Here is a 56244-nt window from a genome sequence, read left to right as displayed (position 1 = left end):
GCGATGTGCTGGCGATCCGCCTCGATGCGCGCAACGGCCGCTTTCTCGAGGTCGCGGGTGCGGGGCTGGCGGAAGCGCGCAAGAAGAAAGTGACGAAACCATGAAATGTCTGATTGTTGAGGATGACGCCCTGCTCTCCTCCCAACTCGAGCAAGCCATGCGCGAGGCGGGCTTTGCCTGCGACACCGCCGCGACCGGCACCGAGGGCGAATATCTCGGCTCGACCGAAAGCTATGATGTGGCGATTCTCGACCTCGGCCTGCCCGGAATGCCGGGGATCGAGGTCCTGACGAATTGGCGGCGTGGCGGCATCACCATGCCGGTGTTGATCCTGACGGCGCGCGGTGACTGGACCGACAAGGTCGCGGGTTTTCGTGCGGGGGCCGACGATTATGCGGTCAAACCGTTCCGCCTCGACGAGGTCGTGATCCGCGCGCAGACCCTCGTTCGCCGTGCCGCGGGCCATGCGCAGGCGGTGATCGCGGCGGGGCCTTTGCATTTCGACAGCCAGCTCGGCGTCTTCAGCCTGAACGGCATGGCGCTGAAACTCACCGCTTTCGAGGCGCGCATCCTGTCCTATCTCATCCATCACCAGAACCGTGTGGTCAGCCGGACCGAGCTGTCCGAACATCTCTACGATGCTGCCGCCGACCGCGACTTCAAATCGATCGAGGTCGTGATCGGCCGCCTACGCCGCAAGATCGGCGAAGGCATGATCGAGACGCGGCGCGGCGAGGGTTATGTCCTCAAAGCGGCGGCCTGAGCGATGGCTCTCCGCCTGCCCGTCGATTCGATCCGACTGCGCCTGCTGGCTCTGGCCGCCCTTCTGGTCGGCGCGGCGCTGGTCGCGGGCTACCTGACGGTCGCGGGGATCCTCGACGACTTTATCACCGACCGTTTCGACGCGGAAACCCATGCGGCCAGCGATGCGCTGATCGCGGGTGCCACGATCGACGCTGAGGGCCGTCTTGTCCCGGGCCCGCGCCCCAGCGATCCGCGCTTCGATCTGCCGCTTTCGGGATGGTACTGGCAACTGGTTCAGGACGGTCGGGTCGTGGCCAAATCCCCCTCGCTCTTCGATGCGGTGCTGCCTGTCGCCGATGCCGCCTCACAAGGCAGCCACATCCGCGGGCCGCGCGACGAGGCTTTGCGCCTGAGCCACAGCAGCTTCACCCTGCCCGACAGCCTCTCGGCACTTTCGGTCAGCGTGACCGCCCCGCAATCCGAGATCGAGGCAAGCCTCGCCGAAGTGCGCCGCCCGCTCGCGATCGCGCTGGCCGTCCTCGGTCTGGCTTTGGCCTTGGCGGTGCTGTTGCAGGTCACGGCAGGACTAAAAAGTCTCGACCGGATCGGAGAGGACATCCGCAAAATCCGCGACGGAAAGGCACAGTCGCTCCCTCTTCCGGCCGTTGCGGAAATCCGACCAATATCGATAGAAATCAATAATCTGCTTGAACAAAATAGAAAAGTTCTTGCCCGCAGCCGCGATTATGTCGGCAATCTCGCCCATTCGCTCAAGACCCCTTTGGCGGCGCTCGCGAACGGGCTGCCGCCCGATCATCCTGGACAGGCGCTGATCGCGCGGATGGACCGCCAGATCGGCTGGCATTTGCGCCGCGCCCGCAGCTCGGCCACCCCGCGACTGCTCGGCCACCGCACGCCGGTGGCCGAAGTCGTGGCTGATATTCTGATGGTTCTGCGCCGCCCGCTCGAGGATGCCGGCGTCACGACCGAAATCGATTGCCCGCCCGATCTCGTCTTCGCGGGCGAGCGGCAGGATCTGGAGGAGATGATCGGCAACCTGACCGAAAATGCCGCGAAATGGACGCGCTCGCGCCTGCGCATTTCGGCCCGCGCCCTGCCCCCTTCCGACAAGGATCGCCCCGAAGCGGAGGTACAGATCCTGATCGAGGATGATGGCCCCGGCATGTCCGACACCGACCACGCCCTTGCCCTGACGCGCGGCCGCCGTCTCGACGAGCTCGGCCCGCCGGGCGCGGGTCTCGGCCTCGCCATCGTCGCCGATCTGGTGGCGCTGCATGGCGGAAGCCTGTCCCTCGACCGCTCCGATCTCGGCGGCCTCAAAGCGGCGCTGACCCTGCCCGCCTGAGGCCGAACCAAGCCTGCCTGCATCCGGCGATTGGCCTGCCCGTGCTGTGAGGCGGAATAAGCGATTCCAACGGGTTTTGCCCGACTCGCGGGACGGAAAAACGCGCTTACGATGGCGATTGCCCTAAACCCTTATCGCCTTCCACATCCACCAATAGCGAAATTTCATATCACGACTGACGATTATCGGCACCCACATCATACGGTGCAGGCGTAGGATCTGCTCGACTTTCTTTAAGATTCTTCTTGTCGAGCCGATCGAGACGATGCTTCCTTCCGGAGCAAATCAGGCAATGGGAGATATGAATGACGTTGACCTCTGGAATACTGAAACAATCTCCAGTTATCGCCCTGTTTCTTTCGCTGGCTGCGGGGTACTGGATCGGAAAATTTTAATTCGGAAATTTCCAATTGGGCGGCGTGACGGGATCCCTTCTCGTTGCGATCATTGCCAGCCAATTGGGGTGAAGATAGACGACGGCGCCAAGTCGCTGCTATTCGCATTGTTCATCTATGCTGTTGGTTTTAAGAGCGGTCCGGCGTTGTTGCAGAATTCCGAGCGGGGTCGCAGTTCCCGTTTCCCCAGCGGGTTTGAGCTCCGCGCTCGATCTCGGCAGTGCCGTGGGCATTGAAGCAGTTCATCAATGCGATGCGGATCCGGATTTCGGCGGCCCGGCGATCGGGATCGCGTGGGGCGGTCTGCTCGCCGAAGGATTCGAGGCACCGCATCATCGCCTCGCCCCGGCTTCGGGCATGATGGCTGGGCCATTGTTTCCAAGTAGTGCGCCCGAAGCGCTTGGTCGCGCGTGAGGTATATCGTGGCAGGCTCGGGCGGCAGGACAATCCTCCTTCCACAGGCGTCCGTTTTTGCGGATGGGTATGACCGCCGTGCCTCCACGATCCAGAATTGCCGTATAGGAAGCGCCGTGTGTCGAGGACACCATCACCCTTCACTATCCCGATTTCCTCATCCGGCGGGATCTGGCTCAAAAGCTCGGGTAGAGGCGGGCTGTCACCTTCGCGACTCTAGGTAAACTCCACCGCCCGAAGGTCGCCGTTGTCCGCGTCCATAGCCGAACGGACTTTGCGACACGGGCAGCGACGATGCGTGCCGTGCTTGCGGGCCAGCCGTTCGCCATCGCCGAAAAGCTTGATCCCTTGTTCAGTCGACCAGCAGGTTCGGGGGCCTCGGCCACAGCGGTTCGTGATCTGGGCCGTGATCCTCGCCTGTCTGCGGCTCAGGGTCGAGAAGTCCAGCACCGGCCGAGATGGTTGCCGAAGTGGGAGACCAAACAGCACCTTTACCATGAGGCGGAACTGAACGGCGGCATCGCCGAACACCCCTGACTTCCAGGCCTGGAGGCAAACCAAACCATGTCCCTGTCCGGCCAGGCAAGCAGCGAGCCACGCCGCTTCAGCGCCTCGTCATATGATTTCCAGTTCTCCGTGCGGTAGCGGGCCGATGCGGGCTTCGTCATGCCGAGATGTCAACATAAGGCATTCGCTTGATGAAGCCTGCGGAACGGAAAGTTCTGCAAAAACGCCGCCCCGACCCTCGAAATTACAAAAGAAATCAGCAGCTCAATCGGCGCAACTGGCGGAGGAGGTGGGATTCGAACCCACGGTGGAGTTCCCCCCACGTCGGTTTTCAAGACCGGTGCATTAAACCGCTCTGCCACTCCTCCGACGGGGATTTGTTAGCGCGGGAAAAGGGTTAGGGCAAGGGGGCGCGGCATCGAAAGAGCGGCTGAAACGCGCACGGTTCCGCCATTCGTCGGGCGCGCGTCCGAAGGGGCTCCGGACGCGCGGGAAGCAGGGTCTCCCTGCCCTATTCGGCGGCGTCTGCCGGCACGGCCATCGGGTTGTTGGGATGGGTCGTCCAATTCGCATAGGGCGCGACTTTGCGGCCGGTGCGCTCGTCGATCTCGCCGACCTCCAGCTCGCGCATGGTGATGCAGTTTTCGACCGGACAGACATCGACGCACAGGTTGCAGGCGACGCATTCGGCGTCATTGACGGTAAAGACCCGCCCCGGCCCCATGTTGATCGCTTGGTGGCTGGTATCCTCGCAGGCCGCATAGCAACGACCGCAGCTGATGCAAAGATCCTGATCGATCTGCGCCTTGGTCGTATAGTTGAGGTTGAGATAGCGCCAATCCGTGACGTTCGGAATGGCACGGCCGATCAGCTGGTCCATCGTCATCTCGCGGCTGTCGAGATAATCGTGCAGACCCGAGATCATCTCCTCCACGACCTTGAAACCATAGGTCATCGCGGCGGTGCAAACCTGTACCGTGCCCGCGCCGAGCGCCATGAACTCGGCGGCGTCACGCCAGGTCGTGACGCCGCCGATGCCCGAGATCGGCAGACGGGCGGTCTCGGGATTGCGGGCAATCTCGGCAACCATGTTGAGCGCGATCGGCTTGACCGCCGGACCGCAGAAGCCGCCGTGACTTCCCTTGCCGTCGATGGTCGGCTCGGGCGCGAAGAGATCCAGATCGACCGAGGTGATCGAGTTCACTGTATTGATCAGGCTGACCGCATCCGCTCCGCCGCGCAAAGCGGCCTCGGCAGGTTTGCGGACATCGGTGATGTTGGGCGTCAGCTTCACGATGCAGGGCATGCGCGAATATTGCTTCACCCAGCGTGTCACCATCTCGATATATTCGGGCACCTGCCCCACGGCCGAACCCATGCCGCGTTCGGCCATGCCGTGCGGGCAGCCGAAGTTCAGCTCGACCCCGTCCGCGCCGGTATCCTCGATCGCGGCGAGGATCGACTTCCAGCTCACCTCGTCGCAAGGCACCATCAGGCTGATGATCACCGCGCGGTCGGGATAATCGCGCTTGACCGATTTGATCTCGCGCAGGTTCACCTCGAGCGGGCGGTCGGTGATCAGCTCGATATTGTTGATCCCCAGAACACGCCGGTCCGCGCCGTAAACCACGCCGTAACGCGGGCCGTTGACGTTGACGACAGGCGGCCCCTCAAGCCCGAGGGTCTTCCACACCACCCCGCCCCAGCCCGCCTCGAAGGCGCGACGAACATTGACCTCCTTGTCGGTCGGAGGGGCCGAAGCCAGCCAGAACGGATTGGGAGATTTGATGCCGATGAAATTGCTGCGCAGGTCAGCCATGATCCGCCCCCATCAATTGCGCGTGGATGTCTTCGGCCGCATCGCGACCTTCGGCGACGGCGGTGACCGTCAGATCGTCCCCGCCCGTGGCGCAATCCCCGCCCGCCCAGACACCGGCAAGCGAACTGCGGCCCTTGTCGTCGACCGCGATCTTGCCGCCCGAGAGCGCGAGCCCCTCGGGATGGCCGGAAAGCCTTTGCCCGATGGCGCGGAAAAGCTGGTCGGCGGCAAGGCGGAAGCGCTCGCCGGTTTCCTCGAGCCCCGAGGCACCCTCGCGGGTATGGGCGAATTCGACCTCGCGCACGGCTCCATTGCCGTGAACCGCGACCGGCATGGCGTTGCAGATGATGCGCACGCCCGCGCGGGTCGCATGGTCCTGCTCGTGACTCGATGCCCCCATGCGCGACTGGCCGCGACGATAGACGATGGTGACGTTTTGCGCACCAAGGTGGCGCGCCTGCACCGCAGCATCGACCGCCGTCATGCCCCCTCCGATCACGACGACGTCGCGTCCGACCGGCAGCGCCGAGAGATCGCCGCTCTGGCGCAGCTCGCGGATGAAATCGACGGCATCATGGACCTGATCGCGCCCCTCGCCTTCTGCGCCCAAAGCGTTCACGCCCTGAAGCCCCATCCCGAGGAAAACCGCATCGTAATCGCGCTGGAGATCCGCAAGCCCGAAATCGCGCCCCAAAGCGGCTCCGGTCTTGACCGAGATCCCTCCGACCGAGAGCAGCCATTCGACCTCGCGGCCCGCAAAGCCGTCGACGGCCTTATAGGTCGCGATTCCGTATTCGTTGAGCCCGCCCGCCTTGGCGCGCGCGTCGAAAAGCGTGACCTCGTGGCCTTTGACGGCCAGCCGGTGCGCGGCCGAAAGTCCCGCCGGCCCCGCGCCGACCACAGCGACACGCTTGGCCGTGGGCGCTGCGCGTTTGAAGGGATGGCTGCCCTGATCCATCAGGTGATCGGTGGCATACCGCTGAAGCGCGCCGATCTGGACCGGCTTTCCTTCGGCGGCTTCGCGCACGCAAGAGCCTTCGCACAGGTTTTCGGTCGGACAGACGCGGGCGCAGATCCCGCCCAGAATGTTCTGGTTGAAGATCGTCATCGCCGCCGCATCGGGCGTTCCGGTCGAGATCTGGCGGATGAACAGGGGAATATCGATCGAGGTCGGGCAGGCCGTGACGCAGGGCGCGTCATAGCAGAAGTAGCATCGATCGGCAGCGACGCGGGCCTCGTGGTGATCGAGGGGCGGCGCAACATCGGAGAAATTGACGGCATAGACTTCGGTTGTCAGACGGCCCGGCACCACACCGGGCGTCAGCTGGCTATTGGACATCGCTTGGACCCCAGGCTGGCTGCTATCGAGAATCAGGCTGACACAGGTCTGATTTTTTATCAAATGGTAAAATTTCGGGACGATCTTTTCCGAAAGTTGCTGCAATTGCTGCCTATTTTCCCGTCAAACCGTCCCGCACCGCACCCAGATCCCGCGCCGCGTTGCAGCAACCGAAGGCGAAATCTCCCGCCGCATCGCAGCACCTGCGAGCAGGCTGTCCACCCCGCCAACAGCGCCAAACCGCACGCAACCCTGCGGGTCCGGTGCTTGCCGACATGCGAGAACATGCTATGAGTTTCGGGCCAGCCTGATCGCTGCCCCGCATGTCGGGCAAGGCGCAGCCAGCATCCATTCCCACGGCCCTTGCGGCGACAACCCGGGCGGCCCCATCCGGCCGCTTCGCCTGTCGGGCATTCCGGCCAAGCCTTTCGATTGGATAACAGCATGAATGCCATCACGCCTCGCGGTCTCGAGATCAATACCGCCGCCGCGCGCCCGCTCGACGCGATCCGGGTTTCGCGCAACTTGCTTCTGACCACGCGGGTCGCCTCGTTCGCGACGCTCGACCCCGGTGGTTTTCCCTATAATACCGCGACCAATCTTGCGGTCGAAGCCGACGGGACACCGGTTTTCTTTACCGCCTACCTCGCGCTTCACGCCCGCAATATCGAGGCCGATCCCCGCACCTCGATCACGCTGGCCGATCACGACAGCGATGTGATGACGAAGCCGCGCCTGACCCTTTCGGGCGTGCTGGAAAGGGTCACCGGCCCCGATTTCGAGGCACTCAAGGAGACCTATGCCGAGCGCTTCCCCAAATCGAAACTCTATCTCTCGCTGCCCGATACCCTGCTCTACCGTCTGCGCACCCAAGCGGTGCAGCTCAATGGTGGTCCGGCGCAGAATGCCAACAAGGTTGTGGCGCAGGATCTGGTCACCGACCTGTCCGGCGCCGGCGAGCTGATGGCCGCCGCACCGGCGCTGGTTGCCGATCTGAACGCGCAAGGCGCGGCTGCCGGTTTGGCGCGTGCAGCGGGTGCCGATCCGGCTGCGCGCTGGCGCGTGAGCACCATCGACCCCGAGGGGATCAACCTGAGCGCGCCGCAGGGACTCGCCCGCCTGTGGTTCGCCAACCGCGCCACCAATCCGCAGGAGTTCGCCGCAGAAGTCGCGGCCGGCCTGACGGTCTCCGTCCAAGGCGCGCCCGCCTGACACCCTGCCGAGCGGCCCCCCTTTCGGCGGTGCAGCATGAGCTGGCCCGACGGACGTAAAGCAGCCCGAGCGGAACGCTTTGCGTCCGCTTTTCTTTTCGCACCCACCCGAATCTGTCCGGCGAAGGAGCGCTTTTCCAGATCTTCCCCCCGTAACAGAGGATGGCCGCGAACAATCCAAGGTAGATTAACCTTTATTAAACACATCCCTTGGTAAATTCGCCTGCAGCGCGAATCCCTCTCGCGGCATTTTCGTCTGAGGATAGGTCCATAATGTGATTAAGAATTGCGTTATGCGCTAGATTAACCCGAAAATAACCCGATAATGCCTAACGTTAGCCCTACCGCCGTACTGCCCACGCCCCGGAACCGCCCATGCCAGATAGCTCGCCCATCCCCCAGCACCTGATTTTGCGCTGGAAGGATCTCGTCAACAGCCTGCTTGAGGTCCTCTCCGCCTCGGCAGTGCGCCTCGTCCGTCTAGGCAAGGATGGCGATATCGCGCTGGCGAGTGCCGGCGCGGCTTTGGCGCATCCTATAACGCGCGATGGCCTGGAAGAAGAACTGCTGCACCGCAGCGAAGATCGTTTCGACGGCGCCCACCAATTCGTGCTGGCGATCACCGGCCCCGATGGCGCGCGTTTTGGCGCTCTCGAAATCATCAGCCATGCGCCCGCGGGATTTTCCGACCTCCATCTGCGCCTCGCACGGCAATTGCGCGCCGCGGTCGAAGACCAGCTCGCACTGCACCGCGTTTCCGAACTTTCGCAGAACCAGCCTTCGGAAAATGCCGCGCCGGCCCCTGCCGATCCGGGCGCTTCGGCAGATGCGCCAGCCATCGTCCATCCTCCTGTACAGGTCACCGAACTGCGCTTCCGCCAGCTCGTTGAATCCTCGATGGATGACTATTTCATTCACGACGAAAGCGGCCGCTTCATCGACGTCAACGAACATGCCTGCACCAGCCTCGGCTATACCCGCGAGGAGCTTCTGGAACTGTCCGTTCCCGACATTTCCTGCGAACTGGTCGACGGAGAGCTGGACGACAACCTCGAGACCGCCTCGCGCGCGGGTAGCTCGGTCAAATTCAGCGCGCGCCATCGCCGCAAGGACGGGACATCCTTTCCGGTCGAGGTGATGGTGACCGCCCAGATCATCGGGGGTCAGCGCTACTTTCTCGGCATGGCGCGAGACATCACCGAACAAGCGGCCGCAAAAAAGGCGCTTGTCGATCTCAATGCCGAACTCGAGGAGCGGGTGACCCAGCGCACCAGCGCGCTGCGCTTCACCACGATGCAGCTGCGCGCGATCATGGACAACGTCCCCGACGCCCTGTCGCTGACCGATGCCGAAGGGCGCTTCCTTCTGGTCAACCCGATGGCCTGCAGCCTTCTGCAAAGCGAACCCGAATTCATCGTCGGCCGCACGATCGGAGAGCTGCTCGATCCCGAAACCGCGCAACGCATCCGTTCCACTGTCGCCGAGGTCATAACCTCGGGCGAGGCCAGCACCACCGAGGAACTCCTTGCGGTCGCGGGGCAGGAACGCGTCCTTTTGACCACCCGCACGCCGCTCAAGGACGAAAGCGGCACGGTCATCGGTCTGGTCACGCTCTCGCGCGACATCACCGAACGCAACCTTGCCGAAATGGAGCTGCGGGTCGAACGCGAACGCCTGACGCTTGCCGCTGATGTCAGCGGACTGGCGGTTCTCGACTACCATCCCTGTAACGGCAGCCTGATCTCGAACGACGAACTGCAGCGTTTCTTCAAGATCCCGTCCGACGAGATCACGCTGGACCGGCTGGTGGCCGCGGTCCACCCCGACGACCGCGCGCTCTTTCGCGCCATTCTCGAAGGGACCGCGGGCGACATTCCGACGGAACAGACCAACCTGCGCCTTCTGGCCGGCGGCGATCGTCAATGCTGGTTCACCGCCGCCTCGCGCGTGATCTCGACCGGCAGCTACGACGAAGACGGCACCCGCGTGCTCACCGTCATCTATGACGTGACCGAAACGAACAATGCGGCGATCGCGCTGCGCCAGAGCTATGCTTCGCTGCAACGCGCCGAACGGCTGGCGCGGGTCGGTTCCTGGACAATCGACCCCGAAACCGAAATGCTGTATCTTTCGGACACCTTGTGCGAGATGAACCAGATCCCGAACGGCAGCGCCCTTTCGGTGGCCGATCTCGCCCAGGCAACCACCCCCGAGGATTTCGCACGTCTCCATCGCGCGATCCGCAACTGTCTGGAAAACGGCACGCCCTATATGGTCGATGTCCTCCATTTCACACCCGACGGCGGCCGTTTCAGCGCCGAGGTCCGCGGCGAGCCGGTCTATGACGCAAACGGCAAGCTGACCATGATTTCGGGCACGCTACAGGATGTCAGCCTGCGCGAGGCTGCGCGCATCCAGATGGCGGCAATTGCCGACAGCCTGCCCAACGGCGCGATCTATCGTATCGACTTCCTCTCGCCCGAGATCGGCCTTTCGGGCGATGCGGCGACGGAAACCGAAATGGTGCTCTCCTATATCAGCGCCGGGATCGAGCCGCTGATCGGCTATAGCGCCGATGCCGTGGCGGCCAATCCCTCGCTTCTGGTCAGGTCCGTCCACCCCGAGGATCGCGACCGCTATCTCGAGGCCTCGCGGCTCGCGACTTTGGCGCAGACCAATTTCGAGTGCGATTTCCGCGTGATCCGGCCCGACGGCACGACCGCCTGGCTTCAGGTCCGCTCCGCGCCGCGCCTGCACGAGGGCGGGCGCGTCTGGGACGGGATCATCCTCGACGTGACCCGTGCCTATGAAACCGCCGAGGCCCTGCGCCACGCCAAAGAAGCCGCCGAAGCCGCCGAGCGCGCAAAGGCCGATTTCCTCGCCACTATGAGCCACGAAATCCGCACGCCGATGAACGCCGTGATCGGCATGACGCGGCTTGCGATGCAGACCGACCTGTCGCCGCGCCAGCAAAACTATCTCGAAAAGATCGACACTTCGGCGCGGGTGCTGCTCGGCATCATCAACGACATACTCGATTTCTCGCGCATTGAAGCGGGCGCGATCGATCTCGAGGATATCGATTTCACCCTCGAATCCGTTCTCGAAACCCTCTCCAACGCGACCTCGCTCAAGGCCGAGGAAAAGGGGCTGGAAGTGATCTATGCAATCGCTCCCGAGGTTGCGCGCACGATGCGCGGCGACCCGTTGCGGCTGGGGCAGATCCTGATCAACCTCGTCGGCAACGCGGTCAAATTCACCCAGAAAGGCGAGATCCTCGTGTCCGTCGACACCGCCGGCGGGACCAATCCGCAGGATCCGCGCTTGTTGCGGTTCTCGGTGCGCGACACAGGGATCGGCCTCGAGCCCGAGCAGATGTCCATGCTGTTCCGCCCCTTTGCCCAAGCCGACAACCGCACCGCCCGCCGCTTCGGCGGCACCGGTCTCGGCCTGTCGATCAGTAAAAAGCTGGTCGATCTGATGGGGGGCGAAATCTCGGTCGAAAGCCGCAAAGGCGAAGGCAGCACCTTCAGCTTCACCATCGCCCTGAATATGACCCTCAGCCCCAAACAAAGGCTCGCGCAGGCATTCCAGGACAAACGCGCGCTTATTGTCGACGATATCGCCACCTCGCGCGAGACCCTGTCGGCCATGATCGCGCAATTCGGGGTTACGGCACAAACGGCCTCCTCGGGTCCCGAGGCCTTGGCAATCCTGCATGACGCGGCCGCGCGCGGCAAAGCCTTCGATGTCGTCTTGATGGATTGGCGCATGCCGGGCATGGACGGTGTCGAGACGGCGCGACATATCCGCAGCGACAAGTTCCTGCGCGATACACCCGCCGTTTTGATGGTAACCGCCCATGCCGGCGAAGAGATCATTCGCAATGTCGATACTCTGGAATTGCAGGGGTTGCTGATCAAACCGGTGACGGAATCCGTGCTTTTCAACGCGATCCAGCCGATCTTCGACTCCCGCCAGCTCAAGGTGGTTCCGGCGAACGAGATCCTCGTGAGCCATCAGCGCCATCCCGCCATCCTGCGCGGCAGCCGTGTACTGGTTGTGGACGACAACCTCTTCAACCTCGAGGTCGCGACCGACTTCCTCGAACTCGCGGGGGTTCATGTCACCACGGCGGAATCCGGTTTCGAGGCACTCGACCAGCTCGAGGCCAAGCGCTTCGACGCGGTTTTAATGGATATGCAGATGCCGGAGATGGATGGTCTCGAAACCACCAAGCGGATCCGCGAGATCCAGAGTTTGCGCGATCTTCCGGTGATCGCACTGACGGCGCAGGCGCGGGTCGAGGATCGCGAGGCCACGCTTCTGGTCGGAATGGCGGCCCATCTGACCAAACCGATCGACGAAAGCCTGCTCTATTCGACCCTTGCCTCGGTGCTCGACGGCCAGATGACTCCGATGCAGCTCGCGGCTCCGGAACCGGAGCCCGAGATCGCAACCCCTGCGATCGATCTGGCAAAAGCGCTCGAACGGGTGCGTGGCGACCGTCAGCGGCTCGACCGGATGCTTGACCTCTTCCTGCGCGACTTTGCCGAATGCCCCAACCAGCTACGCGATGCCTTGGAAGCGAAAGATGCCAAGGCGCTTGGTGCTGTCGCCCACCGCGTCCGCGGCGTCGCTGGCTATTTCGGCGCCGACCAGATGTTCAAACATGCCGAAACGCTGGAGCTGGCGATCTACAACGGCGAGACGGAAGATCTGAAAATCCACACAGGAAAACTTGTCGCCAGCCTCGAAGCGGTTCTGGTGACTTGTCGTCGGGCGCTGGACGATGCCGAAAGCCTATCGCGCGATCCTGTCGGCGGTTAGATCTCGCCGGCATCGCCGACGCTACGGGCCAGCAGCTCTTGGGATCGTCCGTTTGGAGGTTCCAGATCCAAAGAAGAAGGGCGCAAGAGACCGGATCTCTTGCGCCCTTCCTTATCCTCGGCGGATCACTTGATCCTTAATGGGCCGCGGGCCGAACCATCGGAACCTCGTTGCCCTCGCTGTCGAAGAGCTTGCCGTCCTTGACATAGTCGCCCTCCTCCAGCGGTGCGAGATCGGCGAAGCGGATTGTGCGCTCGGAGGCTACTCCGAAGACCGAAGGCTCCTCGGAATTTCCGGCTTTGACATGGTTGAACAGCAGGTTGAGCACGATCGCCATCAACGCCGACGAGCTGATGCCCGAGTGGAAGATGGTCTCGACCCAATCAGGGAACTGCGCGTAGAAATCGGGCAGAACGATCGGGATCGTGCCGAAGCCGATCGAGGTCGCGACGATGATCAGGTTCATATTGTTGACGTAATCGACGCGCGACAGGGTGCGGATACCGCTGGCGGCAACCGTGCCGAACAGCACGATGCCCGCGCCGCCCAGAACCGGGCTCGGGATCGCGGCAACGACGCGGCCCATCACCGGCAAAAGCCCGAGCAGGACCAGAATGACACCGCCGGTTGCGACGACATAGCGGCTTTTGACGCCGGTGACCGCGACGAGACCCACGTTCTGCGCGAAGGCGCTTTGCGTGAAGGAGCCGACGAAAGGCGCGAACATGCTCGAGAGCATATCGGCGCGCAGCCCGTCACCGAGGCGGTGCGAATCGACTTTGGTCTCGACGATATCGCCGACCGCGAAAATATCGGCCGAGGTTTCGACGAGGGTCACGAGAATGACGATGAACATCGACAAGATCGCCGCCACGCCGAAAGTCGGCATGCCGAAGTGGAAAATCTGCGGCAGGGCGAAATAGGGCCCCTGGCTGACCTGCGAGAAATTGGTCATGCCGAGCGCATAGGCAATGCCCGTGCCGATCACGAGAGCGAGCAGGATCGACAGGCGCGAGATCGCGGCATTGCCCACTTTGCTCAGCAAAAGCACGATGGCCATTGTCCCGAGAGCAAGCATGACATTCGCGGGGCTGCCGAAATCGGGAGCCGAGCTATTGCCGCCCATCGCCCAACGGCCCGCAACCGGCATCAGCGTCAGGCCGATGGTGGTGATCACGATACCCGCGACAAGCGGCGGAAAATACTTTGTCACACGCGCAAATATCGGCGTGATCAAGAGCCCGATGAAGGACGAGGCAATCACCGCGCCGAAAATGGCCTGAATGCCGCCATTGGCCGAAATCGCGATCATCGTCGCAACGCCGGCGAAGGACACGCCCTGTACAAGAGGCAGCTGGCAGCCGAAGAACGGCACGCCGATCGTTTGCAGGATCGTCGCCACCCCGCCCGCGAAAAGCGATGCGGTGATGAGCAGCCCGATTTCGCTCGGGCTCAATCCGGCAGCCTGTCCGACGATCAGGGGAACGGCGACAATACCGCCGTACATGGTCAGAATATGTTGGATACCATAGGCCAAGTTTGCGAAAAGCCCCAGCTTCTCGTCTTCCGGCCGTGCGGAAAGTGTTTCCACGTTTGAAGTACTTTGCAAGGTTCTCTCCCCTTCCCTGGCAAAAACGTCATCCCCTGGTGAGACTGGCGGAACTTAGAGGGAATTTTCGGGGACCGCTTTCTCGGAAATATTTAAGCTATCTTAAGATTTGGAGTAAAATGAGAATTCGGGTCACAAAACGGCATGCTGTCGCGGCGCAATGACATGGCGCAACGAACCACCGACCTCGTTTCCGCCGCAAATATTGGGCATGTTTTCAGGTCGATGAAGGGCCGTGGTCGAGCTCTATAAGATTAGGCTTCCGTAACGTCGCTTTCCAGTCAGGACACCATTTCCGCGGCCGGACAAGGCACGAATTCGTCATTCTGGTGATCCGCGCGCAACACCGAAGGCCGCAAAAGGGTGATTTTCGGCACGGCAAAGACGGGAAACCGCCGAGAGTCACGCCATTGTCATGCCGCCCGCGCGAATCGGCGCTTTGGCGAGTGGAGGGTGCAGCCAACGCGGCTCAGGCTTGCGTGCAGGAGCGCCTATCCGCACGCGTGCAAGGCCGCTCACAACTGCGACAGCGAGAACAGATCGCCGTGATCGGAGCGCGAGCACGCACTGGAAACCGCCGGGATCTGACCGTTTGCATTTTATTATTTCTTAATCTTTTCATGCAATTGTCGCGGAACCTTCCCGCCCCGCCCACAAGGAGATCCGGAAAGCCGCATCAGTTGTCATCACCGCAAGGCTCTGCCACCTTAAGGCGACTTCATGTTTTCAGGAGCTTAGACATGACGAAACTCTCCCTTGGCATCGCGGCATTGAGCCTGATGACGGTGACCATGCCCGCCCTCGCCCAAAGCGGGGCCAGCGATCTGGCGCCCTTTCCCGCAGCCGAGGAAGGCCTCACCCGTCAGGTCATCCAGCTCGAAGAGCAGCCGAACGAAGATCTGCTGCGGGTCGAAGTCGTCGCCGGCAAAATGCTCGAGGTCGACTGCAACCGCGTCATGATCTCGGCAAACCTCGAAACCAAGACCGTCGAAGGCTGGGGCTACGACTATCTCGTCGTCGATCAGGTTTCCGAGCCCGCCAAGACCTTGATGGCCTGCCCCGACGGCAAAACCGAAACCGCCTTCGTGCCGTTGAACCTCGGCCCCGAAGCGGTGCGGCGCTACAACAGCAAACTGCCGGTTGTCGTCTATGCGCCGGCGGATATCTCGGTGAAATACCGCATCTGGCGTACCGACGAAGCCCTGAGCGACGCGGTCGCGCAGTAAACCGGCCTCCCGGCCCAAGCGGCCGGGGCCATCCTTTCGGGGTGATTTTCCCTAGGGCAAGCCATTGACCTCATTCGCGATAATCGATGTGATGCGGCAAGCGAAAAAGGGAAAGACATGAAAACTATTCTCGCCTGTGGCGTCACCCTTCTGGGCCTTGCCGCCTGCACTCCCACCGATCCCTATGCCCGCGTCGCGGCACAAGCGGTGCCGCCAAGCGCCGAGCTCAAGGCCAGCATCGTTCAGGATGCAAAAGAGATCGTCTATGATCCGCGCTCGGTGCGCAACGCACAGATCTCCAATGTCGCGACCTTCGCCGACGGCACTCAAGGCGTCTGTGTGCGCGCCGATGTGAAGAACGCGCAGGGCGTCTATATGGGCGCGCATAACATGGGGCTGCGGATCCGTGACGGCAAACGCGATGTCGCGGCGCTCGAGCATCCGCTCTGCGAGCGTGCCGACATCACCTGGCAGCCCTTCCCCGAGCTCGAGGGCAAGCGGAAGCGCTAAGGTCTTCCCCCGAATCCCGGGGCGAAGATTCCGATCGGGCGGCCGGATGCAGACATTCGGCCGCCCTTATTGTTCCCAAAATCAGGACAATCGGCGAGCTTTGTTGCGGACAAGCGACAAAACCGCAGGTTGCGCCCGTCTTCGACGCTCGAAATCACAGAAAAATCCCGAAAATCGAGGCAATCTGTCTGCCATACAAGGCAAAATGACATTTTTACCGTGCAAATTGTAGCGCTTTCTGCACCTATAACGCGAAATTAGCCCATGTTTTCAACCCCCCTTAAGGGGGATCTAGGCATGATTACCTATGCCCTGAACGTTTTCCAAAACATCGCGTTAACCTCTCGTAACGAACGGGAGACAGCGGTCGTATCACCAAAGCCGGCATGATGACGGCACCGGATACGGGCGTTGCGAGACAAAGTGAAGTGAGGTTTTCGAATGCCTGCCAACAAGATCATCAACCACACGATGACTATTCGTGAAGAGCTCGAAGGCCTCATGGACCGTCACGAGCCCGGCACCCAGAACGAGTTTGTCGCAGAAGCCTATATCTCGGCTTCCGAGTTCCTGATCTGGGCCGCGGAAATGGCTGCGACCGGCAAAATGAGCGACGGCACCATGAGCCTGCAGGCCCTGGTTGCGGCGGCGCGCAAAAAATTGGAAGAAGCCGAGCAAGCGGTCTACGCGGCGGTTCTTTCGGCGGCCAAGCCGAAAGTGGCTTACTTCCCCGTCGCTGCCGAATAAGCGGGCGACCGCTCCGGCAGGTCAAGCGTCCGGGGCCCGAAGCGCGAAAGTGCCCCCCTGTTGCTGTTCGCAGCCTCGGGTTCCAAATCAGCTCCGCGATGGCCGCATGATGGCGCAAAACCTCCCTTTGCGCCGCGCGGCGGGATGGATATCCCTCAAGGATCTGATTTGCCGGCCCCAGATCGAGACGCGAACGGCAACCCGCATTCGCGAAAAGGGCTCCGGACGATTGACGTCGATCATAGCCTTGGCTGCGCCGGATGTGGCTGCATCCGTCCAAACGATCAAGGGGCAGCCTGACCTTCGTCCGGCCGCCCCTTTTTCTTGGCACCTGCCCGAGCGCCTCAGCCGCGCAGCAAGAGCGCGAGCGCCTCGCCACGTGCAAGCTCGTCGGCAAGAGACAGCATATCGGGTAGCGGATAGGTCGCACGATTGCCGCGCAGCTCGCGGATCATCGCGATGGTTTGCCCGAGCGAAGGAAAATCGCCGGGCGCTTTGAGATGTAGATATAGCGCCAGAACCGCGACCGAACGCGAACGCCCGCCGCGACAATGGACCAGCACATGCCCCGCGCGATGGGCCGGATAATGCGGTCTGCCGGGGCTTGCCTGCGTCACCAAGCCATCGAGGGCCAGAACCGCTGCAGCCATATGGGTCGCACTATTCCCCGCCCCGTCGATCAGCCCGACTTTGGCGCGGCGCAGATGGGTTCCGTCGGGCAGCTGCAATTCGGCCGCGTGAACGTTCAGCGCCACATTCAGCGAGGCGGTGATCCCTGCCTGCAAAAGGGCCTCGGGGTCACTGGCCGCGACCAGATTGCCGACGAAAAGGCGGCAGAGACTGCCGTCGGGGCGCGCAACACCGGCCACCGGCAAAAGAACCGGCGTCGCGTCTTCGTTCTTTTCGGCCAGCCCATCGTGGTTCAGCATAGATCTTCACTTTCTTCTGCGCCCGTCGTGGCGACGCGGTGCCCAAAGCACCATCGTCCGGCAAGCGCCTTTTGCAAAGAGGGCGCCGCCGCCAGACTGCCGAAAGCCGGCATCAGATGGCGGGCACGGGCGTCACCCGAACCCGCATAACCGCAGCGACCGTGATCAGCTGGTCGTCAACAGCGCGGAGGCACCCTTTTCGGGGGCCTCGAAACCGGCCAGAAGGCGCAAGAATATGGTCTTGCTGCCAACCGAAGGGCCGAAAACCGGCAGAAACTCCCACGCCGCGAGTACATTGTGGATCCCGTAGGGCATGCTGGTCCCGATAACGATTTTTCCGCCCCGTGGCAGGCGGATATGGATCATTCTTCATCGGCCTTCGGTCGCCATTTGGGCTTGGCGGTGACAGGAAAACATCACCCTTTTGTATCGGTCAGGGTCAAGTCCCGTGAATTGCGTGCGCGGCGGCAGCCCCTGCCGCGGCAGCTTCGATACAATCGCGCCGCGGGATTGGAGATTGCGCCTGCATGACCTAGAAAGAGGAGCAACTTTCTGACCGACGGTCCCATCATGATCATTCTTCGCGCCGAGGATCACCGCCGCATGCCGTGGAAAAACGGCAAGGGCGTTACCATCGCGATCGCCATCCATCCCGCAGATGCCAGCGTCGAGAATTTCGACTGGCGGCTGAGCACCGCAACCGTCGACAGCGACGGGCCTTTTTCGGTCTTCGAGGGGATCGAGCGCAGCCTTTCGGTTCTGACCGGCGACGGGCTGGTCCTTTCGGTCGAGGGACGCGAGGATGCGGCCCTGACCATCGACAGCGCCCCCCTGACCTTTCCCGCCGACAGTCCGACCCATGCACGTCTGACCGGCAGCGCGATCACCGATCTCAATGCGATGACGCGGCGGGCAAGGGCCACGCACCGCCTGAGCCATCACGCGGTGTCGGGCAGCGCGGAGCTGGTTCTGAACGGCGATGACTGTCTGGTCTTCTGTGGCGAGGGTACGGTGCGTGTGGGCAATGTGACGCTTTCTCCGCTCGATTGCCTGCGCCTTTCCGGCTGCCGCGACCAGACGCTGCTGGCCGAGGGCTCGGGCAGGCTCTATCTCGCCGAGTTTTCCAGCATCTGACGACAACCCCCTGATTTGACGCCAAACCTTTACCGCCCCGCCCGCAGGACCAACCGGATTTGCGGGCGGGGCGCGCCTGCGGCGGATCTGCCCAAAAGAGCGGCAGTTTTCGCCGATCTTGCCGTTGTCACCCGCGAAAAGCGCCTCCTCGGGCGCATTTCCCGCGCTTGGCGCATTGATCGCCGCCCGAGCCTTTGGCACAACTTCCCCATTCGACTGACGCCTCCGTCAGCACAACACAAAGGAAGTTCCATGTCCGAGATCAAACGGATCGAAGTCGGCGCGCGCATGAGCGAAGCGGTCATCCACAACGGCACCATCTATCTGGCAGGCCAGATCGGCACGCCGGGCAAATCGGTCGCCGAGCAAACGCAGGAATGTCTGGCCGAGGTCGACCGTCTGCTTGCGCTGGCCGGTTCCGACAAGACCCGCATCCTCAAGGCGCAAATCTGGCTTGCCGATATCGCTTCGGACTTTCCGGCGATGAACGGGGTCTGGGACGCCTGGGTTCCGGCAGGCCATACGCCCGCCCGCGCAACCGGTCAGGCGCTTCTGGCGACCCCCGAGCACAAGGTCGAGATCATCATCACGGCCGCGCTCTAAGCGCGATCAATCAGGTGGTCGGCTGCAGAAAGCCGATCACCGAACGCGCGGCACGCAGGCCCGGAGCCTCGCCGCCGCGACCCAAACGCTCCATCGTCAGATCCATCGCGGCAAGCTGGCGCGCGCGTGCCGCCGGATCGTCGAGCAATTCCGCCAAAGCCGCCGCAATCGGGCCGGGCTGGCAGGACTTGCCGAGGAACTCGGGCACAACGCGGGTTTCGCTGACCAGATTGACCAAAGTCACCGTATCGGTTTTCAGCAACATTCCGATCAGCAACCGGCTGAGCGGCGCGACATCATAGCCGATCACCATCGGCAGACGGTTGGCGGCAAGCTCGAGGCTGACGGTGCCCGAGGCCGCAAGCGCGAGATCGGCCGCCGCGAAAGCCGCGCGTTTCTGTGCGCTTTCCTCGACCACGATCGGGGCGGTGGGCCAGCGTTTGCTCATGTCGTGCACGATTTTCGCCACACCCGGCACGGTCGGAATCACGACGCGGATTTCGGGCATGCGGTCGCGCAGACGCATCAACGCCTCGTCGAAACGCGGGCCGAGACGGGAAACCTCGCTGCGCCGCGAACCGGGCAGGCAGAGCACCAAGGGCGCCTCGGGGGCGATGTCATAGGCCGCGCGGAAGGCGGCGGCCTCTTCGGGACCAGCCACGCTTTGGGTCGCAACCGGATGGCCCACGAAATCGCAACTCATGCCTGCGGCACGCATCAGGGGCGGCTCGAAAGGCAGGATCGCCAGCACATGGTCGATGACCTTGGCCATTTTTTCGGCCCGCCCGCTGCGCCATGCCCAGACCGAGGGCGCGACGTAATGGGTGGTCTTCAGATCGGGCAGCAGAGCGCGGGCCGATTTTGCGACGCGCAGGCAGAAATCGGGGCTGTCGATGGTGATCAGCACATCGGGGCGCGCTTCAGCAATCGCCTCGGCGGTCTCCGCGATGCGGCGCTTGAGATGCCGGTACTTCGGCAGAACCTCCCAGATCCCCATGATGCTCAACTCCTCCATCGGGAATTGGCTGGTCAGACCTTGGGCGGCCATAGCGTGCCCGCCGATCCCGACGAATTCGGCGGCGGGGTCGAGGCTGCGCAGCCCCTCCATCAGGGCTGCGCCGAGATTATCGCCCGAGGGCTCTCCGGCAATCAGGAAATAGCGCATGATCCACTCCTGTGGCCTTGCGGGCAAAGGGCCTCAGCCGCGTGCCCAGAGAAAGAGACCGGCCGCGCGGGCATCGGCCAAAGTGCGCTCGCGCTCCAGCAAGATGACCCCGCCCGCCTCCCAGGCGATACCGGCGAGATCGGCCGCAGCGGCGCGGCGCACCGTATCCGGCCCGATGGTCGGCAGGTCGATCCGGCGGTCCTGCGCGGGTTTCGGCGCCTTGTAGAGCACGCCTTTCGCGCCTTTGGCGTTGGGCCGCAGATCGCGGTGCAGCGCTGCAAATTCCAGCATGGCGTCGGTGCCCGGCAAGGCCTCGACCGCAAGGCAGAGCCCCTGCGCCACAATCGCGCCCTGCCCGATATCGAGCGGCCCGAGCCCCGCCACGATCCGCGCGGCATAATCGGCATCCTGACGGTCGCGCTCAGAAGGCTCGCCGACCAGCAGCCCCTCGGCCGGAACCAGCGAGGGCAGGATCTGGTCGATCGCGCGCACCGAAAGGCCGCTTTCCTCGAAGACCGCAAGGACCTCGCGCAGCGCGGCATCGTCGCCGGTCTGCATCGCGTTGAGAATGCGCGGCACGATCTGCATGGTGCGCGGATCAAAGAGCGCGGGGTCAAGGCGCGGGCGACGGATCGCACCGGCAAAGACCACTTCGGTCACGCCCTCATCGGCAAGATGGTCGAGAAAGGGCAAGAGGCGCTCGAGCCGGAACGGTTTGGCGGGGGCCTCGACATCGAGCCCCTCGAGCGCGAACACCAGCGGTGCATCCAATGCGGATACGACGGCGGGGGCCAGTTTGCCCTCGCCTGCGATAACGGCGATCTTGCTCATGGATGCGGTGCCAGAAAGCTGCGGTCCGAGGGACCAAGAATAAAATCAAGCACTTCGCGGACCTTCTCGGATTGTTCGTCTTCCGCCATGCGGCGGGCGCTGTCGCGGAAAGAGCCTTTGCCCAGCCCCGCAAGCATGTCGCGCAAAGCGTGCATCTCGTCGCGCGAGGCACCACGGCGCTTGAGCCCGACAAGGTTCAACCCGTCGAGATGGGCGCGCGGCCCCTGCACGAGGCCGAAGGGAATGACATCGGCGGCAACCATGCTGAGCGCGCCGATCATCGCGCCACGCCCGATGCGCACGAATTGGTGCACGCCCGAGAGGCCGCCGACAATCACGTCGTCTTCCAGCACGCAATGGCCTGCAATCGCGACATTGTTGACCAAAATCACGCGGTTGCCGACGCGGCAGTCATGCGCGACATGGGCACCGGCCATGAAGAGGCCGTCATCGCCGACCGAGGTCAGCGCGCCGCCGCCCTCGGTGCCGGGGTTCATCGTGACATATTCGCGGATGCGGTTGCGCTTTCCGATCTCCAGACGGGTCTTTTCGCCGTGGAACTTCAGATCCTGCGGCACTTCGCCAAGCGAGGCAAAGGGAAAGACGACGGTTTCGTCGCCGATCACCGTATCGCCGGTCACGACGACATGGGATTTCAGAACCACCCCTGCCCCCAGCCGGACCTGAGGCCCGACGAGGGTAAAGGGGCCGATCTCGCAGCCCGGACCGATTTCGGCACCGGGCTCGATGATCGCGCTGGGATGGATGCGCGTCTCAGCCATCGGAGCCACGGTTCAGCATCGCCATGACCTCGGCCTCGGCGCAAAGCGTATCGCCGACCATGGCGCGCGCCTCGAACTTCCAGATCTTGCCGCCGCCGCGCATGGTTTTGACATGAAGCTCGAGCACATCGCCCGGCACCACTTTGGCGCGGAAGCGGCATTTGTCGATCGACATGAAATAGGTGCCCATGCCCTTGTCGGCGAGATTCTGGCTGACGCCAACCAGAACGGCCGCCGATTGCGCCATGGCCTCGATGATCAGAACGCCCGGCATGACCGGCTCCTGCGGGAAGTGGCCTTCGAAATGCGGCTCGTTCGAGGTCACGTTCTTGATGCCGACCGCGCTGACATTGGGAACAATGTCTTTGACCTTGTCGACCAGAAGGAAGGGATAGCGATGCGGCAGGATCCGCTTGATCAAGCCCAGATCGGCCTCGGTCGGGGGGACATAATCATTGTCGTCGGTGGCCATAACATTCCTCTCGGGTCGTTTCCGTCTGCCTAGCAACGAGCATGAAGCTTGGCAAGTTTCCCCGCCAGCCGCAATTTCAATTGCTTCGCCTTGCCGCAGCCGGTTTTCGCACCGCGGCCGCTTTTCATGCCGCCCGCCCCTCGCGCAGCCAACCAATCAGCGCCAGCGCTGCGATCAGCGCAAGCCAGGCCCAACCCGGAAAAAGCGGGCGATGGGTCTCGCCGGTAACGGTGGCGGCATCGCGAGGGGTGATGGCGATCCAGTCGCCGGTCACGCCCTGCCCCGACGCGGGCCTGCCAGGCCGGACCGCGCGCACGGCGGGCACGCCGTCCGAGAGATGCAGTATCGCGCCGTTGGTGGCCTCGGTAATGCCGCCCAGAAGATCGCCGCTCGCCACGGTTTGCTCGTATTCCTTGGGCACGGCCGGACCAAGGGCGATCACGCGCGAAATCTCGCCCTCGCGCAGGGTATAGAGCCCCTCGCCCGGGGCCTGCCATTCGGCACTGAACCGGCCGGGCCCGTCGGGCGCGAGGGCCAATTCGTGGCGGTAGCCCTCGGGGCCGGTGATCGTAACCGCGCCCGTTTGCGGCAGCATGCTGCGCCGCGTGACGGTGACGCCGAAATCGCGGCCGATGTCGGCCAGCAGGACCTCTTCTTCCAGCTCGGGCTCTTTCATCGACCAATGGGCGATGCGGCGCAGCAATTCGAGCTGCGGCCCGCCGCCCTCGAAACCGCGTCCCCAGAGCCAGACCTGATCGGTGGACAAAAGCGCGACCCGCCCGCGTCCGACACGGTTGAGCACCAGAAGCGGCTGGTCCTCGGCCCCCGACATCACGACCTGCGCGCCCGCGACCGGCTCCATCTGCGCCATGCGCAGCCAGCGGCCCCAATGATCGCCGCTGCCGTCTTCGGCGGGCGCTCCGGGCAGAGCGGCTGTCACCGGATGGCGGCGGCCCTCTTCGGTGAGCTGCGGCAGGAAGGGCTGCTCGAAGAGCCGTCCGGTCGGACGCCCCGGCAGGATCGCGCCCAAAGGCGAGAGGTTCAGGCTTTCGATGCCGGCCATTTCGGGGCCTGCCGCGACCAGAACCGCGCCGCCCTCTTCGACGTAAGAGACGATATTGGCGAAATATTCCGGCGGGAGGATGCCGCGCACGCTGTAGCGGTCGAAAATGATCAGGTCGAAATCGCGGATCCGCTCCATGAACAATTCGCGGGTCGGAAAGGCGATCAGCGACATTTCATCGACCGGAACCGGATCGCTGTCATCGGGCGAGCGCAGGATGGTGAAATGAATCAGGTCGACATTCGCGTCCGATTTCAAAAGGTTGCGCCACGTTCTTTCACCCGCGTGAGGCTCGCCCGAAACCAGAAGCACGCGCAGGCGGTCTCGCACGCCCTCGATCTGGATCGCGGCAGAATTGTTGCGGGTGGTGAGTTCGGGCGGCTGGCCCTCGGGCGCGTCGAAGCCGATCGAAATCACGTTCTGGCCGGCATGTTCGGGGATGACCGAAAGCTCGAACGGAAGGCCCGGCGGGATCTGTGCGACCTGCTCCTCGCCTCCGTCGACGCTGAGGCGCACGGTCGCGGGCAGGCCGGCGACCGATGGCGGGACCGCGCCCTGATCCTCGATGCTGAGGCGGATGGTCAGGGGCTGGCCGATCAGGCCGAAAGCGGGGGCTTCCTCGATCACGAGCCGGCGGTCCCAATCGTCGGGCGCGCCGGTCAAAAGGATATGGACCGGCGCGGGGGCCGTCGCGGGGATCATCGCCGGATCATGGAGCCGCCCGTCGGTCAGGGCGATGACGCCCGCGATCCGCGCATCGGGCTCGGCCGCCATGGCGCGGGTCATCGCCCCGCCCAAAAGCGTGCCGTTGGCGTCGTTGCCGAGGCTCACGCGCCGCAATTCGGTATTGGGCAGGGCCTCGATGCTGCGGGTCAGCTCGGTGACGGCGGCATCGGTTTGGGCGCTGCGGTCCGAGAGGCTCTGGCTCGCCGAACGGTCGTCGAGCAGAATCACGATATCGGACAGGCCCGCCCGCACCCCCGCCTCGATCACCGGACCGCTCAGCGCCGCAAGAGCCGCCGTCGCGGCAAGGCCGCGCCAGCTCCAGCCGCGCAGGCCGCGCCACAGCGACCAAAGCGCGGCCAGAAGCGCGACGACGGCAAGCGCGCCGATCAGCGGCCAGGGCAGAAGCGGGTCGAAACCGAGACGGGTCATGGCGCACCCTCTTCGCTGCGAAGCCGGTCAAGCAGCGCCGGAACATGGACCTGATCGGATTTGTAGTTGCCGGTCAGCACATACATGACGAGGTTGATGCCGAAACGGATGGCCATTTCGCGCTGGTCTTCGCCCTCGAAACCCGAGCCGACGGTGAACATCGGCAGGCCGCGCTGGTCGAGCGCCCAGGCCTCGGCCCAGGAATTCGGCCCGATGATCACCGGCGAAACCCCGTCGTTGAGGTTGCGGAAGGGCACGCCCTCGGCGGCGGCGGATTCGTTTTGCGGGGCCTCGGCCCAGATCTCGTTGCCCTGATAGCGGCCGGGGAAGTCGCTCAGCAGATAGAAGCTGCGGGTCAGCACGTGATCGGCCGGAACCGGCGCGAGGGGCGGGATGTCCAAAGGCGCGGCCAGGGCCTGCAGCGCCGCAGCGCCGTCCGGCCCGCCGAGCCCCGCAATATCGCCGTCGCGGGTGTCGAAAAGGATCATCCCGCCCGAGCGCAGGAAGTGGTTGAGCCGGATATAGGCCGCGGGCGTCGGCGGAACCTGCACATCGGTCACAGGCCAATAAAGAAAGGTCAGAAGCGTCAGGTCGTCCTGATCGAGGTCGATCGCCACCGGCGCGCCGGGGTGAACCGTCGAGCGCTGCGCCAAAGCATCCGAAAGCGCCGCGAGCCCCGCCTGCGAACTGGCGTCGACACCCGCATCCCCGGTCACGACATAGCCGAGCGCGGCCTCGTCTGCGGCGCGGATCAGCTTGGGATCGGGATCCGCCCCCTCTTGGGCACGGCCCGTCAACGGCTGTGACAAGGTCGCAAGCGCCACGAGAGCGATCAGGCGCAGCATGCCTCCGGCGGGGATATTTCGCCATGAAAGATGATAGGTCATGCTTTCGCCTTTCTGCCGCTGACGAGCAGCGCCGAGGCCAGTGCGTCAAGCGCCAGAAGAAGCGCCGCCAGAGCCAGCAGCCAGCCGTCGAGCGCGAGCCCCGGTCGGCGGGCGGCGCTTTCGATGCGCGCGCCGCTCCAGCTGGCGGGGGCAAGGTCGCCGCCCGCATTGAGCGCGCTGCGCCGCTCGGCCGCGAAATAGGTGCCGGCGGGGGCAAGAGGCGACGGGCCTTGCGCGAAATCCTGCGCCGCGACCGGAGCGAGATCGCCTGCGGGGATCGCCCGACCAAAGCCGTCGAGCAGGCTTTCGGCGGTCCAGAAGGGTTGCTCTGCGGTCTCCTGCTGGACCTGCGCCTCGGTGACGCGGGCCGATTGCACGAGACGGTCGAGCATCTGCACGAAGAGGCCCGAGAGCGGCAGGTTGCTCCATTCCGCATTGGCCGTCGTGTGGAAAAGGACCACCTGCCCCTCACCCAGCCATTCGCGGGTCACCAGCGGCGTTTGGTCGGCCAATTGCGCGATGGTCAGGTTTTGCAGATCCGGCGCGGGCTCGGGCAGAAGCTGGGCGCGCACCGTGATGTCGTCGGCGATCACCAGCCCCGAGAAAGGCCCGTTCACGTCGAAAGGCGCGATCCGGCGCGGTTGGCCCCAGCTGAGCGCGCCGCCGATATCGCGGCCGCCCTGACGCAGTCGGACGGGCAAAAGCGCTTCGTCGCTAAGCCGGTCCGAGGCCGCCATGCGCGGGCCGGCAAAGCGGATCAGCAGCCCGCCCTCCTGCACCCAGGCCTCGAGCGCATCCATGCCCGCGAGATTGCTCTGATCGACCAGAATGACCACATCGGGGGCGGCTTGGAGCACATCTTCGAGCGAGCCTTCGATGAGGTCGGTCGTGGGCGCAATCGCCTCGCGCAGGTAGTGGAGCGGCGAGAGCAACTCCTGCCCTTCGTTGGCGCGGTCATTGCCGACCAGCGCGACCTTGTGGCGACGCACGCGGTCATCGGCCAGAACGACCGCCCCAGCCGAGGCCAGCCCCTCGATCTCGAAACGCTGGATCCGGTTGCGCAATTCCGAGGGCAGCTCGATCGGCACGTTGCGCCGCGTGATCGCGCCCTCGCTTTGCGGAGCTTCGGGCGTGAGCCGGGCCAATTCACGCAGAACGCCCTGCGGATCGGGGCCGATGGCGCGGATGACCGGATCAGGACTTTCGGCGGTGCTGCGATGGACGAGCACCGGCGTCTCGCCCGCCTCGAGGCCGAGAGTTTGCACCGCGCGTTCGGGGATCACCACCCTGACGGGTCCGCGGGCCGAAAGCGCCGAAAGCCAAGCCGCGCGCCCCTCGTGATCGAGGCCGTCGCTGAGCCACAGGGTCTGGAGCGCGCCTTGGGGCACGGCCGCAAGCGTGGCCTCGGGATCGTCGGGATAGCGGCTTTCCCAGGATACGGGTTCGGCCCCGCGAATGCGGCCCGCGAGTTCGGCTCCGGCGGCGAAAGGCAAAACGCCCTCGGTCCGGCCGTCGGCGATCAAAAGTGCGGCGGGCTGGCCTGCCGAGGCCGCGCGTTCGAATTCGCGGGCGGCTCGGGTCTGGGTTTCCGACCAGTGCGGCGCGGCGGCCCAACCGGCATCGACCACGATCAAAAGCGCGCCGTCGCGCGGCGTATCGGGTGCGGGACGCCAGACCGGCCCCGCGAAAGCGAGGATCAACGCGGCCATGGCCAGAATGCGCAAAAGCAGGATCCACCACGGTGTGCGCACCGCTACCGGATTGGGATCGGCGAGCCCCGCCAGCAGCCGCGTTGCCGGAAATTCGACCGTTTTCGGCGCAGGCGGCAGCGCGCGCAGGATCAGCCACAAAACCGGCAGGGCCGCCAGCGCCAGCAAAAGCCAGGGCGTCGCGAAACCGAGGGGACCAAGAAGGAACATCAGCCCTCCAAAGCGGCGGCGAGCCACATCAGCGCGGTTGTGGGCGGGCTTGCGGTGTCATGCGTGCCGAAATGCCAGCCGCTTTGTTGCGCGGCCCGCGTCAGCGTGGCACGGCGGTCGGCGAGGCGCGCCAGATAGGCCTCGCGCAGGCCGCCCGCGTCGCGGGTGTCGTGGCGGTGCTTGCCGCTCGCCGAGCGAAAGAGCACCGCGCCCGAGAAGGGAAAGCTTTCCTCGTCGGGATCAAGAATTTGCAACATGACGCCGCGCAATCCCATTGCAGCGGCACGGTCGAGGAAATCGAGAACGGGTTGCTCGTCGCCCAGAAAATCCGAGAGCAGAACGACCTGCTGGCCCGGCCGCAAGGCGGCAAGCGCGGGGTAATCGTCATCGCCGACAGCCTCGGGCCCTGCTGCGGTCAGGCCGTTCGCGATCGCCCCCGACTGGACGCGGCCCGATTTCGGCGGCTCGCCCAAAAGCGCCACGCGCTCTCCGCCGCGCAAAAGCGCCATGGCCAGCGCCAGCGTCAAAACCGCGCCGCGCTCGCCTTTGGCGGGACGGTCGGGCCCGCCGCTATAATCCATCCCCCGCCCGCGCGAGAGCCAAAGCACCGCCGATTGCGCCACCTGCGCCTCGCGGTCGCGGACATATTGCGTATCGGTGCGCGCCGAGCGCCGCCAGTCGATCGTGCGCATGGCATCGCTGTCCGAGGCGGGCCGGTACTGCCAGAATTCCTCGCCGCTACCGGCGCGCCGCAGCCCGTGATTGCCAAAGGACAAAGCCGCGCTCAGCCGCTCGGCCGCAAGGACCAGCGCATCAAGCCCCTGCGAGGCGCGCTCCGCCTCGCCGCGAAGGTGATCGGTGGACTGGCTCACGCGGCGGCCCGGCTCCGTTCGTCAAGCAGGCGGGTGATGACCTGATCGACACTGTCGCCGCGTGCGCGCGCGGCAAAGGACAAGGCGATGCGGTGACGCAGAACCGGCGCGGCCATAGCGGCCACATCGTCGAGCGTCGGCGCGAAACGGCCCTGCAGCGCCGCACGCGCGCGCGTCACCAGCATCAAGGCCTGCGCCGCACGCGGCCCCGGCCCCCAGACCAAAGCCTCGGAGGTCCAGGCGGGCGCCTCGGGGGCATTCGGACGGGCGGCGCGCACCAGATCGAGGATCGCGTTCAGCACGGTTTCGCCCACCGGCATGCGCCGGATCAGCGCCTGTGCCGCCATCAGCCCCTCGGCATCAAAGACCGCATGGGCCGCGCCCTGATCGACGCCGGTCGTCGCCAGAAGGATCGCGCGTTCGGTCTCGCGGTCGGGGTAATCGACATCGACCTGAAGAAGGAACCGGTCGAGCTGCGCCTCGGGCAAGGGATAGGTGCCCTCTTGCTCGATCGGGTTCTGGGTCGCGAGGACATGAAAGGGACGGCCGAGCGGGCGATGCTCGCCGCTGATCGTGACCTCGCCCTCCTGCATCGCCTGCAAAAGCGCCGATTGCGTGCGCGGGCTGGCGCGGTTGATTTCGTCGGCCATCAGCAATTTGGTGAAAACCGGCCCCTCGATAAAGCGGAAGGCGCGGCTGCCGTCGGGGCGGACATCCAGCACTTCCGAACCAAGGATATCTGCAGGCATGAGGTCGGGGGTAAACTGGATGCGGGCGGTATCGAGTCCCAGAACAGTGCCCAAAGTATCGACCAGCATGGTCTTGCCCAGACCGGGTTGGCCGACCAAAAGCGCATGGCCTCCGGACAGGATCGCGGCAAGGACCTGCTCGACTACGGCCTTCTGGCCCACGAAACGATGCTCGACACTGGCCTTGGCGCGCGAGAGCCGCTCGGTCAGTGTTTCGACTTCGGAAACCAGATTCTGATCCACCGTCATGACAATGCCCTTCAACTGTTCTAGGACAGCATAGAGACAGCCATTATCAGGCTCCACAGGGAATGGACCAAATGACTGACAAAAGCGTGAATTCCGCCACCGCCCAAGCCGCGCCCGCCGCACCCACGGGGGCCGAGGGACTGATGGCGGCCGCCAAATCGGCCAATGCGCGCGGTCCCGCGCCGGTCCATCTGTGGAATCCGCCTTTTTGCGGCGATCTCGACATGGAAATCCGCAAGGACGGGACGTGGTTTTACAACGGAACCCCGATCGCTCGCCCCCAAATGGTGCAGCTGTTCTCGACCATCCTCAAACGCGAGGGGGATGCCTATTTTCTGGTCACTCCGGTGGAAAAGGTCGGGATCCGCGTGGTCGACGCGCCCTTCATCGCCATCGACGCCGATCTCGAGGGGGAGGCCGTCGTTTTCACCACCAATGTCGGCGACCGAATCGCGGCCGGTCCCGAAAACGGCATCCGCATGGCGGGCACGGCGCAAGAGCCGCGCCCCTATCTGCATGTACGCGCGGGGCTTGAGGCCCTGATCGACCGCAAAACTTTTTACCGACTTGCCGAAATCGCCGAGACCGATCCGGAAACGGGCCGCCTCGCCCTGCGCTCGAACGGCCAGGTGATTGCGCTCGAACCCTGATCTGGAAAGCTGACATGGCCCGTTTCGCCGCCAATCTGACCTATCTTTTCACCGAGCTTCCGATGCCGCAGCGTTTCGCCGCGGCCAAGAACGCCGGTTTTGACGGGGTCGAGATCCTCTTTCCCTATGATCTCGCGATCAAGGAACTGACCGTGGCGGCTCAGGCCTCGAGCCTCGAATTCCTGCTGATGAACTGCCCGCCGCCGAACTGGTCGGGCGGCTCGCGCGGTTTCGCGGCCGAACCGAACCGGCAGGACCGCTTCCGCACCGACTTCGACCGCGCGCTCAAATTCGCGCAGGGCCTGCGGTCGCGTCATATCCTGATCATGGCCGGCAAGGCCGAGGGCGAGGCCGCGCGCCGCACCTTCATCGAGAACCTGCGTTGGGCCAGCGCCCGCGCGCCCCATGCCAGCCTCCTGATCGAGCCGATGAACCAGACCGATATGCCGGGCTATTACCTTTCGGATTTCGATCTTGCCGCCGAGATCATCACCGAGATTCAGGCCCCCAATCTCGGCCTGCTTTTCGACGCCTATCAGGCGCAGATGATCCACGGCGACCTGCTTTCGGCATGGCGCAAATATGCGGAGATTTCGCGTCACATCCAGATCGCGGGCTGCCCCGACCGGCACGAGCCTCGTCAGGGCCAAGGTCCGGGCGAAACCGATTACATCGCCTTTTTCCGCGCGGTTCAGGAGAGCGGCTACAGCGGTTGGGTCGGGGCGGAATATCTGCCCCAGACCACAACCGAAGCAGGCCTGCGCTGGCTCAAGGAAGGCCGCAATCAGTAACTGCTGCTGCCGGTTCCCGCCGGAAGCGCACCATAGGGCAGCCAGACGGTCTTGGCGCGCACCGCCTGATCCAGATAGGCCCTGCCCTGTGCCGCGGGCGCTTTCCAATCGCTCGCGAGGGGCGACCAGACCGGCTTGAGTGTGACCGAAGCCGCCTCTTCGACCGCCTTCAGCCCCGCGCCGTGACCGTGATGCCAGATCGCCTGCACATCGTCGTGACGGGCGAGCTCGACCGACAGATCCTCGCGCGGGCCGGTCACGAGATTGACCACACCCGCCGGCAGATCCGAGGTGTCGAAGACCTGATAAAGCGTCAGCGCAGCCAGCGGGTGATCCTGCGAAGGGATCGCAACCACCGTATTGCCCATGGCGATCGCGGGCAGGGCAAGCGACATCAGCCCCGCAAGTCCGCTGCCGTTCGGAGCGGCGATGCCGATGACACCCTGCGGTTCAGGCTGGACATGGATCAGATATCCGGGCTTGGCCGCGATCGTATCCCCTTGGTATTTATCGGAAAATCCCGCATAGAAAAAGCAGCGCCGGATGGCTGCATCCACCTCGGCCTCGCCGGCGAGTTCGGCGAATTCGCTACGCCGCAGGGCGAGGTTCTCGGCGATGAAGTAAAGAACCTGTGCGCGGCCATGCGGCCCCAAAGCGGCCCATTTTGCGCGGCCCGCATGGGCAGCCTCGACCGCATTGCGGATATCCTTGCGCCCGCCAAGCGGGATCAGCGCGCCCTGCGCCGCATAGCTCGCACCGCCATCGGGACGTTTCTGCGCGCCGCCAATATAGAGCTTCGCGGTGCGGTCGATCCCCTCGCCCTTGCCGGTCGCCCCATCGGGGACCGCTGCGATCCGCCCAGCAGCGGGTTCGTGTGACGCTTTGGCCTTGGGCAGGGCCAGATAATCGAGCATACCGATGCGGCCGCCCTCGCGCCCGTAACCGCTGTCGCGGATTCCGCCGAAGGGTGCCGCCGCATCGAATTGGTTGGCACAATTGACCCAAACCACGCCGGCCTTGATCCGCGCCGCCATATCGGTCGCGACCGTCGCGCTTTCCGACCAGATGCTTGCCGCCAGACCGTAACGGGTGTTGTTGGCCAGATCAGCCGCCTCGTCGGGGGTACGGAAGGTCGAAAGCGTGGCGATCGGGCCGAAGATTTCCTGCGACATGCCGGGATTGGCGGGGGCGATCTTGCGCAGATAGCCCGGCGCGATGAAACAGCCCTCGCCCGAGACACCGCCAACAAGCTCTGCTCCGGCGGCGATGCTCTCGCGCAAGATGCCCTCGATCCGCTCTTTCTGGAGCGGGTGGACGATCGCGCCGATATCGGTCGATTTGTCCAAGGGCGCGCCCATCCGCAGGGTCTTCATCCGCGCCTGAAGTTTGTCCTCGAACCGCGCAGCCACGCTTTCGGCGACGAAAATGCGCGAGCCCGCACAGCAGACCTGCCCCTGATTGAACCAGATCGAATCAACGACGCCTTCGACCGCCGCATCGAGATCGGCGTCATCCATCACCACGAAGGGCGATTTGCCCCCCAGTTCCAGCGTCAGCTTGACGCCCGAACCCGCCAGAGCAAGCGCAATCGAACGGCCAACCTCGGTCGAGCCGGTAAAAGCGATCTTGTCGACCTTGGCGCGCACCAAAGCCGCCCCCGTAGTGCCGTCACCGGTCACGATATTGACGACGCCCGCAGGCAGGCCGACATGCTGGCAGATCTCGGCAAAGGCCAAAGCCGTCAACGAGGTATATTCGGCCGGTTTCAGCACGACGGTATTGCCAGCCGCCAGAGCCGGCGCGACTTTCCACGCCAGCATCAGAAGCGGGAAATTCCACGGGATGATCTGGCCGCAAACGCCGAGCGCGCGATGGTCGGGAAATTCGGTCTCGGCCAATTCGGCCCAGCCCGCGTGATGGTAGAAATGGCGCGCGACCAGCGGAATATCGATGTCGCGCGATTCGCGGATCGGCTTGCCGTTGTCCAAAGTCTCGAGCACCGACAGGAAGCGCTCGCGTTTCTGGATGGTGCGTGCGATCGCGTAAAGGAAGCGCGCGCGATCATGGCCCGCCATCGCGGCCCAGGCGGGCTGCGCCTTTCGGGCGGCTTTGACGGCGCGGGTGATGTCGTCCTCGCTGCCCTGGCTGATTGCGGCCAGAAGATCGCCGCTAGCGGGATCGTGGCTCGCGAAAGTCGCGACCGGCTTCGAGAAGCTGCCGTTGATGAAATGGCCGAAGGCACCGCGCTCGGCCAGCCAGTTGCGCACCGATTTCGCATCCTCGACCGAGGGGCCGTATTCCATGGTTTCCATGATGTCGCTCACGCTTGGCATTGTGACCTCAACCCGCAGCTAGTCGATGGGCGGCAGCATAGCGGCCCGTGATGTTATGGCTGATCTGGCGCTCGATATCGCCCAGAAGCGAAGAGGCACCGATGCGGAAAAGGTCGGGGCGCAGCCAGTCGGGGCCCAGTTCCTCGCGCATCAGGATCTGCCAGTTCAGCGCGTCTTTCGCGGTTTTGAGCCCGCCCGCCGGTTTGAAACCGACAATATGGCCGCTTAGCTCACGGTAATCGCGGATACAGCGCAGCATGGTCAGGCTGACCGGAAGCGTCGCATTGACCGGCTCCTTGCCCGTCGAGGTCTTGATGTAATCGGCCCCGGCCTGCATCGCGACATGGCTGGCGCGGGCGACGGTGGTCAGGGTTTTCAGCTCTCCCGTGGCCAGAATCGCCTTCATCCGCGCCGGCCCGCATGCCTCGCGCATGGCGCGGATCTCGTCGTAAAGCGCCGCCCATTCGCCCCGCAAAGCCAGAGCGCGCGAGATGACGATGTCGATTTCGTCCGCGCCCTGATCCACCGCGTAGCGGATTTCGGCCAGACGCAGCTCCAGCGGCATCAACCCCGCAGGAAAGCCCGTCGCGACCGAGGCGACCGGAACGGCGGTCCCCGCGAGCGCGCGTTTGGCGGCAGCAACCATGGTCGGATAGACACAGACCGCGCCGGTCGTCAGGCCCTCGACGCCGACCGCCTCGAGCAGTTCCGGCGCGATCGGCTGGCGCGCCTTGGCGCAAAGGCGGGCAACGCGGTCCTCGGTGTCGTCGCCCGAGAGCGTGGTCAGATCGATGCAGCGCACGGCGTTCAGAAGCCAGGCGATCTGCCACTCCTTCTTGAGGCTGCGGCGCGCAGGCAGGCTCGCGGCGCGCCGCTCTGCTGCAGGGGTGTTGACGGCGACGCTCTCGAACCATTCGGGGCGGAAGGCGGTCCCTGGATTGGTGCTCATCTTAGCCTTTTCCTCAACCTGTCAAAGTCTTGGCTACAAAATCTCGATTTCGGTTCAGCTCAGGATTTCTTCGACCAAAGGCCCGACCACCAGCGCGAAACCCGTCCTTTGGTCGCCTTGGCATCGGCGCTGATCCGGTCGCGCGCCGCATCGGCCCGCGCATCAACGCGGTCCCATGCCTCGTCGACCGAGCGGATCGCCGGATCGATGGTGCGCTCGCGGAACTGGTTCCACATCCGCCAGATCAGGAAGAGCAAGAGCCCGATCACCAGAAGCGCGATCTGCGCCCCCCAGTTGAACGGCTTCACCTCGGGCCCCGCCACGGCTTTGACCGCCACCGCATTGGGATAGATCGAGAGCCAGGATATCCGCCAACCGTAAGAGGTCACGCTAACCCATTGCGGGTTTTCCTTGCTCGAGCGCAGGTCGGTCGCCTCGGAATGCAGGTTCGAGCTGTCGTATTTGAAATAGGGCGGCCAGATCCAGCCGGTATCCTCGTTGCGGTAAACGTAAACTTTACCATTGGGCCTTACGGTATCGATGAAGCGGATGTCGCGCTGGCCGGCGGCATTCTGGATCGTGCCGGTATCGGGCGAGGCAAAGAAGACCTTGTTGGCGCCGATATCGGTCAGGCGGTTGTAGGTATTGGTGATCCGCACCGTCTGCTTGGAGGGGAGGGTATAGTCGAGAAACAGAAAAACCACGATGCCGAACAGGACACCCATGACGATCTGGAATTGGCGCAAGGGATCTCTCCTCAGTGGTAGTTCACATAGAAAACAATGATTGCGACGGCGGCCAGCGGCAAGACCAGAACCAACGCGACCAGCCGCGCGCGCAAGGTCTTGCTGAAACCCTCCATCGCGCGCCGGATGAAGGCGCGCCGCTCGGGACTGTCGCCCGCATGATCAGGATGGCGGCTGTCCCAGTGTTTTTCGAGCTCTTCGCGGCGCAGGCTGCGGAAATAGATCGAGAGCAAGGCGTAAAACACCAGCCCGATCACCAGAACCGCCAGCAAAAGGCGCAAAAAGCCCATCATGCTTGCTGGCCTTTCAGGCGGCTTGGCGCATATGCGCGGTGGCCTGACGGGCTTTCAAGGCCCCTGCGGCAGACCGGCGGCAACATCGGACGGCGGCTCGGGGTCGCGCTGGCTATCTTCCGGCCGCCTTCCTCCATCAATACCGCATCCCCGTTCCGAAATCCGCCCGCAGCAACGTTCAGGCCCTGCGCCGTCCATAGCACGCTGCCCCGCAGCGGTCAGCAAGAACTTCGGGGAAGGCCTTGGCCCTGCTCCGAAATCCGCCTCCCGCGCCAGAACCCGCCAAGGAGCGCGTGCTTGCCCGCAGTTATGTTGCCCGCTAGCCTTCTCCCATGACCATCGCGCGCCCCTGCCCCCTCCGCACTGCCATCCTCGCGCGCCGGGAGGAGCTGGTCTTGCTGACGCAAGAGCTGATCCGCATTCCGACCCTCAACCCGCCGGGTCGCGACTACCGACGGATCTGCGACTTTCTCGCCGCGCGGCTGGAGGCCGGCGGATGGGACTGTACGCTGATCCGCGCCACCGGCAGTCCCGGCGATTGCGAGGCCTATCCGCGCTGGAACCTGATCGCGCGTCACAAAGGCGGGCGCGCGGGTGATTGCGTACATTTCAACAGCCATCACGATGTGGTCGAGGTCGGCCACGGCTGGACCCGCGATCCTTTCGCCGGCGCGGTCGAAGGCGACAAGATCTATGGTCGCGGCGCTTGCGACATGAAAGGCGGACTGGCCGCCAGCATCATCGCGGCCGAAGCCTTCGTCGCGCTTTATCCCGACCATGCCGGTACGGTGGAAATCAGCGCCACCGCGGACGAGGAATCGGGCGGTTATGGCGGGGTCGCCTATTTGGCGGAACAGGGCCATTTCGCCCATGTCGATCACGTCATCATCCCCGAACCGCTCTATAAGGACAGTATCTGCCTCGGTCATCGCGGCGTCTGGTGGGCGGAGATCGAGACCCAGGGCCGCATCGCCCATGGCTCGATGCCCTTTCTGGGCGATTGCGCGGTGCGCCATATGGGTGCGGTTCTCGACGAGATGGAGCGCTCTCTCTGGCCGCTTCTGGCGGGAAAACACACCGATATGCCGGTGATTCCCGAGGGCGCGCGCTCTTCGACGCTCAATATCAACGCGATCCACGGCGGCGCACCCGAACCGCCCGAGGGGTTCACCGGCCTGCCCGCCCCCTGCGTCCCCGACCGCTGCCGCATCACCATCGACCGCCGCTTTCTGATCGAAGAGGATATCGCCGCGGTCAAAGCCGAAATCACCGCCCTGCTCGAACGCGTCCGCGCGATGCGGCCCGAATTCACCTACGAGATTCGCGACCTCTTCGAGGTCCTGCCCTCGATGACCGCACGCGACGCGCCGGTCGTGCGCACCACCGCGCAGGCGATCGAGGCGGTTTTGGGACAGGCGCCACGCTATGTCGTCTCGCCCGGAACCTATGACCAAAAGCATATCGACCGCATCGGCAAGCTCGACAACTGCATCGCCTATGGTCCGGGCGAGCTGCATCTGGCGCATCAGCCCGACGAATGGATCGGCATCACGGATATGGTGGATTCGGCCCATGTCATGGCGTTGGTCCTGCAGGAACTGCTGGCCTGAGAACCCGCGCAGGCCCTGCCCGCGCCACCGCCTTGCGAATCGCCGCCGACAGCACCGCTTTGCGGTGAAATCGGCCGCAGCTTGTGGATTCCCTTGCCCGATATTTCGCGCTAATATGTCTGCAAAACACCAAGAAGCAGTTCGGGGACAATCATGCCGCAACGCCTGTCGATCAGTGCCATCGTTTTCTTTCTGCTCATGATCCTTGCGGGGCTCTATTTCGCATTCGCCGCCGTTCAGGGACCCTCGGGCATCCTGCGCCGCGTCCAGCTCGAGGCGGAAACCCAAGATCTTGTCGCGGAACGCGACCGCCTGAAAAGCGAGGTCGATTCCATGTCGAACCTCACGAAACGCCTGTCGGACGACTATCTCGACATCGATCTTCTCGACGAACGTGCACGCGCGGTTCTGGGCATCATCCGCGCGGACGAGGTCATCATCCGCTGAAATGCGCTAGGGCGATTGCAGCCTCCAAACGGATGCGCTAGAGATAGTTTAACGCTGAACTATTCCCACGCCGACCGGAGGAGACCGCATGGCAAGGAAGCCAAACGAGGCAAAGACGCCTGAATCAGCCGATACGTCTGACAAGATCGTTACGGCAGCAGGAGCCAAATCCAACGTTTCAAGCGAAGAGCTGCTGAAATTTTACCGCGACATGCTGCTGATCCGGCGTTTCGAGGAAAAAGCCGGCCAGCTCTACGGCATGGGACTTATTGGCGGTTTCTGCCACCTCTACATCGGTCAGGAAGCGGTGGTCGTCGGCCTCGAATCCGTGACCAAAGAGGGCGACAAACGCATCACCTCCTACCGTGACCACGGCCATATGCTGGCCTGCGGCATGGAAGCCAACGGCGTCATGGCCGAATTGACTGGCCGCGTCGGCGGCTATTCGAAGGGCAAAGGCGGCTCGATGCACATGTTCAGCCGCGAGAAGCATTTCTACGGCGGCCACGGCATCGTCGGCGCACAGGTTCCGCTTGGCGCGGGTCTGGCCTTTGCCGACAAGTATCTGGGCAACGACAACGTAACCTTCGCCTATTTCGGCGACGGCGCGGCGAACCAGGGTCAGGTCTACGAGACCTACAACATGGCCGAATTGTGGTCGCTTCCGGTCATTTTCGTGATCGAGAACAACCAATACGCCATGGGCACCTCGATGAAGCGCTCGACCAAGTCGCAGACGCTCTTCGGTCGCGGCACCGCTTTCGGCATCGCCGGCGAACAGGTCGACGGCATGGACGTTCTGGCGATGAAAGCCGCCAGCGAGAAAGCCACCGCGCATTGCCGTGCGGGCAACGGCCCCTACATTCTCGAAGTCATGACCTACCGCTACCGCGGCCACTCGATGTCGGATCCGGCGAAATACCGCACCCGCGAAGAGGTCCAGAAGGTCCGCGACGAGCGCGACCCGATCGAAAACGTTCGCGACCTGCTGCTGACCGGCAAACATGCGACCGAAGATGATCTCAAAGCGATCGACAAAGAGATCAAGGATATCGTCAACGAATCCGCGGAATTCGCGAAAGCGAGCCCCGAGCCGCCGCTCGAGGATCTCTGGACCGATATCTACGCCGACGAAATTCCAAGCCACGCCTGAGGGAGGGAAAATATGGCTATTGAGATCCTGATGCCCGCCCTGTCGCCCACCATGGAGGAAGGTACGCTTTCCAAATGGCTGGTCAAAGAGGGCGATACCGTCAAATCCGGCGACATCATCGCCGAGATTGAAACCGACAAAGCCACGATGGAATTCGAAGCCGTCGACGAAGGCATCGTCGGCAAGCTTCTGGTTGCCGAAGGCACGCAGGGCGTGAAAGTGAACACGCCGATCGCGGTCATGGTCGAAGAAGGCGAATCCGCCGATGCGGCCCCGTCCGCTGTGGCGGCAACCGCTCCGGTCATTCCGGCGGCTGTTGCGGCTGCTCTCGGCTCGACCGAAAGCGAGACCACGCCCGCGACCGCAGTCGCCTCGGCCCGTCAGGTCACCGCCGCAGTCGATGTGACGCCGGACTGGCCCGAAGGCACGCCGATGAAGACCATGACCGTCCGCGAAGCACTTCGCGAGGCCATGGACGAGGAAATGGAGCGCGAAGACCGCGTCTTCCTGATGGGTGAAGAAGTCGGCGAATATCAAGGCGCCTACAAGATCAGCCAGGGTCTGCTCGACAAATACGGCCCGCGCCGCATCGTCGACACGCCGATCTCGGAAATGGGTTTTGCCGGAATTGCAACCGGCGCGGCTTTTGCCGGTCTGCGTCCGATCGTCGAATTCATGACCTTCAACTTCGCGATGCAGGCGATGGACCACATCGTCAACTCGGCAGCCAAGACGCTTTACATGTCCGGCGGCCAGCTGGGTTGCCCGATCGTCTTCCGCGGCCCGAACGGCGCGGCCGCCCGCGTTGCGGCACAGCACAGCCAGGATTACGCGGCATGGTATTCCGCCATTCCGGGCCTGAAAGTCGTGATGCCCTATTCGGCAGCCGATGCCAAAGGTCTGATGAAGACCGCGATCCGCGACAACAACCCCGTCATCTTCCTTGAAAACGAGATCCTTTACGGCCGCTCGTTCGAGGTTCCGGATCTGCCCGATTTCACCATTCCCTTCGGGAAAGCGAAAATCGTGCGCCCGGGTCGCGACCTGACCATCCTGACCTTCGGGATCAGCGTCGGCCATGCGCTCGATGCGGCGGCCAAGCTGGCGGAAGACGGGATCGAAGCCGAAGTCATCGACCTGCGCACCCTGCGCCCGATCGATTACGCGACCATCCTCGAATCCGTGAAGCGCACCAACCGCTGCATCACGGTCGAAGAAGGCTTCCCGGTCGGCTCGATCGGCAACCACCTCTCGGCCTATATCATGGAAAACGCCTTCGATTATCTCGATGCGCCGGTGATCAACTGCACCGGCAAGGACGTGCCCATGCCTTATGCCGCGAACCTTGAAAAGCTGGCGCTGATCACGGTCCCCGAGATCGTGGATGCCGCCAAGAAAGTCACCTACCGTTAAGGGGAGAGCGAGATGCCTACAGAAATCCTGATGCCCGCGCTTTCTCCGACGATGGAGGAAGGCACGCTGGCCAAATGGCTGGTCAAGGAAGGCGATACCGTCAAATCCGGCGACATTCTCGCCGAGATCGAGACCGACAAGGCGACGATGGAATTCGAAGCCGTGGACGAAGGCGTCATCGGCAAGATCCTGATCGCCGAGGGCACCTCGGGCGTTAAGGTCAATGCGGCGATCGCGGTCCTTCTCGAGGATGGCGAAAGCGCGGCCGATATCGGCAAGGCGGCAGCTCCGGCTGCGGCGCCGGCTGCACCTGCAGCGGCGGCTCCGGCTGCTGCGGCAGTAGCGGCGACGGCCCCTGCTCCGGCGGCGGCTCCGGCAGCGAAAGGCGGGCGCGTTTTCGCCTCGCCGCTCGCACGCAGGATCGCCAAGGAAAAAGGGATCGATCTTTCGACCGTCGCAGGCTCCGGCCCGCATGGCCGGATCGTTCTGGCGGATGTGCAGACGGCGAAACCGGGTGCGGCAGCACCGGCGGCAGCCGCTGCGGCTCCGGCTCCGGCAGCCGCTGTTGCTGCGGCAGCACCCGCTGCCGGTCCGTCGGCCGAGACCATCCTCAAGGCCTACGGCGACCGTCAGTACGAAGAGGTCCCGCTGGACGGCATGCGCCGCACCATCGCGGCCCGCCTGACCGAAGCCAAACAGACGATCCCGCATTTCTACCTGCGCCGTTCTGCCAAGCTTGACGAGCTGATGAAGTTCCGCGGCACGCTGAACAAGCAGCTTGAAGATCGCGGCGTGAAACTGTCGGTCAACGACTTCATCATCAAGGCTTGCGCCCTGGCGTTGCAGCAGGTTCCGGACGCGAATGCGATCTGGGCCGGCGACCGCATCGTCAAGCTCAAGCCCTCGGATGTCGCGGTTGCCGTGGCGGTCGAAGGCGGTCTGTTTACGCCGGTCCTCAAGGACTCGCATCAAAAGACCCTCTCGGCCCTGTCCGCCGAGATGAAGGATCTGGCGAACCGCGCCAAAACCAAGAAGCTGGCACCCCATGAATATCAGGGCGGCAGCTTCGCGATCTCGAACCTCGGCATGTTCGGGATCGAGAACTTCGACGCGGTCATCAACCCGCCGCATGGCGCCATTCTGGCGGTCGGCGCGGGCATCCAGACCCCTGTCGTCGAAAACGGCGAGATCGTGGTGCGCAATGTGATGTCGATGACGCTGTCGGTCGACCACCGCGTGATCGACGGAGCCCTTGGCGCGCAGCTTCTGGACGCGATCGTCAAGAACCTCGAAAATCCGGTGGCGATGCTCGCCTGATCTTCGCGGTCACAACGAACAAAAAAGGGGCCCTCGCGGCCCCTTTTTCTTTGTCTGCGCTATCCCCGATCAGGCGGGATCGACCGAATTGCTCATGAAAGTGAAGCGGCCCGGCGCGCGCTGATGCGCGTCGATCAGCGGCACGAGACGGCGGAAATGCTCGGTCGCGCAATGGACATCCAAAGCGGCGCGGTCGGGCCATTCCTCGAGGAAGATGAAATGGCCGGGGTCGCGGTCGTCGATCAAAAGATCATAGGCGATGCACAAGGGCTCCGCCCGCGTCAGCGCGACCAGCTCGCGATAAAGCGGCAGAACAAGCGCCACCGCCTCGGGGTGGATGAAGTCTTCGGCAATCACTTTCAGCATGGCGACCTTTCGGAAACTGGCCATTCGGGAACAGGCCCCGTCGGAATTAGGGCCCGTCGGAATAGGCCTGTCGGGTTTAGGCCCTGTCGGGTTTAGGCCCTGTCGGGACCGGGTGGCGTCAGGAATGCGCGGCATCGCTCGGCTTGTTCAGACCGATCCGGCGCGACATCCAGCCTCCCAACCGCCGCGAACCGCCGTGGATCAGCGAGAAAAGCGAGGGCACGAACAGCATCGACAAGAGCGTGGACAGCAACAGCCCCCCGATCACGGCAATCGCCATCGGGCTGCTGAACTCGGCGCCCTCGCCCGTGGCAATCGCCGAGGGCACCATTCCCGCCGTCATCGCGATCGTGGTCATGACGATCGGGCGGGCGCGTTTATGGACCGCGTCGAGGATCGCCTCGCGTTTCGGCACGCCTTCGTCCATCGCGGTCAGCGCGAATTCGACCAGCATGATCGCGTTCTTGGTCACGATCCCCATCAGCATCAGGAAACCGATCACCACCGACATCGACATCGAATTGCCCGTCACGAACAGCGCCAGAATCGCGCCGCCGATCGCCAGAGGCAGCGAGAGCACGATGCTGATCGGAGTGATGAAATTGTGGAAAAGCAGGACCAGCACGACATAGACCAGCAGCGCCCCCGAGGCCATCGCGACCGAGAAGGCGGTAAAAACCTCGGCCATGATTTCGGCGTCGCCCGCCGGCCGGATCTCGGTCCCCTCGGGCAGGGTCAGGGTCTGCTGGAGCGCGAGCACCTCGGCATTGACCGGCCCGAGCAGCGCGCCATCGACCAGATTGGCCGAAACCGTCGTGTTGAACTGGCGGTCATAGCGCCCGATCTGGGAGGCACCTGCCGCGTAGTCGATCTCGGCCACCGCCATCAGCGGCACCGGCCCCGCCGCGCCTTTGATCCTGAGATTGGCGATCTCGGCCAGATCCTCGCGGGCGTGGCGGTCGAGGCGCACGACAATCGGGATCTGCTTGTCGGCGGCATTGAACTTCGCAAGATTGGATTCCGTGTCGCCAAGCGTCGCGATGCGCAAGGTCGTCGCCAAAGCCGCGGCGCTGACGCCCAGCTCGGCCGCAAGCTCGGGCTTGGGGCGGATCTGGAGCTCCGGGCGCAACATGCTCGCCGAAGACGTCACGCCTTCGAGCTGCGGCAGGGTGCGCATCGCATTGACCAGCATCTCGGCAGCCTCTGCCGCACCTTCCTGCGTGTCGCCCAGAACCGAAATGTTGAAGTCGTTCTGGCCCTGCTCGTTCTGGAAATTGATGCGCATGTCTGGGATATCCGACAGGTCGCGCTTGAGCTGGTCCTCGATCACGAAACTCGAGCGCTCGCGCTCGACTTTGGGGCCGTAGTTCACCATGAGCCGCGATTCATTGACGTCGCCGTCGCCACCGATCACGAAGACCGAGCGCACCTCGGGCACGGTCAGGACGCGCTCGCTGATCATCCGCGTGGCATCTTCGGATTCGCGGATCGTGGCGCCGGGGGGCAGCTCGACCTTGATCTGGCTGCGTCCGACATCGGAGGCCGGAATGAACTCGGTCGGAAGCAGGGTCGCGGAGAAGATCGAGCCGATGAAGACCCCAAGGCCGAGCAGCAGCGTCAGCGCGCGGTGGCGCAGCGTCCAGCCCAGAACCGCCATGAGCTTGCGCATGAAAAAGCCGTCGGGACGCTCTTCGACATGGGCCTTGCCGCGCATGAGATAGGCCCCCATCATCGGGGTGATGATGCGGGCGACCAGCAGCGAGAACAGGACCGAAACCGCGACGGTCAGGCCGAACTGCTTGAAATACTGCCCCGGAATCCCCGCCATGAAACCGACCGGCGCAAAAACCGCGACGATCGAAAAGCTGATCGCAATCACGGTGAGGCCAATTTCGTTCGCGGCCTCGACACTGGCCTCGTAGGGCGGCACGCCCATATGGATGTGGCGGTCGATATTCTCGATCTCGACGATGGCGTCATCGACCAGAATGCCGGTGACCAGCGTGATTGCCAGAAGGCTGATCCCGTTAAGCGTAAAACCCAGCAGGTCCATCACGAAGAAGGTCGGAATGATCGACAAAGGCAAAGCCACCGCGGCAATCAGCGTGGCGCGCCAGTTGCGCAGAAACAGCATGACGACGATCACCGCCAGCGCCGCACCCTCGTAAAGCGTCTCCATCGCGGAGTGGTAGCTGTTGGCGGTATAGGTCGTCGCATCATCGATCAGCGTGAAGCGCAGGTTGGGATAGCGCTCCGCGAGCTGGGCGATACGCGCCTTCGCCCCATCACCCGCCGTCAGATCGGACTGTCCCGAGGCGCGATAGACCCCGAAGGCCACGACCGGCGTCCCGTTCAGCAGTGCGAAATTGCGCTCTTCGCTGCCGCCGTCATCGACCGTGCCCAAAGCATCGAGGCGCACGATCTTGCCCGAGGGCAAAGTGATCGGCGTCGCGGCCAGATGCGCCACCGTATCGGCCGAACCGAGCGCACGGATCGAATATTCGACCTGCCCCAGATCGCCGCGACCGCCGCCGAGATCGATATTCTTCATCCGCAGCTGGTCCGAGACCTCCGCCGCCGTCAGCCCGAGCGCCTGCAACCGGTCGGCATCAAGCTCGACATTGATCTGGCGGTCCGAGCCGCCGATGCGCGAGGTACTCGCGACCCCCGCGACCGCAGAAAGCTGGCGGCTGATGATGTCGTCGACGAAATCCGACAGCTCCTCGATGGATTGGGTCGGGTCGCTGATCGCGTAGGTCAGGATCGGCATGCCCTCGATATCGATGCGTTTGACGAGGGGCTCGATCACGGATTCGGGCAGATCGGCGCGGACATTGGCGACCGCATCCTTGATGTCGTTGACCGCGCGGTCTGTATTCGTCTCCAGCTCGAATTCGACCATGATGCTGGCCGAGCTGTCGCTTGCGGTCGAGGTGATATGGCGCACGCCGGTGACGCTAGCGATGGAATCCTCGATCGGCTGGATGACCTGACGGACCAGCTCCGAAGGCGCGGCGCCGGGCTGCGCGACCGTGACCGAGACCAGCGGCAGGTCGATATTGGGCATGGCGGTGACGGCCAGCTGCCGGAAGCTGTAAAAGCCGATCAGGATCAGGACCAGGAAAATCGCGATCGGCGGGACCGGATGCCGGATTGACCAGGTGGACATGTTCATGGGGTTTGCTCCGCCCCGCCAACTTCGGGCGCGGTGTCGGGCGTGCTTTCGGGCGCGCTCGGGGCCTCGCGGATCTTGTCGCCGGTGCGGAAGAAGGCCCCCGCGCGCGCCAGAATCCGCTCGCCCGCTTCGAGCCCCGAGACGATCTCGCGCCGCCCGTCCCAAATCAGACCGGCTTCGACCGGCCGCGTCTCGATCTCGCCTGCCGTGACGACCTGAACGTAATTGCCGCGCTCGTCCGCCAGAACCGCGCTTGCAGGAACGGTCAGGGCCTCGCGGTCTTCGACCACGATCCAGCCGCTGGCAAAAAGACCTGTGCGCAGACGCGGATCGGGGTCGAGCGCGATACGGACCTCGCCCAGCCGCGTCGCGGGATCGACCGCTGCGGGCGCGAGACGCACCTCGCCCTTGATCTGCCCCAGCCCCGAAATCCGGAGATCGGCCGGCGCGCCCGGTTGCAATTGCGGCACCGCAGTCTCGATCACCTCGCCCGCAAGCTCGATTGCGCCGTCGCCGATCAGGCGGAACATCGGCTCGGTACTGCCGCCCGACAAGGCGCCCAACTCTGCATTGCGCGCCACGATTACCCCCGCAACCGGCGTGGTGATGCGGGTATAATCGAGGTTGAGCCGTGCGATATCGCGCGAGGCTTCGGCCAAGGCCAAAGCCGCCCGCGCAACGCTGAGCCCGCTGCCGGCGGAAGCCGCCGCCGCACGGGCCGCCGCCTCCGACGCCACCGCCTGATCCAGCGTCGCCTGAGAGCCGCTGCCGCTTTGGCGCAACCTGCGCGCGCGCTCGAGCACGCTTGCCGCTTCGGTCAGCGCGGCCTCGGTGCTCAGGATCTGGCTTTGCGCCTGTTTCACGCCCGCATCGGCGCGCTGGTAATCGGCCTCGGCCTGCGCGAGCTGCGCCGCGAGGGTCTGGTCCTGCAAGCGCGCGAGCACCTGCCCTGCCTCGACCCGATCGCCGACATCGGCCAGAATTTCGGTGACCGCGTAGCCGGAAACGCTGGGGTAGATCATCACGTCATGCCGCGCGACCAAAGACCCCGAGACCGCGACACGGGCCTGAACCTGTGCCGTCTCGGCAGTGCCGAGCGTCACCAAAGGAAGCTCTGCCGCAAGCGGTGCGGCCTCGGGAACCTCGTCGGCGCGGACCGCGAAAGGAACCGTGCCGACGGCCGAAACGGCCGCGCCCAACAGCAGGGTCAGGCGTAAAGACGCCCTGCGCAAACCGGAAAAAGCGGCGCAAGCGCCCGAAGACGGTTTCGCCCTGACGACCGCGACGGCGGTGATTTTCTGCATCAAGATCCTCGATCCGGTCACCCCCAACATTCGGGCGAGTGACGTAAAACGCCTTCGCCATGTTGAAGGTTTCAAACCCAAGGCTCTGGTTTCAAAACGAAACCGTTACCCCGGGCAGCTGCAATTCGCTGATCAGGTCGCGCAATTCCTGACGGGCTGCGATATTGGACATGGTAAGCTGCTCGACGCCGATATCCTTGAGGTCGAGCAAAGTCAGGCCGCGCGGGAAAAGCTCGCGGAAGATCACGCGCTCGGAAAAGCCCGGCGCAACGCGAAAACCGATGCGCTTCGACAAAGTGTCCAGAGCCCCGCCGACCTTGCGCTTGTTGTGCATCTGCTGCGTGCCCAGACGGTTGCGCAGAACCAGCCAGTCGATCGGCCCCGCCCCCGCCTGTCCGCGCATCTGGCGCGCCGACCACACCATCTCGGCATAGATCGAGGGGCCGAGCACCTTGCCTTCGGGCGAGAGCCGCGCAAGCAGGTCGAAATCGATGAAGCTGTCGTTCATCGGCGTGATCAGCGTATCGGCCAGCGTATGCGCGATCTGCGACAGCCGCGTATGAGAGCCGGGACAATCGAGCAGGATGAAATCGCTTTCGGGATCCAGCTCGGTCACGGCCTGCGAAATCGGATCCATATCGGTCGAGGGATCGAATTCGAGCCGCACATAATTGGGCGATGGCAGGTCGATGCCCTCGCGGGCGACAAAGGCCGCACGGTTCTCCAGATAGCGGCCGAAGCTGCGCTGACGCACGTCGAGATCCAGCGCCCCGACCCGATATCCCATCCGCGACAGAGCGGTCGCGACATGCATGGAGGTGGTCGATTTACCCGAGCCGCCCTTTTCGTTCCCGACGACGATAATATGCGCCACGAATCCTCCTGCTGCGGCTTGGCTTGTGCCCGAACATAGGGCGCGACCGCTTGGAAGAAAAGCGGCGATTCCCGTGTATACCGGATCAACCCCGCGCAATCGTGCCGGTTCGGGCGAGGGTCCGCCGCCGCTTAAACCCGTGCATTGGCGCGATATTTTATCACGATGGGTTCGGTCGATTTTACGCTTGCAATACACGACAATCCCTGTCGTAATATACGTATGAGAGATGCCTGACCCGAACCCGGCCACGAGGTCCCGCCATCTGCGCCAAAGGCCCTTCCAAGGCCGCGCGGCTGGCGGAACACCGGAAGCGCCGAGCCCGGATCATGCAGCTCGCAAGACGAGATTACGACCAGAGCACCGACCAAAAGGAGTGATCCAATGACCATTGCAGCCAGCGTCCCGACCGCAATCCGTGGCTATGCGACGATCACCTTGTCGCGTCACCAAAGTGCCCAAGGCCCGATCCTGCGTCACCTGCGCGACGGCCGCGTCGTCATCGACAGCGGCTTTGGCGAGATGACCGGCCACCCGATCAATTCCGCCGCCCAAACGCGCAATCTGCGGGGCCGCGCGGCGTCGATCTGGATGCCTCTGTTCGCGGGCCTCCACTAAGCCCGACGACAGGCCCGAGGGCTTGCCGATGACCTGTGCGCCCATCGTGCACAAGTCAGGAAGGGGTTCGTGCGATCGCCGGCTTGGGGAATGCCTCCCTGCCCTGATCAACCGGCCCCACCATCTTCGGCCCCGCTCCGAACGGGCCAGCTCCAATGAAAAACGCCGCCCTTTCGGGGCGGCGTTTCCAAATCCGGCAGGCGGGGTTCTTAGAAGCCCAGGCCAGCGTATTTGTTTTTGAACTTCGACACGCGGCCACCGGTGTCCATCAGGCGCGACGAGCCGCCGGTCCATGCCGGGTGCGAGGTCGGGTCGATGTCGAGAGCCATGGTCTCGCCTTCTTTGCCCCAGGTCGTGCGGGTCTGGAAGAGCGTACCGTCGGTCATCTTGACGGTGATCATGTGGTAATCGGGGTGAATTTCTTTTTTCATGACGCTGTTCCTCAGGCCTGTGCTTCGGCTTTAGGCTTGTAGTTCGTGACTTCTTTGATACGAGCCGATTTACCGCGACGATCGCGCAGGTAGTACAGCTTGGCGCGACGCACACGGCCACGACGGACGACGGTGATCGAGTCGACGTTGGTCGAGTAGAGCGGGAACACACGCTCCACGCCTTCGCCGAACGAGATTTTGCGCACGGTGAACGAGGCACCAATGCCGCCGCCCTTGCGCGAAATCACGACGCCTTCGTACATCTGTACGCGGGTACGGCTGCCTTCGGTGACTTTGTAGCCGACGCGGATGGTGTCGCCGGATTTGAAGTCGGGAATTTCTTTGCCAAGAGCAGCAATCTGCTCGGCTTCGAGTTGGGCGATCAGATTCATCGCAATCAATCCTCTGTTTTCTCGCGGTAGCCCCGCGATTGGTCTGATGCGCCCGAGAGCTGTCGGTCCTTTGTCGGGTCCATATGGGGGGCCTTGCGGTCCTCATATGCCCGCCACAGGTCGGGGCGGCGTTCCTTTGTCAGCCTTACGGCCTGGTCCCTGCGCCATTTGGCAATGGCCGCGTGATTGCCGGAAAGAAGAACCTCCGGAATGTTGCGGCCTTCCCATTGGGCGGGCTTCGTATACTGGGGATGTTCAAGAAGGCCGTCGGAAAAGGATTCCTCGGCCAGAGATTCGTGATTCCCCAGCACGCGCGGTATAAGGCGAACCGTCGTGTCAATCAAGACCTGAGCGGCAAGCTCTCCGCCGGTCAGAATATAGTCGCCAATGCTGATTTCTTCGATGCCGTAGGCTTCGAGTACGCGCTCGTCCACGCCCTCGAACCGCCCGCAGATCAGGGTGATGCCGGGCCCTTGCGCCAATTCGCGCGCCCGCGCCTGCGTCAAGGGCTTGCCGCGCGGCGACATATAGACGACCGGCAGAGCCCGACCAAGCGGATCGGCCTGCGCCGCGCCAAGCGCGCGCGCCATGACATCGGCGCGGATCACCATCCCTGCCCCGCCGCCGGCCGGCGTGTCGTCGACATTGCGGTGCTTGCCCTCGCCGAAGTCGCGAAGCTGGAGCGTGCGCAGGTTCCACAGCCCCTCGTTCAGCGCCTTGCCGGTCAGCGACAAGCCGAGGATGCCCGGAAATGCCTCGGGGAAAAGCGTGATGATCTGGGCGGTCCATGCGCCATGAACCTCGCGCTCCTCGAAGAGGTCGCGCGGCTGGGCCGACACGCGCACATTCAGGCGGCCGTGGGATTTCGGTGCGGCACCGGCAGAAGCATCTGCGGCAGCGGTGGCGTCAGAGGGGGATTTCGGCGTCTCGGACATGGGATTACAGCTTGTCGGGATGGCGCAGCAGGCTGCCCGCCACGGTCATCAGAACGCCGAGGATCACCACCGCCAAAGGCGCCCAGAGCGCGATCTGCCAAGGGGTCTCGCCGACATAGGTCTTGCCGAGCCACCACAGGCCCATGGAAACCGCCCCCGCAACCAGCACGCCGATGGCGAGCTTGACCGGATCGGGCTGGAGGCCGCGGATTGCGAAACGCGGCAAAGCGCCTGCCAGCATGACCGGCGCGAAGACATAGGCATAGGGATCGCTCGCCCCCGACAGGCCCTGCAGCAGCGGGCCGAGCAGCATCAGGATGATGCCGATGCCGGTGAGCGTGCGCCGCATCAGGATTTGCCCGCGTTGAAGCCGGATTTCGCATTGGTCCGGAAACCGGATTTGCTGCCGGACTTGGGCGCCTGGTCCTGACCGCCCGCGGGTTCATCATCGCTCTCGCCATCCGCTTCCGGCGGATCCGCAACGATCCGGCCCGCCGCGATATCCACGGTCGGCACGAAAGCGCGGGTAAAGGGCAGCATCATCGGATGCGGGCCGGTAATATCGAGAATATCGCCTGCGCCGTGATCAAAAACCGCATGAACGCGGCCCAGAACGGTGCCGCCGGTATCGACGACCTCGAGCCCGATCAGATCGGTGTGATAGAATTCGTCATCAGGCAGGGACGGCAGCATCGAACGATCGACCCACAGCGTCACCCCCTTGAGCGCCTCGGCATCCTCGCGGGTCACAACCCCGTCAAGACGCGCGCCCAGACCACCCGTCACCGGGCGGGTCAGGCGGACGGAGAAACTCCGTCCGCCGTCTTCGGTCCACAGCGGGCCGTAAGTCGCGATATCGCTCGGGTCGGTGGTGAAGCTCTTCAGCCGCACCTCGCCCTGAACGCCGAAGGCGCCCGCAATCGCGCCGATACAAACCCGCTCGGTCATCTTATTCCGAAGCCGCTTCTTCGGCCGGAGCGTTTGCAGCAGCTTCACGAGCCGCACGCTTTTCGGCGCGGTCTTTTGCAGCTTTGCCCGGCTCGCCTTTTTTCAGGTTCTTGCGCTCGGTTTTCGGAGCAGCGCCGGCTGCTTCGAGGAAGCGTGCAACGCGGTCGGTCGGCTGTGCGCCCTGGCTCAGCCAGTACTGGACGCGCTCGAGGTTCAGCTTGACGCGGTCTTCCGAATCTTTCGGCAGCAGCGGGTTGTAGGTGCCCAGCTTCTCGAGGAAGCGGCCGTCACGCGGCATGCGCGCATCGGTTGCGACGACTGCATAGTGCGGACGCTTTTTCGAGCCACCACGGGCCAGACGGATCTTCATTGCCATTGGAGTTCTCCTTTTAATGGCGGGTTGGGCGGAGGCCTATTCGGGCAACCCGCCTTATTTCTGGTGTTGAACGTGATGCCGGATGACTTCCGAAATCACGAAGTTCAGGAATTTGCGCGCGAATTCCGGGTCGAGATCGGCCTCGCGCGCGAGGCGTTCCAGCCGCTCGATCTGCTGCGATTCACGCGCAGGATCCGAGGGCGGAAGTTCGTGTTCGGCCTTGAGGCGGCCGACGGATTGGGTGTGTTTGAACCGCTCGGCCAAGGTATAGACCAAGATCGCATCCAGCCGGTCGATCGACTGGCGGTGCTCTTTCAACAGGGCTGCGGCGCGGGTCACGGCGTCGGTCATGCGATGTCCTTGGGATGGCGGTAAATCATGCAGGGCTCGCCGCGCAGCAGGAAATCCTCGCGCTCGATCACGGCACCCAGACGCTCGGCCAGACGGCGCGAGCCGTGGTTCTCGGGGGCGATCAGCGAAATCAGCGGTCCCAGCCCCATGCGGTTCTGCGCAAGATTGCGCGCAGCCAGAGCCGCTTCATAGGCGATGCCCTTGCCTTCGAACCCGTCATAGAGATGCCAGCCGAGTTCGGGCTCGGGCCAATCGACATGGTGACCCACGCCGACACGGCCCGCGACGGCGCCCGTGGCTTTCTCTTCGATCATCCACCAGCCGAAACCGCGCGCGACCCAATGCCCCATCAGGATCATCAGCGCGTTCCACGAGCCTACATCATCCATCGGACCGCCGACGAAGCGCGAGCGCTCCGAGGCACCAAAGGCCGTGATCGCGGCGAGATCCGACAAACGCGGCTCCCGCAGGATCAGCCGTTCGGTTTCGATCACCGGAACTGTGACGCGCAGCTCGGCCATCGGTTACTTCTTCTTCCCGAAGAGGCCCGATAGGCCGCCAGGCAGCCCCATCCCGCCCAATTGCCCGCCAAGACCCTTGGGATCTTGCAGCATCTTGGTTGCTTCGGCCATTTTCTCGGGGTCGACATTGGCCATATCGGGCAGACCGCCGCCTTTGCCGGTCATGGCGCGCATGGCCTGCTTGAGCATGCCGCCCTTCCCCATTTTCCCGAGTTTCTTCATGGTATCAGCCATTTGCTTCTGCATCTTGAGAAGCTTGTTCAGCTCGGAGACCTCCATCCCCGCGCCGGCTGCGATGCGGCGCTTGCGGCTCGCCTGCAGCAGATCGGGATTGGCGCGCTCTTTCTTGGTCATCGAGTTGATCAGCGCGAGCTGCTGGCGGATGGCGCGGTCGTCGAAGCCAGCGGCCTCGGCCTGTTTCGCCATTTTGCCCATGCCCGGCATCATGCCCATGATCGACTGCATGCCGCCCATTTTCAGCATCTGTTCGAGCTGGCTTTTCAGGTCGTTCATGTTGAACAGACCCTTCTGGAAGCGCTTCATCATGCGCTCGGCCTGCTCGACCTCGAGCACTTCCTGCGCTTTTTCGACGAGGGCCACGATATCGCCCATGCCGAGGATGCGGCCCGCAACGCGGTGCGCGTCAAAAACTTCGAGCGCATCGACTTTTTCGCCCAGACCGACGAAACGGATCGGCTTGCCGGTCACCGCGCGCATCGAAAGCGCCGCACCGCCACGGCCGTCGCCGTCCATACGGGTCAGGACGACGCCGGTGATCCCGACCTTGCCGTCGAATTCGGTTGCGACGTTCACCGCATCCTGACCGGTCAGGCCGTCCACAACCAACAGGGTCTCGCGCGGCTGGGCCACATCGCGGACCGCCTGAACCTCGTCCATCAGCACCTGATCGATGTGCAGACGACCGGCGGTATCGAGAATATAGACGTCATAGCCGCCAAGGGTCGCTTGCTGCTTGGCGCGTTTGGCGATCTGGACCGCATTCTCTCCCGCGATGATCGGCAGGGTATCGACGCCGATCTGCGTCCCGAGAATGGCCAGCTGCTCCATTGCGGCCGGACGGTTGGTATCGAGAGAGGCCAGAAGAACGCGCTTTTTCTCGCGGTCCTTCAGACGCTTTGCAAGCTTCGCCGTGGTCGTCGTCTTGCCCGAGCCCTGAAGGCCGACCATCAGGATCGGTGCGGGCGGGTTGTCGATGCGCAGAGCCTCGGGCTCGCCTTCGCCCTGCAGGACCTTGATCAGCTCGTCATGGACGATCTTGACGACCTGCTGGCCGGGCGTGATCGATTTGGTCACGGCCGAGCCGGTGGCCTTGGCCGTCACGGTCTTGACGAACTGGCGGGCAACCGGCAGCGAAACGTCGGCTTCCAGCAAAGCCACGCGCACTTCGCGCATCGCGGCGGCAACGTCATCCTCGGAAAGCGCGCCCTGCTTTGTCAGCCGGTCAAAGACGCCGCCAAGGCGATCGGACAGGTTCTCAAACATCGGCAGCCCTCCTGTGGCCCAAAGCAGTGACGCCCCCGTGGGCGCAACGCGCTGACGGGGGGCGATCCCCGACAAAACGGGGACCGGAAGGACAGCCTTCCGGGAGAATCTTGGAGGGAATAAAATGGGAGAGGCCGGAAAGTCAAGGCAAAGTGACGATTTTACGTCCCTGCCGCCCAACCCGCTGCGCAAGGAACCTGCCCGTCGCAGCTCGGGGCCAGCCTGCCGTTAAGCGGATTTTCACTTCTCTATGGCAGAGTTCGGGCGTGAAAGAAACGGCAAGGCGGCAGAATGACAAACAAAGCGGGACCGGATTGAGGGGCGAGCCGGAAAGCCAGTCCCCCTGCGGCGAAGTCATCGTGAAGTCCGTTCCGATGATTGCCGATTATGTCGTACCGCTGATCGGCGGGCTGGAAAACCAGTGCTCGGACCTCTCGCTGCGCTTCGTCTCGAGCCCCGAGCTCGAGAGCATCACACCACTGACCCCAACCCTCCATATCCGCGCGGGCACCCGACCAGCGGGCGAGGCGCTTTTCGTCAAGCCGCTCGGCACGCTCCATTTCGGGCTTTATGGCGCGGCCAACTATGTCGCCCGCCTTGGCCTGCCGCAGGGCTACGACGACCTCGGGCGCTTCGGCTTTGTCGTCCACGACCGCGCATGGAACCGCGTCCCGTGGGAGAAATGGCTGGTGGCGCATTACCCCCAAGCGCATATCTTTCTTTACAGCGATTGCGAGAATGCGCACCGCGTGGCGATCAGTTCGGGCCATTGTCTGGGCTTTCTGCCCTCTTCGGCGCTGCTCAACTTCCCCAATCTGGTCGAGGTTCTGCCGCCCCACCCCGAATGGAGCGCCCCGATGTGGCTGGCCACCCATGCCGAGACGATGCGCAAACCGCATCTCGCCAATATCACCCAAAGCATCGGCGAGCGGCTGGCGCGGGTCTGGGCGTGAGCGGCCCGTCAGACGCGCCGCGGTCGCGGTGCGCGGAAAGATCGTTCCGGGGCTGGCACTTGCGCGCGGCTTCGGCCAGAAAGGAGCTGCGCCATCGGCTTCGATCCGCCCCGAACGGCGCGAGCGACGGCACGCCCATTGCAGCCGAGGCCATCCATGACCGCTCAATCCCGCACCATTCAAAGCGAGCCGCTCAAGGGCCATCTCGCCATGCTGATCTTTTCGATCATGGTCGCGGGCTCGTTTTCCTTTGGTGTCAGGGCCGCCAATCTGATTGATCCCGGTGCGATAACGGCGGCGCGTTTCGCGATTGCGGCGGGGCTGATCGGCGGCTTTGCGGCCGCCATGCCGCAAGGGATCCCCCGCACGGCCTTTCGTTCGCCGTGGCGCTATGTGCTTTTGGGCGCGATTTTCGCGGCCTATTTCGTCTTGATGTTCGAGGGGCTCAAGACCGCCGCCGCCGTTCCCGCCGCCGCGGTCTTTACCCTGACGCCGATCATGTCGGCAGGATTCGGCTGGCTGTTGCTGCGCCAGAAGCTGACCGGCCAGATCGCGATCTCGCTGGCCCTTGGGGGGATTGGCGCGCTTTGGGTGATTTTTCGCGGCGATATCGGCCAGCTCATGCGCCTGCAGATCGGCAAAGGCGAAGCGATCTATCTGCTCGGCTGCGCCTTCCACGCCTTTTACACGCCGCTGGTGCGCCGCCTCAATCGCGGGGAAAGCGCGCTTGTCTTCAGCTTCGGAGCGCTTTTGGCCGGCATGATCGTGCTCGGCATTCTGGAATGGCCGGTGATCCGCGCGACCGATTGGCTGAACCTGCCCGCCATCGTGTGGTGGACGATCCTCTATACGGCGGTGTTCGCGACCGGGATCACCTTCGTTCTGGTGCAATATGCCACGCTGCGCCTGCCTTCGGCCAAGGTCATGGCCTATACCTATCTCACGCCGACATGGGTCATCCTGCTCGAGGCGGCACTGGGGCAAGGCATGCCCGGTCTGATCATTCTGCCGGGTATCATCGCCACCATTGCGGCCCTCGCGCTGCTTTTGCGCGAGTGACGCCTCCGGCGGGGGTATTTGCGTGACAGAGAAAGCGCCTAGGCCGGTAGGGGCTCGGGTTCCACGAGGGCCACGATATCCATCATGATGCGGTTCAGTTCGAAGTCCTTGGGCGTATAGACACGCGAGACCCCCATTGCGCGCAATCTTGTCGCATCCTCGTCGGGGATGATGCCTCCGATCACCACCGGCACATCGCCGAGACCCGCCGCCTGCATCCGCTGCATGGTTTCCTCGATCAGGGGCAGATGCGAGCCCGAGAGGATCGAGAGGCCGACGACATGCGCACTGTTTTCGCGCGCGCTGGCCACAATCTGTTCGGGCGTAAGGCGGATGCCGTCATAGGTGATGTCCATGCCGCAATCGCGGGCACGGAAGGCGATTTGCTCGGCTCCGTTGGAATGCCCGTCGAGACCGGGCTTGCCGACAATGAATTTGAGCCGCCGCCCGAGACGCCGGCTGACCGCATCGACGGCCTCGCGGATCGGCTCGAGGCCGTCGGTGTGGTTCGAGGGGCTGGCGGAAACGCCGGTCGGGCCGCGGTACTCACCGTGGACCGCGCGCATGACGCCCGCCCATTCGCCGGTCGTGGCCCCCGCTTTGGCCGCGGCAATCGAGGCGGGCATGATATTCGCGCCCCTCCGCGCAGCCTCGCGAAGCGCATCCAGCGCGGCGCCGACGGCCCCGTTGTCACGCTCGCGTCGCCATGCTTCGAGCCGCGCGATCTGTTCGGCCTCGACGCCCTGATCGACGGTCATGATGCCGCCGTCTCCTGCGGTCAGCGGCGAAGGCTCGCCCTGTTGCCAGCGGTTGACGCCGACCACGACGGTCTCGGCGGTCTCGATCCGCCCGAGACGGGCGGCATTGGCCTCGACCAGACGGCCCTTCATATAGTCGATCGCCGCAATCGCGCCGCCCATCCCGTCGAGAAGCGCAAGCTCGCTGCGCGCGCCGGCCTTAAGGGCCTCGACCTTGGCCGCAATGGCGGGGTTGCCGTCGAAAAGGTCGCCATATTCCAGCAAATCGGTCTCGTAGGCGAGGATCTGCTGCATGCGGAGCGACCATTGCTGGTCCCAAGGCCGCGGCAGACCGAGAGCCTCGTTCCAGGCGGGAAGCTGGACCGCGCGGGCGCGCGCATTCTTGGACAGGGTCACCGCCAGCATTTCCAAAAGGATGCGGTAGACGTTGTTTTCGGGCTGCTGCTCGGTC

General features: G+C 63.9%; 51 protein-coding genes, 1 tRNA gene and 2 pseudogenes (2 of these 54 only partly in view). 20 read left to right on the top strand and 34 right to left on the bottom strand.

The features are described 5' to 3' along the window. The 3 genes in view from ACFFUC_RS08975 to ACFFUC_RS08965 are tightly spaced (at most 3 nt apart) and all read left to right on the top strand, a layout consistent with a single transcriptional unit that may run on beyond the window. Positions 1-104: the 3' end of a PepSY domain-containing protein gene (locus ACFFUC_RS08975; protein ID WP_377685506.1), read on the top strand. 337 nt of this gene lie to the left of the window's left edge; the window shows 104 of its 441 coding nt (coding positions 338-441); its start codon lies off the left edge, out of view; it ends in the stop codon at positions 102-104. Next, positions 101-763: a response regulator gene (locus ACFFUC_RS08970; protein ID WP_377685504.1), complete on the top strand. Its 663-nt coding sequence runs from the start codon at positions 101-103 to the stop codon at positions 761-763. Before ACFFUC_RS08975 ends, ACFFUC_RS08970 begins: the two co-directional genes overlap by 4 nt. A gap of 3 nt (positions 764-766) precedes the next feature. Continuing rightward, a complete protein-coding gene (locus ACFFUC_RS08965; protein ID WP_377685502.1) occupies positions 767-2110 on the top strand; it encodes a sensor histidine kinase in 1344 nt (447 codons plus the stop codon). A 593-nt stretch (positions 2111-2703) separates the two neighbouring features. Here ACFFUC_RS08965 and ACFFUC_RS08960 read toward each other — a convergent pair. The 4 genes and pseudogenes from ACFFUC_RS08960 to ACFFUC_RS08945 form a co-directional block, all read right to left on the bottom strand. Then, a pseudogene (locus ACFFUC_RS08960) lies at positions 2704-3587 on the bottom strand (IS5 family transposase); the annotation flags it as partial. Positions 3588-3704: 117 nt separating this feature from the next. Then, positions 3705-3794 (bottom strand) — tRNA-Ser (locus ACFFUC_RS08955). Positions 3795-3937: 143 nt separating this feature from the next. Then, positions 3938-5245, bottom strand: a complete 1308-nt coding sequence (gene preA / locus ACFFUC_RS08950) for an NAD-dependent dihydropyrimidine dehydrogenase subunit PreA (RefSeq protein WP_377685500.1) — start codon at positions 5243-5245, stop codon at positions 3938-3940. Then, positions 5238-6584, bottom strand: coding sequence for an NAD(P)-dependent oxidoreductase (locus ACFFUC_RS08945; RefSeq protein ID WP_377685498.1), 1347 nt, complete (start codon positions 6582-6584; stop codon positions 5238-5240). Before ACFFUC_RS08945 ends, preA begins: the two co-directional genes overlap by 8 nt. 444 nt (positions 6585-7028) lie before the next feature. On the opposite strand from ACFFUC_RS08945, the gene ACFFUC_RS08940 reads away from it, so the two are divergent. Further along, the gene (locus ACFFUC_RS08940) at positions 7029-7796 is read left to right on the top strand and encodes a HugZ family pyridoxamine 5'-phosphate oxidase (protein WP_377685496.1); all 768 of its coding nucleotides are present in this window, start codon (positions 7029-7031) and stop codon (positions 7794-7796) included. Positions 7797-8170: 374 nt separating this feature from the next. Further along, positions 8171-12625: a PAS domain S-box protein gene (locus tag ACFFUC_RS08935; protein ID WP_377685495.1), complete on the top strand. Its 4455-nt coding sequence runs from the start codon at positions 8171-8173 to the stop codon at positions 12623-12625. 136 nt (positions 12626-12761) lie between these two features. Here ACFFUC_RS08935 and ACFFUC_RS08930 read toward each other — a convergent pair whose 3' ends face one another. Continuing rightward, positions 12762-14216, bottom strand: coding sequence for a nucleobase:cation symporter-2 family protein (locus ACFFUC_RS08930; RefSeq protein ID WP_377685493.1), 1455 nt, complete (start codon positions 14214-14216; stop codon positions 12762-12764). Between the two features lie 758 nt (positions 14217-14974). Here ACFFUC_RS08930 and eco point away from each other — a divergent pair. From eco to ACFFUC_RS08915, 3 genes are all read left to right on the top strand, one after another. Then, positions 14975-15460, top strand: a complete 486-nt coding sequence (gene eco, locus ACFFUC_RS08925; protein ID WP_377685492.1) for a serine protease inhibitor ecotin — start codon at positions 14975-14977, stop codon at positions 15458-15460. Between the two features lie 117 nt (positions 15461-15577). Next, positions 15578-15970, top strand: a complete 393-nt coding sequence (locus tag ACFFUC_RS08920; RefSeq protein WP_377685490.1) for a hypothetical protein — start codon at positions 15578-15580, stop codon at positions 15968-15970. Between the two features lie 441 nt (positions 15971-16411). Next, positions 16412-16717, top strand: coding sequence for a hypothetical protein (locus ACFFUC_RS08915; RefSeq protein WP_377685488.1), 306 nt, complete (start codon positions 16412-16414; stop codon positions 16715-16717). A gap of 344 nt (positions 16718-17061) precedes the next feature. On the opposite strand, the gene ACFFUC_RS08910 is transcribed toward ACFFUC_RS08915, so the two are convergent. Continuing rightward, positions 17062-17646 (bottom strand): protein-tyrosine phosphatase family protein, encoded by a 585-nt coding sequence (locus tag ACFFUC_RS08910; RefSeq protein WP_377685487.1) that lies wholly within the window; start codon positions 17644-17646, stop codon positions 17062-17064. 165 nt (positions 17647-17811) lie between these two features. Continuing rightward, positions 17812-18012, bottom strand: coding sequence for a hypothetical protein (locus ACFFUC_RS08905; RefSeq protein ID WP_377685486.1), 201 nt, complete (start codon positions 18010-18012; stop codon positions 17812-17814). Between the two features lie 204 nt (positions 18013-18216). On the opposite strand from ACFFUC_RS08905, the gene ACFFUC_RS08900 reads away from it, so the two are divergent. Both ACFFUC_RS08900 and ACFFUC_RS08895 read left to right on the top strand, forming a co-directional pair. Further along, positions 18217-18780: a HutD family protein gene (locus ACFFUC_RS08900; RefSeq protein WP_377685485.1), complete on the top strand. Its 564-nt coding sequence runs from the start codon at positions 18217-18219 to the stop codon at positions 18778-18780. Between the two features lie 252 nt (positions 18781-19032). Further along, positions 19033-19383 (top strand): RidA family protein, encoded by a 351-nt coding sequence (locus tag ACFFUC_RS08895; RefSeq protein WP_377685483.1) that lies wholly within the window; start codon positions 19033-19035, stop codon positions 19381-19383. Between the two features lie 10 nt (positions 19384-19393). On the opposite strand, the gene lpxB is transcribed toward ACFFUC_RS08895, so the two are convergent. The 9 genes from lpxB to ACFFUC_RS08850 all read right to left on the bottom strand — a co-directional run bounded on the left by lpxB (position 19394) and on the right by ACFFUC_RS08850 (position 29527). Next, complete coding sequence (gene lpxB / locus ACFFUC_RS08890; protein ID WP_377685481.1) at positions 19394-20548, bottom strand: lipid-A-disaccharide synthase; 1155 nt, start codon at positions 20546-20548, stop codon at positions 19394-19396. 33 nt (positions 20549-20581) lie between these two features. Beyond that, positions 20582-21379 carry an LpxI family protein gene (locus ACFFUC_RS08885; RefSeq protein ID WP_377685480.1) on the bottom strand — a complete coding sequence of 266 codons (798 nt, stop codon included), beginning with the start codon at positions 21377-21379 and terminating at the stop codon, positions 20582-20584. After that, a complete protein-coding gene (gene lpxA, locus ACFFUC_RS08880; RefSeq protein ID WP_377685478.1) occupies positions 21376-22161 on the bottom strand; it encodes an acyl-ACP--UDP-N-acetylglucosamine O-acyltransferase in 786 nt (261 codons plus the stop codon). The genes ACFFUC_RS08885 and lpxA overlap by 4 nt, the downstream gene beginning before the upstream one ends. Then, on the bottom strand, positions 22154-22633 hold the full coding sequence (fabZ, locus tag ACFFUC_RS08875) for a 3-hydroxyacyl-ACP dehydratase FabZ (protein ID WP_377685476.1): 480 nt from the start codon (positions 22631-22633) through the stop codon (positions 22154-22156). The genes lpxA and fabZ overlap by 8 nt, the downstream gene beginning before the upstream one ends. A 124-nt stretch (positions 22634-22757) precedes the next feature. Then, on the bottom strand, positions 22758-24851 hold the full coding sequence (locus ACFFUC_RS08870) for a hypothetical protein (protein ID WP_377685474.1): 2094 nt from the start codon (positions 24849-24851) through the stop codon (positions 22758-22760). Further along, positions 24848-25738, bottom strand: a complete 891-nt coding sequence (locus ACFFUC_RS08865; RefSeq protein ID WP_377685472.1) for a DUF4159 domain-containing protein — start codon at positions 25736-25738, stop codon at positions 24848-24850. Before ACFFUC_RS08865 ends, ACFFUC_RS08870 begins: the two co-directional genes overlap by 4 nt. Next, a complete protein-coding gene (locus tag ACFFUC_RS08860) occupies positions 25735-27657 on the bottom strand; it encodes a BatA domain-containing protein (protein WP_377685470.1) in 1923 nt (640 codons plus the stop codon). Before ACFFUC_RS08860 ends, ACFFUC_RS08865 begins: the two co-directional genes overlap by 4 nt. Continuing rightward, positions 27657-28529 carry a DUF58 domain-containing protein gene (locus ACFFUC_RS08855; RefSeq protein WP_377685468.1) on the bottom strand — a complete coding sequence of 291 codons (873 nt, stop codon included), beginning with the start codon at positions 28527-28529 and terminating at the stop codon, positions 27657-27659. Before ACFFUC_RS08855 ends, ACFFUC_RS08860 begins: the two co-directional genes overlap by 1 nt. Then, complete coding sequence (locus ACFFUC_RS08850) at positions 28526-29527, bottom strand: AAA family ATPase (RefSeq protein WP_377685466.1); 1002 nt, start codon at positions 29525-29527, stop codon at positions 28526-28528. Before ACFFUC_RS08850 ends, ACFFUC_RS08855 begins: the two co-directional genes overlap by 4 nt. A 71-nt stretch (positions 29528-29598) precedes the next feature. Between ACFFUC_RS08850 and ACFFUC_RS08845 the strand changes: the two genes are divergently transcribed. Beyond that, positions 29599-30177, top strand: a complete 579-nt coding sequence (locus ACFFUC_RS08845; RefSeq protein WP_377685464.1) for a DUF1285 domain-containing protein — start codon at positions 29599-29601, stop codon at positions 30175-30177. A 14-nt stretch (positions 30178-30191) separates the two neighbouring features. Next, positions 30192-30968: a hydroxypyruvate isomerase family protein gene (locus ACFFUC_RS08840; protein WP_377685462.1), complete on the top strand. Its 777-nt coding sequence runs from the start codon at positions 30192-30194 to the stop codon at positions 30966-30968. Here the strand turns inward: ACFFUC_RS08840 and ACFFUC_RS08835 are convergent. From ACFFUC_RS08835 to ACFFUC_RS08820, 4 genes are read right to left on the bottom strand one after another with little or no spacing between them, the layout of a single operon-like run. Next, positions 30962-33301, bottom strand: coding sequence for an aldehyde dehydrogenase family protein (locus ACFFUC_RS08835; RefSeq protein ID WP_377685460.1), 2340 nt, complete (start codon positions 33299-33301; stop codon positions 30962-30964). The genes ACFFUC_RS08840 and ACFFUC_RS08835 overlap by 7 nt on opposite strands. Positions 33302-33308: 7 nt before the next feature. Then, the gene (gene deoC, locus ACFFUC_RS08830; RefSeq protein ID WP_377685458.1) at positions 33309-34250 is read right to left on the bottom strand and encodes a deoxyribose-phosphate aldolase; all 942 of its coding nucleotides are present in this window, start codon (positions 34248-34250) and stop codon (positions 33309-33311) included. A 59-nt stretch (positions 34251-34309) separates the two neighbouring features. Next, positions 34310-34996, bottom strand: a complete 687-nt coding sequence (locus ACFFUC_RS08825) for a DUF1523 family protein (protein ID WP_377685456.1) — start codon at positions 34994-34996, stop codon at positions 34310-34312. 11 nt (positions 34997-35007) lie between these two features. Continuing rightward, a complete protein-coding gene (locus tag ACFFUC_RS08820; RefSeq protein WP_377685454.1) occupies positions 35008-35289 on the bottom strand; it encodes a hypothetical protein in 282 nt (93 codons plus the stop codon). Between the two features lie 332 nt (positions 35290-35621). Between ACFFUC_RS08820 and ACFFUC_RS08815 the strand changes: the two genes are divergently transcribed. The 5 genes from ACFFUC_RS08815 (at position 35622) to ACFFUC_RS08795 (ending at position 41229) form a co-directional block, all read left to right on the top strand. Continuing rightward, a complete protein-coding gene (locus tag ACFFUC_RS08815; RefSeq protein ID WP_377685452.1) occupies positions 35622-36899 on the top strand; it encodes an acetylornithine deacetylase/succinyl-diaminopimelate desuccinylase family protein in 1278 nt (425 codons plus the stop codon). 153 nt (positions 36900-37052) lie between these two features. After that, positions 37053-37346, top strand: coding sequence for an FtsB family cell division protein (locus ACFFUC_RS08810; RefSeq protein ID WP_377685450.1), 294 nt, complete (start codon positions 37053-37055; stop codon positions 37344-37346). A gap of 88 nt (positions 37347-37434) precedes the next feature. Then, positions 37435-38499 (top strand): pyruvate dehydrogenase (acetyl-transferring) E1 component subunit alpha, encoded by a 1065-nt coding sequence (gene pdhA, locus ACFFUC_RS08805; protein WP_377685448.1) that lies wholly within the window; start codon positions 37435-37437, stop codon positions 38497-38499. Positions 38500-38511: 12 nt separating this feature from the next. Continuing rightward, positions 38512-39912: a pyruvate dehydrogenase complex E1 component subunit beta gene (locus ACFFUC_RS08800; protein ID WP_377685446.1), complete on the top strand. Its 1401-nt coding sequence runs from the start codon at positions 38512-38514 to the stop codon at positions 39910-39912. 12 nt (positions 39913-39924) lie between these two features. Next, the gene (locus ACFFUC_RS08795) at positions 39925-41229 is read left to right on the top strand and encodes a pyruvate dehydrogenase complex dihydrolipoamide acetyltransferase (RefSeq protein WP_377685444.1); all 1305 of its coding nucleotides are present in this window, start codon (positions 39925-39927) and stop codon (positions 41227-41229) included. A gap of 69 nt (positions 41230-41298) precedes the next feature. Here ACFFUC_RS08795 and ACFFUC_RS08790 read toward each other — a convergent pair whose 3' ends face one another. The 4 genes from ACFFUC_RS08790 to ACFFUC_RS08775 all read right to left on the bottom strand — a co-directional run bounded on the left by ACFFUC_RS08790 (position 41299) and on the right by ACFFUC_RS08775 (position 46948). Then, positions 41299-41619 (bottom strand): putative quinol monooxygenase, encoded by a 321-nt coding sequence (locus ACFFUC_RS08790; protein WP_377685442.1) that lies wholly within the window; start codon positions 41617-41619, stop codon positions 41299-41301. Between the two features lie 94 nt (positions 41620-41713). Further along, positions 41714-44764, bottom strand: coding sequence for an efflux RND transporter permease subunit (locus ACFFUC_RS08785; protein WP_377685440.1), 3051 nt, complete (start codon positions 44762-44764; stop codon positions 41714-41716). 2 nt (positions 44765-44766) lie between these two features. Then, positions 44767-46074, bottom strand: coding sequence for an efflux RND transporter periplasmic adaptor subunit (locus tag ACFFUC_RS08780; protein WP_377685438.1), 1308 nt, complete (start codon positions 46072-46074; stop codon positions 44767-44769). 91 nt (positions 46075-46165) lie between these two features. Further along, the gene (locus ACFFUC_RS08775) at positions 46166-46948 is read right to left on the bottom strand and encodes a division plane positioning ATPase MipZ (RefSeq protein ID WP_377685436.1); all 783 of its coding nucleotides are present in this window, start codon (positions 46946-46948) and stop codon (positions 46166-46168) included. Positions 46949-47332: 384 nt separating this feature from the next. Here ACFFUC_RS08775 and ACFFUC_RS08770 point away from each other — a divergent pair, with 384 nt between their 5' ends. Next, positions 47333-47566, top strand: a complete 234-nt coding sequence (locus ACFFUC_RS08770) for a hypothetical protein (protein ID WP_377685435.1) — start codon at positions 47333-47335, stop codon at positions 47564-47566. Between the two features lie 209 nt (positions 47567-47775). Here the strand turns inward: ACFFUC_RS08770 and rpmE are convergent, their stop codons facing one another. The 9 genes and pseudogenes from rpmE to ffh all read right to left on the bottom strand — a co-directional run bounded on the left by rpmE (position 47776) and on the right by ffh (position 53023). Then, positions 47776-47997, bottom strand: a complete 222-nt coding sequence (rpmE, locus tag ACFFUC_RS08765; RefSeq protein WP_377685434.1) for a 50S ribosomal protein L31 — start codon at positions 47995-47997, stop codon at positions 47776-47778. Positions 47998-48008: 11 nt separating this feature from the next. Then, positions 48009-48389 (bottom strand): 50S ribosomal protein L19, encoded by a 381-nt coding sequence (gene rplS, locus ACFFUC_RS08760; protein WP_377685433.1) that lies wholly within the window; start codon positions 48387-48389, stop codon positions 48009-48011. Positions 48390-48394: 5 nt separating this feature from the next. Continuing rightward, positions 48395-49324: a tRNA (guanosine(37)-N1)-methyltransferase TrmD gene (trmD, locus tag ACFFUC_RS08755; RefSeq protein ID WP_377685430.1), complete on the bottom strand. Its 930-nt coding sequence runs from the start codon at positions 49322-49324 to the stop codon at positions 48395-48397. Between the two features lie 4 nt (positions 49325-49328). After that, positions 49329-49673: a hypothetical protein gene (locus ACFFUC_RS08750; RefSeq protein ID WP_377685428.1), complete on the bottom strand. Its 345-nt coding sequence runs from the start codon at positions 49671-49673 to the stop codon at positions 49329-49331. A 116-nt stretch (positions 49674-49789) separates the two neighbouring features. Then, positions 49790-50272: pseudogene (gene rimM / locus ACFFUC_RS08745) on the bottom strand (ribosome maturation factor RimM); the annotation flags it as partial. Between the two features lies 1 nt (position 50273). Next, positions 50274-50648: a 30S ribosomal protein S16 gene (gene rpsP / locus ACFFUC_RS08740; protein ID WP_377685426.1), complete on the bottom strand. Its 375-nt coding sequence runs from the start codon at positions 50646-50648 to the stop codon at positions 50274-50276. Positions 50649-50702: 54 nt separating this feature from the next. Continuing rightward, a complete protein-coding gene (locus tag ACFFUC_RS08735) occupies positions 50703-50999 on the bottom strand; it encodes a chorismate mutase (RefSeq protein WP_377685424.1) in 297 nt (98 codons plus the stop codon). Then, positions 50996-51520 carry a GNAT family N-acetyltransferase gene (locus ACFFUC_RS08730; protein ID WP_377685423.1) on the bottom strand — a complete coding sequence of 175 codons (525 nt, stop codon included), beginning with the start codon at positions 51518-51520 and terminating at the stop codon, positions 50996-50998. Before ACFFUC_RS08730 ends, ACFFUC_RS08735 begins: the two co-directional genes overlap by 4 nt. Positions 51521-51523: 3 nt before the next feature. Beyond that, a complete protein-coding gene (gene ffh, locus ACFFUC_RS08725; protein WP_377685421.1) occupies positions 51524-53023 on the bottom strand; it encodes a signal recognition particle protein in 1500 nt (499 codons plus the stop codon). A gap of 26 nt (positions 53024-53049) precedes the next feature. On the opposite strand from ffh, the gene ACFFUC_RS08720 reads away from it, so the two are divergent. Further along, positions 53050-53976 (top strand): LysR substrate-binding domain-containing protein, encoded by a 927-nt coding sequence (locus ACFFUC_RS08720; RefSeq protein ID WP_377685419.1) that lies wholly within the window; start codon positions 53050-53052, stop codon positions 53974-53976. 156 nt (positions 53977-54132) lie between these two features. Beyond that, entirely contained in the window at positions 54133-55035 is a 903-nt protein-coding gene (locus ACFFUC_RS08715; RefSeq protein WP_377685418.1) for a DMT family transporter, read from the top strand. 38 nt (positions 55036-55073) lie between these two features. On the opposite strand, the gene ACFFUC_RS08710 is transcribed toward ACFFUC_RS08715, so the two are convergent. After that, a protein-coding gene (locus tag ACFFUC_RS08710) for a methylmalonyl-CoA mutase family protein (protein ID WP_377685416.1) crosses the window boundary here: on the bottom strand, positions 55074-56244 show its 3' portion. 788 nt of this gene lie beyond the right edge of the window; only the last 1171 of its 1959 coding nucleotides appear in the window; its start codon lies off the right edge, out of view — the gene reads right to left on this strand; its stop codon occupies positions 55074-55076.

The organism is Paracoccus cavernae, from assembly GCF_042430175.1.
Lineage (GTDB): Bacteria > Pseudomonadota > Alphaproteobacteria > Rhodobacterales > Rhodobacteraceae > Paracoccus > Paracoccus cavernae.
Note: the sequence above shows the minus strand (reverse complement) of the source record. Positions and strands in the feature narration are given on the sequence as shown.

Coding starts and splice junctions, on each gene's coding strand:
- ACFFUC_RS08970 (WP_377685504.1), top strand. CDS start 101: ATGAAATGTCTGATTGTTGAGGATGACGCCCTGCTCTCCTCCCAACTC.
- ACFFUC_RS08965 (WP_377685502.1), top strand. CDS start 767: ATGGCTCTCCGCCTGCCCGTCGATTCGATCCGACTGCGCCTGCTGGCT.
- preA (WP_377685500.1), bottom strand. CDS start 5,245: ATGGCTGACCTGCGCAGCAATTTCATCGGCATCAAATCTCCCAATCCG.
- ACFFUC_RS08945 (WP_377685498.1), bottom strand. CDS start 6,584: ATGTCCAATAGCCAGCTGACGCCCGGTGTGGTGCCGGGCCGTCTGACA.
- ACFFUC_RS08940 (WP_377685496.1), top strand. CDS start 7,029: ATGAATGCCATCACGCCTCGCGGTCTCGAGATCAATACCGCCGCCGCG.
- ACFFUC_RS08935 (WP_377685495.1), top strand. CDS start 8,171: ATGCCAGATAGCTCGCCCATCCCCCAGCACCTGATTTTGCGCTGGAAG.
- eco (WP_377685492.1), top strand. CDS start 14,975: ATGACGAAACTCTCCCTTGGCATCGCGGCATTGAGCCTGATGACGGTG.
- ACFFUC_RS08920 (WP_377685490.1), top strand. CDS start 15,578: ATGAAAACTATTCTCGCCTGTGGCGTCACCCTTCTGGGCCTTGCCGCC.
- ACFFUC_RS08915 (WP_377685488.1), top strand. CDS start 16,412: ATGCCTGCCAACAAGATCATCAACCACACGATGACTATTCGTGAAGAG.
- ACFFUC_RS08910 (WP_377685487.1), bottom strand. CDS start 17,646: ATGCTGAACCACGATGGGCTGGCCGAAAAGAACGAAGACGCGACGCCG.
- ACFFUC_RS08905 (WP_377685486.1), bottom strand. CDS start 18,012: ATGATCCATATCCGCCTGCCACGGGGCGGAAAAATCGTTATCGGGACC.
- ACFFUC_RS08900 (WP_377685485.1), top strand. CDS start 18,217: ATGATCATTCTTCGCGCCGAGGATCACCGCCGCATGCCGTGGAAAAAC.
- ACFFUC_RS08895 (WP_377685483.1), top strand. CDS start 19,033: ATGTCCGAGATCAAACGGATCGAAGTCGGCGCGCGCATGAGCGAAGCG.
- lpxB (WP_377685481.1), bottom strand. CDS start 20,548: ATGCGCTATTTCCTGATTGCCGGAGAGCCCTCGGGCGATAATCTCGGC.
- ACFFUC_RS08885 (WP_377685480.1), bottom strand. CDS start 21,379: ATGAGCAAGATCGCCGTTATCGCAGGCGAGGGCAAACTGGCCCCCGCC.
- lpxA (WP_377685478.1), bottom strand. CDS start 22,161: ATGGCTGAGACGCGCATCCATCCCAGCGCGATCATCGAGCCCGGTGCC.
- fabZ (WP_377685476.1), bottom strand. CDS start 22,633: ATGGCCACCGACGACAATGATTATGTCCCCCCGACCGAGGCCGATCTG.
- ACFFUC_RS08870 (WP_377685474.1), bottom strand. CDS start 24,851: ATGACCCGTCTCGGTTTCGACCCGCTTCTGCCCTGGCCGCTGATCGGC.
- ACFFUC_RS08865 (WP_377685472.1), bottom strand. CDS start 25,738: ATGACCTATCATCTTTCATGGCGAAATATCCCCGCCGGAGGCATGCTG.
- ACFFUC_RS08860 (WP_377685470.1), bottom strand. CDS start 27,657: ATGTTCCTTCTTGGTCCCCTCGGTTTCGCGACGCCCTGGCTTTTGCTG.
- ACFFUC_RS08850 (WP_377685466.1), bottom strand. CDS start 29,527: ATGACGGTGGATCAGAATCTGGTTTCCGAAGTCGAAACACTGACCGAG.
- ACFFUC_RS08845 (WP_377685464.1), top strand. CDS start 29,599: ATGACTGACAAAAGCGTGAATTCCGCCACCGCCCAAGCCGCGCCCGCC.
- ACFFUC_RS08840 (WP_377685462.1), top strand. CDS start 30,192: ATGGCCCGTTTCGCCGCCAATCTGACCTATCTTTTCACCGAGCTTCCG.
- ACFFUC_RS08835 (WP_377685460.1), bottom strand. CDS start 33,301: ATGCCAAGCGTGAGCGACATCATGGAAACCATGGAATACGGCCCCTCG.
- deoC (WP_377685458.1), bottom strand. CDS start 34,250: ATGAGCACCAATCCAGGGACCGCCTTCCGCCCCGAATGGTTCGAGAGC.
- ACFFUC_RS08820 (WP_377685454.1), bottom strand. CDS start 35,289: ATGATGGGCTTTTTGCGCCTTTTGCTGGCGGTTCTGGTGATCGGGCTG.
- ACFFUC_RS08815 (WP_377685452.1), top strand. CDS start 35,622: ATGACCATCGCGCGCCCCTGCCCCCTCCGCACTGCCATCCTCGCGCGC.
- ACFFUC_RS08810 (WP_377685450.1), top strand. CDS start 37,053: ATGCCGCAACGCCTGTCGATCAGTGCCATCGTTTTCTTTCTGCTCATG.
- pdhA (WP_377685448.1), top strand. CDS start 37,435: ATGGCAAGGAAGCCAAACGAGGCAAAGACGCCTGAATCAGCCGATACG.
- ACFFUC_RS08800 (WP_377685446.1), top strand. CDS start 38,512: ATGGCTATTGAGATCCTGATGCCCGCCCTGTCGCCCACCATGGAGGAA.
- ACFFUC_RS08795 (WP_377685444.1), top strand. CDS start 39,925: ATGCCTACAGAAATCCTGATGCCCGCGCTTTCTCCGACGATGGAGGAA.
- ACFFUC_RS08790 (WP_377685442.1), bottom strand. CDS start 41,619: ATGGCCAGTTTCCGAAAGGTCGCCATGCTGAAAGTGATTGCCGAAGAC.
- ACFFUC_RS08785 (WP_377685440.1), bottom strand. CDS start 44,764: ATGTCCACCTGGTCAATCCGGCATCCGGTCCCGCCGATCGCGATTTTC.
- ACFFUC_RS08780 (WP_377685438.1), bottom strand. CDS start 46,074: ATGCAGAAAATCACCGCCGTCGCGGTCGTCAGGGCGAAACCGTCTTCG.
- ACFFUC_RS08770 (WP_377685435.1), top strand. CDS start 47,333: ATGACCATTGCAGCCAGCGTCCCGACCGCAATCCGTGGCTATGCGACG.
- rpmE (WP_377685434.1), bottom strand. CDS start 47,997: ATGAAAAAAGAAATTCACCCCGATTACCACATGATCACCGTCAAGATG.
- rplS (WP_377685433.1), bottom strand. CDS start 48,389: ATGAATCTGATCGCCCAACTCGAAGCCGAGCAGATTGCTGCTCTTGGC.
- trmD (WP_377685430.1), bottom strand. CDS start 49,324: ATGTCCGAGACGCCGAAATCCCCCTCTGACGCCACCGCTGCCGCAGAT.
- ACFFUC_RS08750 (WP_377685428.1), bottom strand. CDS start 49,673: ATGCGGCGCACGCTCACCGGCATCGGCATCATCCTGATGCTGCTCGGC.
- rpsP (WP_377685426.1), bottom strand. CDS start 50,648: ATGGCAATGAAGATCCGTCTGGCCCGTGGTGGCTCGAAAAAGCGTCCG.
- ACFFUC_RS08735 (WP_377685424.1), bottom strand. CDS start 50,999: ATGACCGACGCCGTGACCCGCGCCGCAGCCCTGTTGAAAGAGCACCGC.
- ACFFUC_RS08730 (WP_377685423.1), bottom strand. CDS start 51,520: ATGGCCGAGCTGCGCGTCACAGTTCCGGTGATCGAAACCGAACGGCTG.
- ffh (WP_377685421.1), bottom strand. CDS start 53,023: ATGTTTGAGAACCTGTCCGATCGCCTTGGCGGCGTCTTTGACCGGCTG.
- ACFFUC_RS08715 (WP_377685418.1), top strand. CDS start 54,133: ATGACCGCTCAATCCCGCACCATTCAAAGCGAGCCGCTCAAGGGCCAT.